This is a genomic window from Botrimarina colliarenosi, assembly GCF_007859955.1.
GTDB lineage: Bacteria > Planctomycetota > Planctomycetia > Pirellulales > Lacipirellulaceae > Botrimarina > Botrimarina colliarenosi.
On record NZ_SJPR01000005.1, the window covers coordinates 125,341 to 183,011 of the forward strand.

Annotated in this window: 46 protein-coding genes and 1 rRNA gene (1 of these 47 running past the window's edge); 16 read left to right on the forward strand and 31 right to left on the reverse strand. The window is 65.4% G+C overall.

Annotated elements, in window-relative coordinates; all coding sequences use genetic code 11:
- The 4 genes from Pla108_RS16730 to Pla108_RS16745 all read right to left on the reverse strand — a co-directional run.
- Window positions 1-126 carry the 5' portion of a glycoside hydrolase family 43 protein gene (locus tag Pla108_RS16730; protein WP_231934541.1) on the reverse strand. Its footprint begins 1,470 nt before the window's first position, so 126 of the gene's 1,596 nt are visible here — the first part of the coding sequence; it begins with the start codon at window positions 124-126; the stop codon falls past the left edge of the window.
- A gap of 73 nt (window positions 127-199) precedes the next feature.
- A complete protein-coding gene (locus Pla108_RS16735; protein WP_146446118.1) occupies window positions 200-1,243 on the reverse strand; it encodes a zinc-dependent alcohol dehydrogenase family protein in 1,044 nt (347 codons plus the stop codon).
- A gap of 243 nt (window positions 1,244-1,486) precedes the next feature.
- Window positions 1,487-1,903: a bifunctional nuclease family protein gene (locus tag Pla108_RS16740; RefSeq protein WP_146446119.1), complete on the reverse strand. Its 417-nt coding sequence runs from the start codon at window positions 1,901-1,903 to the stop codon at window positions 1,487-1,489.
- A gap of 284 nt (window positions 1,904-2,187) precedes the next feature.
- Complete coding sequence (locus Pla108_RS16745) at window positions 2,188-3,627, reverse strand: SLC13 family permease (protein ID WP_146446120.1); 1,440 nt, start codon at window positions 3,625-3,627, stop codon at window positions 2,188-2,190.
- A 199-nt stretch (window positions 3,628-3,826) separates the two neighbouring features.
- On the opposite strand from Pla108_RS16745, the gene Pla108_RS16750 reads away from it, so the two are divergent.
- Entirely contained in the window at window positions 3,827-5,101 is a 1,275-nt protein-coding gene (locus tag Pla108_RS16750) for an outer membrane protein assembly factor BamB family protein (RefSeq protein ID WP_146446121.1), read from the forward strand.
- Between the two features lie 78 nt (window positions 5,102-5,179).
- Here Pla108_RS16750 and Pla108_RS16755 read toward each other — a convergent pair whose 3' ends face one another.
- From Pla108_RS16755 to Pla108_RS16775, 6 genes are all read right to left on the reverse strand, one after another.
- The gene (locus tag Pla108_RS16755; protein ID WP_146446122.1) at window positions 5,180-5,641 is read right to left on the reverse strand and encodes a hypothetical protein; all 462 of its coding nucleotides are present in this window, start codon (window positions 5,639-5,641) and stop codon (window positions 5,180-5,182) included.
- A 204-nt stretch (window positions 5,642-5,845) separates the two neighbouring features.
- Complete coding sequence (locus Pla108_RS21665; protein ID WP_390615927.1) at window positions 5,846-6,235, reverse strand: transposase; 390 nt, start codon at window positions 6,233-6,235, stop codon at window positions 5,846-5,848.
- A complete protein-coding gene (locus tag Pla108_RS21670; protein WP_390615929.1) occupies window positions 6,204-6,614 on the reverse strand; it encodes an IS5 family transposase in 411 nt (136 codons plus the stop codon). The genes Pla108_RS21665 and Pla108_RS21670 overlap by 32 nt, the downstream gene beginning before the upstream one ends.
- Window positions 6,611-7,261: an AlbA family DNA-binding domain-containing protein gene (locus Pla108_RS16765; protein ID WP_146446124.1), complete on the reverse strand. Its 651-nt coding sequence runs from the start codon at window positions 7,259-7,261 to the stop codon at window positions 6,611-6,613. Before Pla108_RS16765 ends, Pla108_RS21670 begins: the two co-directional genes overlap by 4 nt.
- 233 nt (window positions 7,262-7,494) lie before the next feature.
- Window positions 7,495-8,859, reverse strand: coding sequence for an alpha-L-fucosidase (locus Pla108_RS16770; protein WP_146446125.1), 1,365 nt, complete (start codon window positions 8,857-8,859; stop codon window positions 7,495-7,497).
- 28 nt (window positions 8,860-8,887) lie between these two features.
- Entirely contained in the window at window positions 8,888-9,355 is a 468-nt protein-coding gene (locus Pla108_RS16775; protein WP_146446126.1) for a DUF6428 family protein, read from the reverse strand.
- A 100-nt stretch (window positions 9,356-9,455) separates the two neighbouring features.
- On the opposite strand from Pla108_RS16775, the gene Pla108_RS16780 reads away from it, so the two are divergent.
- Window positions 9,456-10,226, forward strand: coding sequence for a hypothetical protein (locus Pla108_RS16780; protein ID WP_146446127.1), 771 nt, complete (start codon window positions 9,456-9,458; stop codon window positions 10,224-10,226).
- Window positions 10,227-10,237: 11 nt separating this feature from the next.
- Here Pla108_RS16780 and Pla108_RS16785 read toward each other — a convergent pair whose 3' ends face one another.
- The 5 genes from Pla108_RS16785 to Pla108_RS16805 all read right to left on the reverse strand — a co-directional run bounded on the left by Pla108_RS16785 (window position 10,238) and on the right by Pla108_RS16805 (window position 15,564).
- The gene (locus tag Pla108_RS16785; protein ID WP_146446128.1) at window positions 10,238-11,761 is read right to left on the reverse strand and encodes a vWA domain-containing protein; all 1,524 of its coding nucleotides are present in this window, start codon (window positions 11,759-11,761) and stop codon (window positions 10,238-10,240) included.
- Between the two features lie 243 nt (window positions 11,762-12,004).
- A complete protein-coding gene (locus tag Pla108_RS16790) occupies window positions 12,005-12,205 on the reverse strand; it encodes a hypothetical protein (RefSeq protein WP_146446129.1) in 201 nt (66 codons plus the stop codon).
- A gap of 101 nt (window positions 12,206-12,306) precedes the next feature.
- On the reverse strand, window positions 12,307-12,846 hold the full coding sequence (locus Pla108_RS16795; RefSeq protein WP_146446130.1) for a putative ATP-dependent zinc protease: 540 nt from the start codon (window positions 12,844-12,846) through the stop codon (window positions 12,307-12,309).
- Between the two features lie 369 nt (window positions 12,847-13,215).
- Entirely contained in the window at window positions 13,216-13,749 is a 534-nt protein-coding gene (locus tag Pla108_RS16800; RefSeq protein ID WP_197526643.1) for a putative ATP-dependent zinc protease, read from the reverse strand.
- A 286-nt stretch (window positions 13,750-14,035) separates the two neighbouring features.
- Window positions 14,036-15,564 (reverse strand): 16S ribosomal RNA (locus tag Pla108_RS16805).
- An 860-nt stretch (window positions 15,565-16,424) separates the two neighbouring features.
- Between Pla108_RS16805 and aroH the strand changes: the two genes are divergently transcribed.
- On the forward strand, window positions 16,425-16,850 hold the full coding sequence (gene aroH, locus Pla108_RS16810; protein ID WP_390615933.1) for a chorismate mutase: 426 nt from the start codon (window positions 16,425-16,427) through the stop codon (window positions 16,848-16,850).
- Between the two features lie 484 nt (window positions 16,851-17,334).
- On the opposite strand, the gene Pla108_RS16815 is transcribed toward aroH, so the two are convergent.
- Window positions 17,335-18,426 carry a hypothetical protein gene (locus tag Pla108_RS16815; protein ID WP_197526644.1) on the reverse strand — a complete coding sequence of 364 codons (1,092 nt, stop codon included), beginning with the start codon at window positions 18,424-18,426 and terminating at the stop codon, window positions 17,335-17,337.
- A 44-nt stretch (window positions 18,427-18,470) separates the two neighbouring features.
- Between Pla108_RS16815 and Pla108_RS16820 the strand changes: the two genes are divergently transcribed.
- A complete protein-coding gene (locus Pla108_RS16820) occupies window positions 18,471-18,734 on the forward strand; it encodes a hypothetical protein (RefSeq protein WP_146446134.1) in 264 nt (87 codons plus the stop codon).
- A 260-nt stretch (window positions 18,735-18,994) separates the two neighbouring features.
- Window positions 18,995-22,039: a PEP-CTERM sorting domain-containing protein gene (locus tag Pla108_RS16825; RefSeq protein WP_146446135.1), complete on the forward strand. Its 3,045-nt coding sequence runs from the start codon at window positions 18,995-18,997 to the stop codon at window positions 22,037-22,039.
- Between the two features lie 40 nt (window positions 22,040-22,079).
- On the opposite strand, the gene Pla108_RS16830 is transcribed toward Pla108_RS16825, so the two are convergent.
- The 6 genes from Pla108_RS16830 to Pla108_RS16855 form a co-directional block, all read right to left on the reverse strand.
- On the reverse strand, window positions 22,080-23,030 hold the full coding sequence (locus Pla108_RS16830) for a DUF1559 family PulG-like putative transporter (RefSeq protein ID WP_197526645.1): 951 nt from the start codon (window positions 23,028-23,030) through the stop codon (window positions 22,080-22,082).
- Window positions 23,031-23,237: 207 nt separating this feature from the next.
- On the reverse strand, window positions 23,238-25,025 hold the full coding sequence (locus Pla108_RS16835) for an aspartate kinase (RefSeq protein WP_146446136.1): 1,788 nt from the start codon (window positions 25,023-25,025) through the stop codon (window positions 23,238-23,240).
- A 44-nt stretch (window positions 25,026-25,069) separates the two neighbouring features.
- On the reverse strand, window positions 25,070-25,522 hold the full coding sequence (locus Pla108_RS16840) for a GxxExxY protein (RefSeq protein ID WP_231934542.1): 453 nt from the start codon (window positions 25,520-25,522) through the stop codon (window positions 25,070-25,072).
- Complete coding sequence (locus tag Pla108_RS16845) at window positions 25,519-26,751, reverse strand: cofactor-independent phosphoglycerate mutase (protein ID WP_146446137.1); 1,233 nt, start codon at window positions 26,749-26,751, stop codon at window positions 25,519-25,521. The genes Pla108_RS16840 and Pla108_RS16845 overlap by 4 nt, the downstream gene beginning before the upstream one ends.
- A gap of 45 nt (window positions 26,752-26,796) precedes the next feature.
- Window positions 26,797-27,192: a GxxExxY protein gene (locus Pla108_RS16850; protein ID WP_146446138.1), complete on the reverse strand. Its 396-nt coding sequence runs from the start codon at window positions 27,190-27,192 to the stop codon at window positions 26,797-26,799.
- A 67-nt stretch (window positions 27,193-27,259) separates the two neighbouring features.
- Window positions 27,260-28,564 (reverse strand): homoserine dehydrogenase, encoded by a 1,305-nt coding sequence (locus Pla108_RS16855; RefSeq protein WP_146446139.1) that lies wholly within the window; start codon window positions 28,562-28,564, stop codon window positions 27,260-27,262.
- A 256-nt stretch (window positions 28,565-28,820) separates the two neighbouring features.
- Here Pla108_RS16855 and leuS point away from each other — a divergent pair, with 256 nt between their 5' ends.
- The 8 genes from leuS to Pla108_RS16895 all read left to right on the forward strand — a co-directional run bounded on the left by leuS (window position 28,821) and on the right by Pla108_RS16895 (window position 41,987).
- On the forward strand, window positions 28,821-31,457 hold the full coding sequence (leuS, locus tag Pla108_RS16860) for a leucine--tRNA ligase (RefSeq protein WP_146446140.1): 2,637 nt from the start codon (window positions 28,821-28,823) through the stop codon (window positions 31,455-31,457).
- A gap of 174 nt (window positions 31,458-31,631) precedes the next feature.
- Window positions 31,632-32,084 carry an REP-associated tyrosine transposase gene (locus Pla108_RS16865; RefSeq protein WP_197526646.1) on the forward strand — a complete coding sequence of 151 codons (453 nt, stop codon included), beginning with the start codon at window positions 31,632-31,634 and terminating at the stop codon, window positions 32,082-32,084.
- Between the two features lie 84 nt (window positions 32,085-32,168).
- Window positions 32,169-33,467, forward strand: coding sequence for a glucose-1-phosphate adenylyltransferase (locus Pla108_RS16870; protein WP_146446142.1), 1,299 nt, complete (start codon window positions 32,169-32,171; stop codon window positions 33,465-33,467).
- A gap of 968 nt (window positions 33,468-34,435) precedes the next feature.
- The gene (locus tag Pla108_RS16875; RefSeq protein ID WP_197526647.1) at window positions 34,436-35,224 is read left to right on the forward strand and encodes a toxin-antitoxin system YwqK family antitoxin; all 789 of its coding nucleotides are present in this window, start codon (window positions 34,436-34,438) and stop codon (window positions 35,222-35,224) included.
- 126 nt (window positions 35,225-35,350) lie between these two features.
- The gene (gene ftsH / locus Pla108_RS16880) at window positions 35,351-37,468 is read left to right on the forward strand and encodes an ATP-dependent zinc metalloprotease FtsH (protein WP_231934543.1); all 2,118 of its coding nucleotides are present in this window, start codon (window positions 35,351-35,353) and stop codon (window positions 37,466-37,468) included.
- 542 nt (window positions 37,469-38,010) lie between these two features.
- Entirely contained in the window at window positions 38,011-38,859 is an 849-nt protein-coding gene (locus Pla108_RS16885) for a hypothetical protein (protein ID WP_146446144.1), read from the forward strand.
- Window positions 38,860-39,198: 339 nt separating this feature from the next.
- Window positions 39,199-41,463: a polyphosphate kinase 1 gene (ppk1, locus tag Pla108_RS16890; protein WP_146446145.1), complete on the forward strand. Its 2,265-nt coding sequence runs from the start codon at window positions 39,199-39,201 to the stop codon at window positions 41,461-41,463.
- 200 nt (window positions 41,464-41,663) lie between these two features.
- Window positions 41,664-41,987, forward strand: a complete 324-nt coding sequence (locus Pla108_RS16895; RefSeq protein WP_146446146.1) for a hypothetical protein — start codon at window positions 41,664-41,666, stop codon at window positions 41,985-41,987.
- A gap of 11 nt (window positions 41,988-41,998) precedes the next feature.
- Here Pla108_RS16895 and Pla108_RS16900 read toward each other — a convergent pair whose 3' ends face one another.
- The 3 genes from Pla108_RS16900 to Pla108_RS21050 form a co-directional block, all read right to left on the reverse strand.
- Window positions 41,999-43,801: a polymorphic toxin-type HINT domain-containing protein gene (locus Pla108_RS16900; protein WP_146446147.1), complete on the reverse strand. Its 1,803-nt coding sequence runs from the start codon at window positions 43,799-43,801 to the stop codon at window positions 41,999-42,001.
- 115 nt (window positions 43,802-43,916) lie between these two features.
- On the reverse strand, window positions 43,917-45,152 hold the full coding sequence (locus Pla108_RS16905) for an aldo/keto reductase (protein WP_146446148.1): 1,236 nt from the start codon (window positions 45,150-45,152) through the stop codon (window positions 43,917-43,919).
- A 245-nt stretch (window positions 45,153-45,397) separates the two neighbouring features.
- Window positions 45,398-47,551, reverse strand: coding sequence for an ATP-dependent 6-phosphofructokinase (locus tag Pla108_RS21050; RefSeq protein WP_197526648.1), 2,154 nt, complete (start codon window positions 47,549-47,551; stop codon window positions 45,398-45,400).
- A 287-nt stretch (window positions 47,552-47,838) separates the two neighbouring features.
- Between Pla108_RS21050 and Pla108_RS16915 the strand changes: the two genes are divergently transcribed.
- Window positions 47,839-48,852 carry a hypothetical protein gene (locus Pla108_RS16915; RefSeq protein ID WP_146446149.1) on the forward strand — a complete coding sequence of 338 codons (1,014 nt, stop codon included), beginning with the start codon at window positions 47,839-47,841 and terminating at the stop codon, window positions 48,850-48,852.
- 24 nt (window positions 48,853-48,876) lie between these two features.
- On the opposite strand, the gene Pla108_RS16920 is transcribed toward Pla108_RS16915, so the two are convergent.
- The 6 genes from Pla108_RS16920 to Pla108_RS16945 form a co-directional block, all read right to left on the reverse strand.
- The gene (locus Pla108_RS16920; protein WP_146446150.1) at window positions 48,877-49,719 is read right to left on the reverse strand and encodes a hypothetical protein; all 843 of its coding nucleotides are present in this window, start codon (window positions 49,717-49,719) and stop codon (window positions 48,877-48,879) included.
- A 10-nt stretch (window positions 49,720-49,729) separates the two neighbouring features.
- Window positions 49,730-50,857: a UDP-galactopyranose mutase gene (gene glf / locus Pla108_RS16925; protein WP_146446151.1), complete on the reverse strand. Its 1,128-nt coding sequence runs from the start codon at window positions 50,855-50,857 to the stop codon at window positions 49,730-49,732.
- A gap of 35 nt (window positions 50,858-50,892) precedes the next feature.
- A complete protein-coding gene (locus Pla108_RS16930; protein WP_146446152.1) occupies window positions 50,893-51,669 on the reverse strand; it encodes a polyprenol monophosphomannose synthase in 777 nt (258 codons plus the stop codon).
- A 310-nt stretch (window positions 51,670-51,979) separates the two neighbouring features.
- Entirely contained in the window at window positions 51,980-52,183 is a 204-nt protein-coding gene (locus tag Pla108_RS16935; RefSeq protein WP_146446153.1) for a CsbD family protein, read from the reverse strand.
- Between the two features lie 221 nt (window positions 52,184-52,404).
- Window positions 52,405-53,343: an SDR family oxidoreductase gene (locus tag Pla108_RS16940; RefSeq protein WP_146446154.1), complete on the reverse strand. Its 939-nt coding sequence runs from the start codon at window positions 53,341-53,343 to the stop codon at window positions 52,405-52,407.
- Window positions 53,344-53,457: 114 nt separating this feature from the next.
- Window positions 53,458-55,071, reverse strand: a complete 1,614-nt coding sequence (locus Pla108_RS16945) for an ExeA family protein (protein WP_146446155.1) — start codon at window positions 55,069-55,071, stop codon at window positions 53,458-53,460.
- A gap of 189 nt (window positions 55,072-55,260) precedes the next feature.
- On the opposite strand from Pla108_RS16945, the gene Pla108_RS16950 reads away from it, so the two are divergent.
- On the forward strand, window positions 55,261-55,941 hold the full coding sequence (locus Pla108_RS16950) for a phosphoribosylanthranilate isomerase (RefSeq protein ID WP_146446156.1): 681 nt from the start codon (window positions 55,261-55,263) through the stop codon (window positions 55,939-55,941).
- Window positions 55,942-56,189: 248 nt separating this feature from the next.
- Window positions 56,190-57,551 (forward strand): adenosylhomocysteinase, encoded by a 1,362-nt coding sequence (gene ahcY / locus Pla108_RS16955; RefSeq protein ID WP_146446157.1) that lies wholly within the window; start codon window positions 56,190-56,192, stop codon window positions 57,549-57,551.
- The last annotated feature ends 120 nt before the right edge of the window (window positions 57,552-57,671 follow it).

Consider the following 57,671-nt stretch of genomic DNA (forward strand, 5'->3'; position numbering starts at 1 on the left):
GTCCGGGACGTCGGCGAAGAGGATCGGGTTCGTGGCTTGCTGACCCGGAGCGGCCGAGGCGCTCCAAGAGCTGCTCGCCAGTGTGAGAAGGCCGACCAACAAGGCCGCTGGCGTACGTGTGTTCAAACGAGAGTGACCGACAACCATGGCGAATGAAGAGAGCACTTGCGTGCAGTTAGAGGTAATTGTTTCGAACAACTCAATTTACTGCGATGATTGTCATCCCGGCCCCACGGTAGTCGCCGAGCGCCGCTAATGCAGCCGGCGCTTCGGCCAGTGTAATTGTGCGGTCGACGAGCCGTAGCGGGTCGATTCTGCCGTTGGACACGAGCTCGAAGAGGGCCGGGTAGCGGTGGGCTTGGAGGCCGTGGCTGCCGACGATCTCGAGTTCCCAGCCGAGGACGCGGCCCATCGCGACGCGGGGGTCGGCGTCGTCGCCCACGAGCAGGCCGACCTGCACGTGGCGGCCGCGGCGGCGGAGGCACGCCAGCGAATTGGCGAACGTCGCGCGGCTCCCCAGGGCGTCGAGCGATGCGTCGGCGCCGCCGTGCGTTAGATCAACGATCGCGGCAGCAACGTCGGGCGTTTCGCTGGCGTTGATCGTCGCGACGGCGCCGAAGGCCTTGGCGAGTTCGAGGGGCTCGGGGCGGATGTCGATCGCGATCGGCCGGGCGCCGAGCGCCGCGGCGGTCATCACGGCCGACAGGCCGACGCCACCGCAGCCGTGGACCGCGACCCAATCGCCCGGCTGCGGCGCCGCTTGGATCGCGACGGCGCGGTAGGCGGTCGCGAGCCGGCAGCCGAGGCTCGCGGCGGTGACGCTTGTCATGCCCTCGGGGAGCGACAGCAGGTTCTCATCGGCGTAACGCACTGCGACAAGCTCGGCGTACGAACCCCACGCGCTGAAGCCGGGTTGGAACTGTTGGGGGCAGACGTGTTGATCGCCGCGCTCGCAGGTGGAACAGTGGCCGCAGCCGCCGACGAACGGGATGGTGACCCGCTCGCCGCCACGCCACTTGGTGACGTCACGGCCGACGGCGACGACGACGCCCGCCAGCTCATGGCCTGGCACATGGGGCAGCGAGCGGATGTCGGGGTCGTGGCCTTGCCAGCCGTGCCAGTCGCTGCGGCAGAGGCCGGTCGCTTCGACGCGGATGACGACGCCGTCGTCATGCGGCGTGGGGTCGGCGACGGTCGCCAACTCGGGCGGCGCGCCGAAGGCGTGGTAGAGGACCGCTTGCATGCGAGGCAGCGAGGAAGGCAAGGCGAAAAGGGAACGAACACGATGCCCCAGAGTATCCCCCTCCTTTTTACGGAGGGGCTAGGGGAGAGTCGCGTTACTCCGTGGCGTGGCCGGCTTGGGGGCGGAGGCCGGCGTGGCACAGGGAAGCGATCGCCGCGGGACGCTCTCTCCCCTCACCTAACCTCTCCCCTCAAGGGGAGAGGGATAAAGAAAAAAAAGCCGGCGTCGATTGGGATCCCGTGCTCAGCCCTCTTGCTGCTCGCGCATCACATCGTTCAGCACGTCTTCGCTCACAAAAATCGGCAGCGGCGGCTCGCAGGTGACGGCGACGGCGATGGCGTCGCTCGGGCGGGCGTCGATCTCCAGCAGCTCGCCATCCTGGCGGACACGGAGGCGCGCGTAGTAGACGTGGTCACGCAGTTCGGTGATGACGACGTCTTGCAGCTGGCCGCCTAGTTCTTCGATAGCGGCGACCAACAGGTCGTGCGTCAACGGCCGCGTCGTCTCGAGGTGCTTGACGTGCCGGTCGATGCTGGTGGCCTCGAACCAACCGATAAGGATCGGGAAGCTGCGGGGGCCGTCGACTTCCTTGAGATAGACGACCTGCTGATCGTTGATCTCGCTAATGATGATCCGCGACAGCTCCATAGCGACCGGCATGGCGCGATTCCTTACGACGACGAGCGGGGAGTGGGGGCGTGGCGAGGGCAGACCGCAGTATAGCCAGTGGACGGCGATTTGTGCGTGGGGTTGGTGGCGAAGTCGGAACCGCTGCGAAGTTGAAACCGCCAAGTCGCCAAGAGCGCTAAGGTGCGCCAACCGCTTTCTTGACGAGATCAACAGGATTGGCGGGATCAGGGTTCCCTCCTGTCGATCCGGTGAATCCTGTCCAAGCCTTCTTCCTGGCGAACCTTGGCGCTCTTGGCGTCATGGCGGTTCCCCTCTCAAACCCCCAAGAGCAGCGTCGCCAACGCCGTCACGACGACCACACCGATCAGGTTGAGCGCCAGGCCTTCGCGGGCCATGTCGCGGGCCTCGACGCCGGCGCCGTAGACGGCCGCGTTCGGGGGGGTCGCGACGGGGAGCATGAAGGCGAAGCTGGCGCTGATGGCGGCGGGGAACATCAACAGGCTCGCCTCGATTCCGGTCGACTGCGACATGGCGGCCAATAAGGGCATCAGCATCGCCGTGGTGGCGGTGTTGCTGGTGACCTCGGTGAGGAACGTCACGGCAAGGCAGAGGCTGCCGACGAGCAGCGGTGTGGGCATCGTCGCCAACGCGTTGAGCGACTCGCCGAGGGCGTCGCTCAGGCCCGAGTTGCCGAACGCACGGGCCAGCACCAAGCCGCCGCTGAACAGCAGGAGCATGCCCCAAGGGATCTTCACGGCGGTCTGCCAGTCGAGCAGCTTGGGGGCGGGCTCGCCGGGCCCGGAAGGTTCGCCCGAGGGGATCAAGAAGAGCGCCACGACCGCCAGGAGGCCGACGCTGGCGTCGTTCGCCCCCGGGAGGCCGAGGGCGCCGCTCCAACCACCGAACGGGTCCTTACGCATTATCCACAGGAGGGCCGTCACGCCGAAGACGACGAGCGTCCGCCACTCGGCGGTGCGCCAGGGTCCCGGGTGCGGCAGGTCGGTCTCGGCCGGCCCGCCCAGACCGCGCGACAGCCAGAACGCCGCGATCGGCAGCATCACGACCGCGACAGGCAGGCCAAAGGTCATCCACGTCATGAACGTCGGCTCGGCCCCCGAGACGGCGGCGTATTCTTGCAGGCAGATCAGGTTGGGGGGCGATCCGATCGGCGTCGCGACGCCGCCAATGTTCGCTCCGTAGGCGATCGACAACAGCAGCGCCGTCCGCAGCCGCCGGTCGGTCACCCCTTGCAACGCGGCGACGCCGATCGGCAGCAGCATCAACGCCGTGGCGGAGTTCGAGACCCACATGCTGACCCCCCCCGCGGCGAGCATGAAGCCGAGCACCAACTGCCGGCCACTGACGACGGGCGCCCCCTCGCCAGAGACGGGACGCGCGGCGATCGCCCGGGGGCCCAGCGCGCAGAGCCGGATCATGCCGATCGCCAGCCGGCGGTGCCCGCCGCTGTGCTCGAGCGACGTGGAGAGGATGAACCCGCCAAGGAACAGCAGCACCATCGGGTTGCCATACGCCTCGCCGACTTCCTTCGCCGAGACGATGCCGAGCAGCGGAAAGAGGGCGACCGGCAAGAGCGACGTCACCGGGATCGGGATCGGCTGCGCCACCCACCAAATCGCGCACAGCGCCGCGATCCCCGCTGTCCAAGCGGCGGCGGGGCTGAGGCCCTGCGACACACTAAACAGGCCGATCGCGGCGGCGGCGAGAGGTCCCGCGTAAAGGGTGAGGCGTTGCATACCGGGGCGACGTGAGAAGCAAGACGAGGGGGCCAGAAGCGGGGTCCGGCGCCTATCGTAGCCGCTCCGTCGAGGGGGTGTCGCGTCGCCCTCAGCGGGCGGCCAGCGGAAAACAGGGAAGGAAGTAGTTTGGCGGCGTGCGTCAAGACGGTTAGGCTTGGGGACGCGGCTCTACACCTTCCCCCGGGAGTTCGGTGCGATGCTCAAGTCGGCTCTAGCGATCACGCTGTTCCTTGGCGCCGCCCTCGCCGAGGGACGCGACTGGCCCCAGTTCCGCGGTCCGGAAGCGACGGCGATTGCCGACGCGGCCGGGGTCCCCGCTACCTGGAGCGGCACGCAGAACGTCGCCTGGGCGATCGACGTGCCGGGCGACGGCTGGTCGGCCCCCATCGTCGTGGGCGACAGGGCGTTCTTAACAACGGCGGTTCCGGCGCAGCCCGGCTCAAGCGTGCTGCGCTTCGAGACGCACTGCTACGACGTCGCCACGGGCGAGCTGCTGTGGAAACGCTCGGCGCGCGAAGGCGAGCCGCGCGAGCCGACGCACCGCGACAACACGTTTGCGAGTGAGACCCCCGTCACCGACGGCGAACGCGTCTATTCGTACTTCGGCATGAACGCCCTGGCGTGCTACGACCTGTCGGGCGAGCCGGTGTGGCAGAAGGACCTCGGCGCCTACCCGATGGACAACGGCTGGGGCACCTCGAGCAGCCCCGCGGTCGCCGACGGAAAACTCTTCGTACAGATCGACAACGAGGCCGACTCGCACCTCGTAGCGCTCAACACCAATGACGGCAGCGAGGCGTGGCGTGTCGAACGGCCCGGCGAGGACTCCAACTGGAGCACGCCGGTCGTCTGGAACAACTCGCAGCGCACCGAGCTCGTCGTGGGGGGCCGGACCATCCGTTCCTACGACCTGGCGAGTGGTGAAGAGCTGTGGTCGATGGAGATCGGCGGCCGCAGCTCGGCGACAGCGACCCCGATAGGCGACGTCCTGTACGTCGGCAGCGAGGACCGCAGCTCGCGCGGCGGCACGGCGGGCGGCCTCTTCGCGGTGAAGGCGGGCGCGTCAGGAGCGATTGACGTCACCGACCCCAACGCCGAGGGCCTGGCGTGGGCCAACCTGCGCGGCGCGATCGGCATCGCCTCGCCCCTCGTCTACGACGGCTTCATCTACGTCCCCGAGCGCCGCGGGGGCGTCGTCCGCGTCCACGACGCGGCGACCGGCGAGCAGGTGAACCGCAAACGGCTCCCCGGCGGCGGCGTCTTCTGGGCCTCCCCCCTGGCGATCGACGGCCGGGTCCTCGTCATGGACGAGGGGGGCAAGACCTTCGTCCTCGAACCGGGCGCCGAGCTCAAGGTGCTGGAGGTCAACGAACTCGACGGCCGCTTTTGGTCGACCCCCGCGGTGGTCGATGGCGCACTGCTGATCCGCAGCCAGCGCAAGCTGTACTGTGTGCGAGCGGCGGGTCTGTAAGCTCAGAAGGGGTGTCGAGATGCGAAGCCTCTTCCCGGCAACGTTCCTAGATCAGTTGCGAAAACTCGCAGGGTAGAGTCAATCGTCGTCGACTTCTTTTTTAACGTCGGAGTCGGCGAGTTCGATCAACTCGTCGGCGGTCATTGAGGTGCGGGTGATGTCCGCGTCGATTGTGAGCGTGAATTCTTGAGGCTTCGCTAGGTTCGCAGCGAAGAGATGCCGTTTGATCTCGAACTCGCCGCTCTGTCCAACGCCAAGATAGAACTCATCAGTCCAGACCTTGCGTCCTGGCTGAAGGTTGCCGCACTCAATCTCCACCTTCGTTTCGTGTTCGCCCCTATCAATGTCCACGTAGCCATCGCGTCGCACCACTGGACGAATCTTCAAGTCCCGCATCGGATTGGCAACGAATCGGTTTTCCCTGCGTTTTGGAACCTCCGGCGCCTCAGACCAGTCGATGATTCCATAGTCTTGACCGTTTGGAACGCAGATTTCGACTCGCACATCTTTGGCGGCAGCTTCCCCCGTATTCAGCACCATAAGTCGGCTCGTCTTGATAAGCCGATGGAAGAACGTGAAGTTGGCAAACTCGGTGTAGAAATCCGCATTTAACCGGTCGTGAAGACTGAGCGACGATACGCTCGGTAATTGAAAGACTCCACCTCCGGGCAGACAGATTGGTGCCGGAGTGTCGTCCAGTATCGGGAGTTGCTCGGCCTTAGAGCGTGTCCAATAACCATCATTTTATAACCGTTTGACCATCAGTTGGATCATGGCGACTTGGACGAAGGCGGTGTCGCTCTCGGTGGTTCGCTCGAACGACTTGGCGAGCCGTCGCGATCGGTTGAGCCAGCCGAAGGTGCGTTCGACGATCCAGCGTTTCTTCTGGAGCACGAACCGCCCGCGGGGACGCGTGACAATCTCGACCAGCCAAAGCCATTTTACGAACGCCCAATCGACAACGGAGCGGTACGCCGTGTCCGCCCAGATGACCTTGGGGAACTTGACCGACTCGCGCAACGCCGCCAGGGCGAGTTTCGCCCCGTCGCGGTCCTGCACGTCGGCCGGCGTGACCACGAGGGCCCACACCAGCCCCAGCGTGTCAACGACCACGTGCCGCTTGCGGCCGAGCACTTTTTTTTCCGGCGTCGTAGCCGCGAGGCCCGCCTTGCTCGGTCGTCTTGATGGTCTGGCTGTCGAGGACCGCCGCCGTGGGCTTGGCCGATCGCCCCGCCTTCTCGCGGACCCGCTCGCGGAGCTTCGTGTGCAGACGCTCCCACGTGCCGTCCGCCTGCCACTTGCGGAACCAGTGGAACACGATCCGGTAAGGCGGGAAGTCGTGCGGAAGACCACGCCAGGTGCAGCCGTTGCGTGTGACGTACAGGATCGCGTTGACGATCTCACGCTTGCTGTACTTCGACGGGCGGCCGGTGGCCGCGTCGGTGGGGACCCAGGGCTTCATCCGCCGCCACTGGTGGTCCGTCAGATCGGTCGGGTAGGGCGTCCTGCTCATGCAAGGGACGGTAACCGCTCTACCCACCTGCTCAAATAGCAGTTATTGGACAGCCTCTTAGGCATCTCGCAATACTCAGCGGACCAGTTGATCAGGTTGCCGAGGGGCTTCGCTTGCTTCGTCTCCGCGAACTCGATCGAAAGTTCTGCCTGGTCATGCAGAGCGTTTGCTGCCTTCCCCATCTGTGCAATCTCGTCGGGCGTGGCCGGCTTCGTGGGATCGGTGGAACTTCCTCGGCGGACGTAGACGTCCCCCTTCTTGAGCTTGCCGAAGTCCTTCTTCAAATAGATTGGGCGGTCCTGTAGCTCGACACGAATGACTCCGATCTGGAGCCCTTCGATAGGAACAGTTGCGTAACCGAATTGGACCGGTTTGTTGGTGAGATTGTTGACGAATTGCTGAAGAGAGTGATCGGCCAAGTGATCGTTAATGCCGACGACATTACTGCGGCAACCAATCGCCTCTTCCACGCCGATCAAAATGTAGGCATCCGATCGACGCCACCCATTGGCGAAACCAAGGATGTCCTTTATCAGTTCAGACTTTTCTTCCTCCGATGCCTTGGCGAATTTGTACTGCTCCCTTTTGAAGTCGAGCGTAGCACTCTCGTCTTCGTAAAGCAGTCGTTCCAGGAATGCGGAATCCATGGCAGTCGAAGTCTGTTTAGGTCCAGGGCGGTTGGGTAATTGTGGCTACTTCGGTGTTGGCTGCCTCTGCCAGCGTTGACTGACTTCTCGGCCCTACTGAGCAATGCGTCGAGTTCCCTGCGGGAGTACAAATCGGTACTTGTTCACGGTGTGGCTGCGTTCGGCGATCTTACCGCTACGGCCTCAGTTTCGGAGCGTGTTCGGCGACACACCGCTAGGCGTCGGTCGACTCGCTAATCGCCGGTGGCGACGAGCACCATGTCGATCGCCTCACTGTCCGCTTGCGGCAGACGCACCGCCAGCGAACCATCGTCGCCGGCGCGGCTCTCAACCGCTTCGCCACCTTCAAACACCTTGAGGGCTCGCCCGCTCAGCTCGCCGGCGCCGGCGAGCGTCGTCCAACCCTCCCCGTCGGCGTCCGGCCTCTTGAGTAGGTGCACATAGATCGTGCCGGGCTTCGCTGTGGTGACGCCCCACGCTTGTGGTGAAATCGGGCCGCCGCGCGTGCCGTAGATCGTCTCGCCATACTGGTCGAGCCACTCGCCGACGCCGCGTAGCCGTTCGGCCGAAACGTCGTCGATCGTGCCGTCGGGTTTGGGGCCGACATTCAGGAGGAGGTTGGCGTTCAGGCCGGCGGCGCGGACCAGGTAGCCGACGAGTTGCGACACGCTCTTGTGGCGGTGGTCGCCGGCGTTGTAGCCCCAGGCGCCGTTGATGGTGTCGCACGTCTCGAGCGGCAGCTGGCCGATCACGGCGTCGGGGCTGAACCCGCCCTTGTTCTGCCCCGGCAGGTCGCGCTCGAACATCTGGAAGTCCTCGCCGGCGAAGGGCTCGACATGATGGTTCGAGCCAATGAGCGCCGCCGGCTGAAGCCGATGGATCAGCGCGTAGGTCTCGTCGAGCCGCCAGTCGATGCGGGTCTGCTTGACCGGGGCGTCCTTCGTCTCCTTGAAGTTCTTCGATTGCTGGTCCCACCAGCCGTCGAACCAGATGCCGGCAACCTCCCCGTACTCGCCTCCGAGGAGCTCGCTGAGTTGGGCGTTCATGAAGTCGACGTACTTATCGAAGTCGCCCTCGTCGGGCCGCCCCGCGGTTTGACCGGTCCGGCCCCGCGGGAAGTAGTCGGGGTGACGCCAGTCGAGTTGCGAGTGGTAGAAGAACAGCTTGAGGTCGTGTCGCTTGCACGCCTCGGCGAGTTGTTTGAGCACGTCCTTGCCGTAGGGGGTGCGATCGACGATGTCCCAGTCGGTGACCTTCGAGTCCCACATCGCGAAGCCGTCGTGGTGCTTCGACGTGATCGTGACGTACTTGGCGCCCGCCGCTTTGAAGAGCCGGCACCAGGCGTCGGCGTCGAACTCGGTCGGATTGAACCGCTCGGCGATCGGCTCGTAGTCGGCGACCGTGATCTTCTCGATGTTCATTACCCACTCGCCGCGCTCTAGCACGCTGTAGACGCCCCAGTGGAGGAAGACGCCGAACTTGGCGTCCTGGAACCACTCGCGCGCGGCCAGGTTCTCGGGCGTCGGTTCGTAGGCGCGGGCGGCGAGGGGCGCCCCGAGCAGAACCAAGGAGACGAGGAGGATGACTAGGTTGTGCATGGAGAAGATTCTGGGAGGAGAGTGTTTCTTAGCAACAGCCGGGGCGGTCGCCGCAGCCGAGCGTCGTCAATTGGGGCAGCCCGCCGATGCCGCAAGCGTCCTCGGCGAGACAGGCGGTCTGTTTAGGCCGCAAGCGGATCACGACCGTCTCGCCGCGGCGCACCACCGAGTCGACCACGTCAATCGAGACGCTCCGCTCTTGGTGTTCGACCTCCACGACGGCGTCTTCAGGCAAATCAAGCTGCTCGACCAGGGCGAGGATCTTCGCCAGCTTGGTCGTTGTGAGCCGGTGGTCGATGTCGCCTGCGACAAGCGTCTGCAAGCCACAACGCACCTCGGTGCGGCGCACGCCGCCACAATCGACAAAGTCCTTGGTGACCGCGCTGACCTCCGTCACGTGGAAGTGATCGGCGATCGCGGCGCCATCGGCCAATTCGACACGCAGCGAGCAATCGGGGTTGGCGGCGATCGCCGCACGGAATTCAGCCACCTTCATCGGTTCCGTCTCGGGGGTTTCTAGGCCAGAATCTTATCAGAGCGGACGCCGTACGCCGAGCATTCTCGGACGCGGGCCGCCGGTTTCGGATTGATCGCCCATGGCCAACTCCCTGTCCGCCCCCCGCCTCGGCAACGCCTGCCCGCTGCTGCCGCCGAGTTGGGACGTCCCGAAGGAATTCCGTGAGCGGCTCGGCGACGACGTGGGGCGTCAGCGGATGGTCCAGGCCGATGGGCATCTCCTCTTGGTGCTGCACGCGCCGCCCCGATCGGGGGAAGACCACCGCGTCGGCCGGCTCTTCTGGCGGAATCCGCAGGGGCAGTGGAAGCCGGCCGGGCTGACGCACTCCGAGCCGGCGATCGCCGAACTCCTCAGCGAGTACGAGCGGATGGCGACCGAGATCGACACGCTCGAGGATGGCGCCGCCGCGGCCGAGGACTATTTCGACATCCTCACCGAACTCGGTCCGATGACGCGCTCGGCGAACAACCTCTCGACCGTGCTGGAAGAGTCCCGCCTGGTGGCCGACGACGATCGGCTGCTGCTGCTGATGCGTGACCGCGCGTACGCCCTGGTCCGACGGCTCGACCTGATGCAGAAAGAGGCCAAGACATCGCTCGACTTTGTCGTCGCGCGGCGGGCCGAGGAACAAGCCGAGTCGGCTCGGCATCAGGCCGCGGCCGCGCACCGGCTCAACCTACTCGTGGCGTTTTTCTTCCCGTTGGCGACGCTCGCCGCCGTGCTGGGGATGAACCTGAGCAACGGCTTGGAGCAAGTCGATGTCGCCACGGCGCCGGCGCCGCTGCTTGTCGTGAGCGGCCTCGCCCTGGCGCTCGGCGGCGTGTTGGCGTGGCTGGTGTCACGTTGTTGAGCAGAGCGGACTCAGATCCCGCAATCGAACGGCAAGATCTGTCCCGGCGCGATCGTGACTTCCTCGGCGATCAACAGCGGCCCTTCCCTGCCCGGCAGCGTGACCTCGATGTCAAAGACTCCCGGCCGGACCAAGTAGGGAAGCCACAAGCGGTTTCCGATGTCGGTCGTCGTGCGGACCTCGAGGGCCAGTTGGCGTCCGACGGGAGGCGTCGGGCCGTCTTCCGTCGCGTCGGCGATGGACTCGGTGTGACGCAGCAACCGCCAAGCAAGGATCGGCGCCTCGAGGGACCGAAAGCGGATGCCGCTGTCAATCGTGACGGTCGTTGTCCGTCCCGGACGGACGACCACTTGCTCCGCCACGGTGGTCGGCCCCTCAACGCCCTTGTACTGGAGGGCGATGTCGTAAACCCCGGGGAGGATCGGCTTGTCGAGGAAGTTGTACTCGCCGTTGTCGTTGTCCAGCACCCGGACAACGCATGCGCCGGTCCCCGAACGCCGCACCTCGACCGCGTCGATCGGAAACGGCGGCGTCGTTTCGAGGCCGATCATCTGCGGATCGGGGTTCAATGCCGGGACGTAAAACGCGATGGCCCCCAATTCGACCTCAACCCGCCTCCCCTTCTCGATGGAAATCGAGCCGAGGTCCGACGGGGTCGGCTCGCCATAGCTGGGGGTCGCGAAAAACGCGGTCAACCGATAGCTCCCGGAGAGCAGGTTGTGGTTGGAGACCGAGTCGGGCGTGCTGATCGACTTGACAAGCTTTCCATCCGTAATCCGCGAGACCCGGAGGGAATCGAGGCTCCGCTTGGCGTCGAACGGCATCGAGACCGCCAGCTTGCCAATGCCGGGCCGTCGGTCGGCGGCGGCGAGTCCCCTGTCGGCTTCACCGGTCGACGTCGCCTCGGTGACGAGCTGGCGGAGCGTCGCGAGCAGCGACCCGCCCCCCTCGGCCTCAAGGCGTCGCCCGCCCGACACCTGGGCGATCTGGTGCAGCTTGGACGTTGCGGTCGCGGTCGCGCCGAAGGCCACCACGTCGATTGCGAAATGACTGCCGGCCGCTTGCAGGCGTTCGACCGTCTCGACCGGGTCGGCGCCGCAGGTCGCTTCGCCGTCGGCGATCAGGATGACCCGCGCCGAGTCGCCCAGCTCAAGGAGATGGTCCGCCGCGGTCAGGAGGGCCGCTTCGAGGGGGCTCTTCCCGTGGGCTTCAAGACCGTCAATCGCTCGCAGCAGTGGCGCCCGCTCAGAGGTTCCGTCGAGCAGGGGCGTGAGAATCTCGACATCGTCGCAGCGTCCCTTCCAACGGTGGCCGAAAGCGACGAGTCCTACCGGCGTCTCCGCGGGGAGGCCGGCAACGAGGTCCGTCAAAGCCGACTTGACCGTGTCGATTTTGCGATCGCCGTCGAGGGCTTGCCCCATGCTCCCCGAGGCATCCACGACGAAGACAATCGCGGGCGAATCGGCCCGCGTCGCCGTCGTCGAAAACGCCAACGCCATGCCGAGTACAGCGAACGAAGCTCGCAGCCCAACCACGCGTATCTCCGATACAGGGGGAACAAACCGCCGCGACAACTGCCGAGACGATCCGAAAATGGAAGTGAAATCGTGGGGTGGGCGCCGGAGTTTGGCGGCCGACCCCCTCTTTGAAAATCTAGCCCACGAGGCGCCGGAGAAGCGCGGCCAACGTGGACTCACCGCAACTGAAGGGGGACGGCGGCAGCGGTTCGACCGATTTCACCGGCAACGGATATCACGATTGCGCAGGGGGCTGCGCTTTCACCGATGCCGTTGCTGTTCCCGGAGGTTTCCGTCGCCGTCGTACCGGACCGCCGCCATGTAGACCGCGATCACGACCAGGACGGGGGAGAAGACGTAGTAGAGCCAGATCCCCGAGAAATACCCCGCGGCGATCGACGCCACGATCGCGGTCGCGAAGACCCACCAAGTCTCGCGGAGAAATTGTCGGAGACCTTTCATTCGGCGGGGCTGTCGGGACGAGTCGGAGCCGCCTCGCAGAGGGGGCCGAGCGATCGCCGCAGCCTATCGAAAGATTCCGCGGCGGCGCCAGTTCACCTCGCTCAGAGCGACCGGTTTAGGCGGCTCTGCGAGACATCTACGACAAAGTGGCCGGCGAGGAAGTCGCGTCCCAGGAGCATCCGGTAAGTCATCCGTGAGCGGTCGTTCAAATTGACGATCGCGACTTTGTTGACCGTCCCGTACTTCAGCGGAAGCCGGACCCGATAGCGGTGCTCGGCGCCGTTGGCGCTGCGGACTTCGGCGTAATCGTCGATCTTGGTCTCGATCCAAGCCCGCTGGCCGTCGCGATTCTCAACCCGCAGACGGACCGCCTTGCCGATGTTCTCCCGGGGGTCTTCGGCGGCGTCTTCGATCTTGCAATCGTCGGGAGAGCAATGGATCGAACTAACCGCCGCGCCGGTATCGACACGTGCGAGGAAATCGACGCCCGACGAGACTTCCGTGATCTGAGCCACGGGGCCAATCGTCATCGTAGCCGGGGTCGAGGGGGGCCGATTGGCCCAGGCGATCATCGCCGTGCCGATGGCCGAGATACCGAGGAGGGCCAATCCCCCCCGCATCCAAAGTCGGTGGTTGCCCATGTGAATGGTCCTCCCGAATCGGTGGGCCGCTAAATCCGGTGCGGCGTGATGCCTCTATTCTACGTCGCGGGAACGTGCGCCGTGGTCGTTTGGGACGCACGGACAGCCGATTCTCGCCCGAGAAAACTACGGAAAGCCGTAGCGAGGGCGATTTCCAGGACATTCCAGGGTGAATCAAGGCCCTCTAACCCCTACTTGCCGTTCGAGTTCCCCTCGTTGTCGACGGTCTGCCTCGCGCCGAAAAATGAGAGATCGCTTGGGAGGGCGAACCCCGTCTAGACGGCGTAGGTACGAAAAAAAGAGGCGCCAGCCCGGGGGCGGCGCCTCTTAGTAAATGGTTGATCGCAACGCCGAAAGGGGCCGCCGCTTTCAGAGCGGCTTTGCACCGCCGTGGGCGACATCCACTAGGAAGTCGTCCCTCAAGAAGTCACGGCCGAGCAGCAAGCGGTAACGCATGGTCGACCGGTCGTTCAGGTTCACGACCGCAACTTTCTGAACGTCGCCGCACTGCAGCGGCAACCGAACGCGGTACCGGTGCTCGGCGCCGTTGGCGCTCCGCACTTCGGCGTACTCTTCAATCTTGGTTTCAACCCAGGCCTTCTGCCCTTCCCCGTTGTCGAGGCGTAGGCGGACCAGCTTATCGACGTTGTCGATCGGCTGGGGCGACTCATCGACGATGACGACGTCGCTGGGATTGACATGAATCGAGCTGACGGCGGCGCCGGTATCGACGCGGGCCTCGTACTCGACTCCGGTGCTGACTTCGGTGATGACGGCGGTCTCACCGATCACCGACGGATTAGGAGTGGCGGCGAACAGCAGTAGCGCCGAGCGTCCTGTGAGGACGGCGGCAAACAGCAGAGCCAGCCCGATCCAGCGTCGTGGTACCCACCCGAGCTTCATAGCAGTTCTCCAACGTATGGCTTCCATGCCTGTGCGTCTGGTCACGAATCGGGAGCCGCCTGGACCAGCCGCTGGGGAGCATTCTTTCAGGGAAGTGGGACCGGAAGCAAGAGCAGAGCGCATAAAAAAACCCGGCGTCAGGTGGCAATCCCTGACGCCGGGTCTATCAATGCAATTTGGTGAGTTGATCTCGTCTTGTGGACTCGATCGACCTTCTTTATTCGGCCAAGACCGCCCCAATTATTCTGTCAACCATCGCTGGTTGGCAGTTCTAAGTATCCTTAGAAAAGGAGGTGATCCAGCCGCAGGTTCCCCTACGGCTACCTTGTTACGACTTAGTCCCAATCGCGGAGTTGACCCTAGGCGCCTGCGTCCCGAAGGTTCGCTTAGCGACTTTAGGCCCCCCCCACTTTCGTGGCTTGACGGGCGGTGTGTACAAGGCTCAGGAACATATTCACCGTGGTATGCTGACCCACGATTACTAGCGATTCCGGCTTCATGCAGGCGAGTTGCAGCCTGCAATCCGAACTGGGGTGCGCTTTTTGGGATTTGCTAACTCTCGCGAGCTTGCTTCCCTCTGTACGCACCATTGTAGGACGTGTGCAGCCCAAGCCATAAAGGCCATGAGGACTTGACGTCATCCCCACCTTCCTCCGGTTTAACACCGGCAGTCTCTCTAGAGTCCCCGCCATAACGCGCTGGCAACTAGAGACAAGGGTTTCGCTCGTTAAGGGACTTAACCCGACATCTCACGACACGAGCTGACGACAGCCATGCAGCACCTGTGCACGTTTCACCCGAAGGCAACTAACCTGCTTTCACAGGCAGCATCCGTACATGTCAAGGCTTGGATAAGGTTCTTCGCGTAGCCTCGAATTAAGCCACATCCTCCACCGCTTGTGTGAGCCCCCGTCAATTCCTTTGAGTTTCAGCCTTGCGACCATACTCCCCAGGCGGAGCACTTAACACTTTCGCTACGGCCGAGAACCTATGGGGGAGTCCTCGACCCAGTGCTCATCGTTTACAGCCAGGACTACCGGGGTATCTAATCCCGTTCGCTACCCTGGCTTTCGTGCCTCAGCGTCAGAAGAGACCCAGTGAGCCGCTTTCGCCACCGGTGTTCCTGATGATATCAACGCATTTCACCGCTCCACCATCAGTTCCGCTCACCCCTGTCTCCCTCTAGCATCCCAGTATCGGGCGCCATTCTTCGGTTGAGCCGAAGGATTTCACACCCGACTTAAAACGCCGCCTACGCACCCTTTAAGCCCAATGATTCCGAATAACGTTTGGACGGTTCGTGTTACCGCGGCTGCTGGCACGAACTTAGCCCGTCCTTACTGTGGATCGGTCAAAACCTGCTCTTCGCAGGTCCTTCCTCCTCACTTTCGCGGTTTACAACCCGAAGGCCTTCATCCCGCACGCGGCATTGCTCGGTCAGGCTTTCGCCCATTGCCGAAGATTCTCGACTGCAGCCACCCGTAGGTGTCTGGGCAGTGTCTCAGTCCCAGTGTGACGGGCCACGCTCTCACGCCCGCTACCCATCGAAGCCTTGGTAGGCCATTACCCCACCAACAAGCTAGTAGGACGCAGTCCCCTCTCCGGGCGGAATCTCACCTTTGATCCTGAGATATTATCCGGCATTACCTGCAGTTTCCCGCAGCTATTCCGGACCCGGAGGCAGGTAACTACGCGTTACTCACCCTTACGCCGCTTTCCAGTTCTAATGCAAGCAAAAGAACCTTCTCGCTCGACTTGCATGCCTAATCCATGCCGCCAACGTTCATTCTGAGCCAGGATCAAACCCTTCAATTGATGTATGCTTACTCGTAATCGACCGCCTCCGAAGAGACGACGGCCACGAGATAAGAGCCATTTCTTGAAGTAGCTTGGTTGGCTACTTACTCTTAAACTTTGGTCGTTGCAGAGACGCCTTCCGTCATCCATCGCTCCACGAACAAAGTCGCTTCGCTCCGCATGACTTCCGAACGCCTCAAATTCAGCCGACCTCATCGGTCTTGACTAAATTAAAGGAGGTCACTCACCAAATTGTCAAAGAACGCTTTTGACGCCAGCGGATCGGTCGATGCCCGTGAGGGGTTGGCCCGAAGGCCTTGACTCACCGAGCGTTGACTTGGCCGCTGACGGTTCTCGCTGCCATTTGCTGCGAGCCCCCCACTATCCCGGAAGACCCTTGGGTCGTCAATGGGAGTCGTGGAGATTTTTTTGCTGAGCTGGCTCGGGGTTGAATCCGAGCCGACCTCGCAAACCCTCTGGCGACCTCCGCCAACCTCCGAAGAGGTCGGCTTCCTTCACCAGCGGGAGCGGAATCTTAACCTTCGGCTGCGGCCTGTCAACGACTCAAGTTGAAAAAGCTCCGGAGATCGCGAATTCGCCCCGGTAGAGGGCCTCTGCGTTTCTCCAGGCAAGGCATCCGGCAAGGTCGCGGCCGGTTCTCTTCCTCGGAGACGCTTGAGATGTCTCGCCGGAGAGGAGCTCACGTTAGCGGGGGAGATTCCCTTTCCCCGTGGCTTATCGAGGTCCGCTGAGCCTGGGAGATTCGAACGAGTCGGCGCCGCTACCTCATTGCCCGCCGGCGGACTAGCCTGTGCAGAGACGCTCCGAGTTCTTCTCGAGCTCTTTGTTGCCCGTCTCCTGTTGCCCCCCGACTGACTATGCCTTGCCGCGGCGTTCGAGGCGCCACTACCGTCGACGTCAACGAGCGGGAGGCCCTCCTCACCGCGACACGCCAGCTGCTGGCCTTGTTGATCCGCCGCAATGAGATCGAGCCGCAGGATATCGCCAGCGTGATCTTCACGGTCACCAAGGACCTCGACGCCGAGTTTCCGGCGCTGGCGGCGCGACAGCTCGGTTGGTCCGGCGTGCCGCTGCTGTGTGGCTACGAGATCAGTGTTCCGGGGTCGCTCGAACGGTGCGTGCGGGTGCTGGTGCACTGGAACACCGAAAAACCCGCCAGAGAGGTGCACCACGTCTACGCCCGCGGCGCCGAGCGGCTGCGGCCCGACCTCGAGTCGCCCCCCGAGGCGGACTTGGCGGAACTCGACGCCTGGATCAACCGCCAGATGGGATCGGGCGGCTGACCGAGGCCGCTCGCCGCGCAGGACGTAGACCGCGCGGAGCAAACCGCCGACCGGCACTTGCGGCTTCTGCGGCGGGGCCGCTACGATACGGGGCTCGCGGGCGGCACTTGTCGTCGCCCCCACACCGCCATCACTCGGCGAGGCCCCGCACCGCGGAGAGCCACGCCACCCACGGAGCTGGTTGAAACTTGGGTACGAAGAAGTCAGGCAAAGGTCGCCGCAAGCAGGGTCGCAAGAAGCGGCGGATGCGGGCGAAGATCCGCCACCGTAAGAAGTAGCGATCCGGCCAGCGGCCGCGTCCCCGGTTTGCATCACCCCAGGTCGATGCACCCCGTCGGCGACGCCGGCCGGCCGCTTCTCTCGTCGATTCCAGCCCGGTTGTCACGGCGCCGCGGAACGAGTTGTCTGCTGCGCGCCGTCGGTCTCCGTTTGGCGACTCACGACAGCGTCGCTCGCAGGCTCGCCTTCGGTTCGGTGCAACGCGTTATCGCCGGCAGGCGAGGGGCGTGAGCAGCGCGGCGAGTAACGCCACCGCCAACGGCTCGGGAATCGCGATCGACGGCGCCACGGAAGTTCCGTACGCCGCCGACCAGACGCCGTAGTCCGCCGTGTTGACGGTGTTGTCGCCGTCGCCATCGGCGCCCAGCAACAACGAAGTTCCTTCGGTGTCACGCCAGACGGTGTAGTCGGCCGCGTTCACGACGCCATCGCCGTTGTAGTCGCCGGCGAGCGTCACCGGCGTGTTGCGGAGGATCACCTTGCGGCTGCCGGTCACCCGTGCGCCTAGATAGAGAAGCGGCGAGCCATCGCCCTCGGCGGACGGAAGGTTCGTCAGATCGACATCGAACAGGTTGTTGATCACAACGTCGCCCGCGCCATCGCCGTTCGTGTCGACCGAGTCGCCTACCTGAGCGATAATTTTGTCGTTGAGAAACACCTTGTTATCCCACACAAACGCGACGTCGCCGCGGTCGTTGAGGCTGATGTCGGAGGGGAGCCCGCTGAGCGTGTGGCCATCGATCACGTCGCCGTCGCGGTAGCGGATCACGCCGTTGACGACGATCAGGTCGGCCGTCGTGTTGAACTCGCCTGCCAGCCGCACCGACGCCGAGGAGGCCCAGTCGCCCGCCTCGTTGACCTCATAGAGGCTCCCGAGCGCCCAGGTTTCGTTGGCGAGGCCGCCGGCTTGGGCGGGGATCGGATCGTTCTCACGAAGCAGGCCGCCGCCGGCAACCGACACGGCTTGACCGTTGAGGATGACCACCTCCTCACTAGCGACGACGGAAACCGTCGTCAGGTAGTTCGACCCAAGCTGCGACCACGCCAGATTGCTGCTGAGAAAACCGGCGTCGATCGTGAGGCCGGCCGCGACGGAGTCGCCGGTCTTGAGCAGGACATCTTGCGCCGTGGAGTCGCTGAATAGAGCGCCGCCGACCACGGGGCCGCCGCTGGTAGCGGCGTAGTCGCTGGTCCAGCGGGCGACGCCGTCGGGCGTCAGGGTGGGCCAGGAGAAACGGTCGTAGAAAGAACCGGTGAGCGGGCCGTCGGTGATGGCGTCTCCCTCGGCGAAGAGCATCACATCGTCGCGCCACAGGCTGACGGGCGAGCCGTACGCCGTCGTTGCGGGACGTCACACGCACCGCGCCCTACATGCACAGCGGGCTGTTCGATATCGACGAGGTGCTGCGGCTCTACAACGCGGGGATGCCCAACGACCGCGTCCGCGAGGGCGAGACCTACGCCACGCCGGCGCCAACGAAGTCGCCCCACCTGCGTCCCCTGGGCCTCAACGACACAGACTTGGGCGACTTGGCAGCTTTCCTAGAATCGCTCGAAGAATCGCATCGACTATTCCCAACCCCCCCGTTGCCGCCGGGGCTGTAGCTGTCGATGCGGGCGGCTTTCCAAGGTTCGATTCGGCCCGTTTTTTATCGGCTCAGAGCTTTGGTGAGGTAGCCCGGTTGGGATGGCGTCTGGCCCCCGATCGCGTCTCAGAATCCCTTGGATGGGTGGCGGCGGAAGGTTTCATGGGCCGGCGTCTTGGGCGATACTCGGCTCGACGTATCTGCAAAGCGAGGCCCTTCACAGCGCGCCGTCGTTGTTGGTGACGCCGTGCGGTCGCTGTCATTTTTTCTCATCCCATTATGAACATTTTCCGCCATTTCTTGGCTCTGGGGATTGGTTGCGGGGCCACGGCAGCTCTGGCGACCAACGCCGATTGGCTCGCGCCGGTGAGCGGCGAATGGGCGGCGGCGGATAATTGGTCCTCGCCCAACTTCCCCGACAACGGCTCACCGAGTTTCAGTTCGAAGTACGACGTCACGATCGGCGCCGTCGGCGGCCCCTATGTGGTGACGCTCTCCAAAGCGGGCGACTCGCCCGTCGGTTCAGGCCGCTATATCGACGTCGATAGCGTTGTGATCGACTCGCACGACGCGACCCTCAAGGTCGTCCAGGACTCGACCCTCACGGCCTACAACGGACTGCACGTCGCTACCGGGACGCTACTGCTGGACGATGGCGGCAAACTCTATAAGACCAGGCTCAGCGCGTCGCCGGAGGGCGTCATCGTCACCGGGCCCACCCGCGGCGTCACCCTGCAGGACGTGACGCTCGCCACCGACCTCACGGCTGGCGGGACATTGGTGGTGAGCAGCGACCTGATACTGGAGAACAGCGCGATCAGCTTTGCCGCTGGCGCTTTCTACGCCGGCGCCGAGCTCGGGGGCGTCGGCGAATGGCGGCTCGTTTCTGGCAAGCCCGAGAGCTCGGGCTTCAACTATGACGTTCTGTACTACGAGAGCCTCGGGTACGAGCTGACGATCGGCCCCGATGTCACGGTCCGGTCGATGGGCGAATCGGTCCGCCTCCTCAACCAGTATTACGACTGGGACACCGGTGGCGTGGTCGTCAACGAAGGGACGATCCTCGCCGAAACCGCCGACGGCTGGTTCTATGTCGAAGGCTTCCGCAACGAGGGGCTGATCCGCGTGTCGGGGGGCGACAGCTTCTCCGCTTCGTTCAACGGCGCCGTGGGCGACGTTGAGTTGGGGGCCGGGGGCAAGCTGACACTGACCGGGGCGCCGCACTTCAACCGGCCGCTTGTCGTCGGCGACGGCGCCGAGGTGTGGCTGCTGCCCGAGACATCGGCCACCACCGCCGCCCCGCTGAAGCTCCAGCCCGGCGGCGAGCTGTGGATCACGCCCGAGGGGATCGTGCCGGTGGACTCCACGGGCGGAGCGGTCTTTCTTCGCACGTATCTAGGACGCAATACCTACACCGCCAGCGAGTTGACGACGCTGCCGATCACGGGCGCCGCGTCGGTCGCCTTCAGCAGCGCGGGGATCGATCTTGAAGGGGGCGTGTTGGACCCCACGGTCTTGCCCTCCAACTTCGAGTTCAATCCCGCCTGGATCGAGAACGGTACGCTCACTGGCGCCGCGTTGCCGGCGACGACCAGCAAGCAGACGCTTCGGAATGCGAGCCTCGATGTCGCCGCCACCCTCGACGCCGGTCGTATCCTGCGGCTGGAGCAGCAGTCGGCCCTCTTGCAGCCAACGGTGCTCGACGGGGGTCGTCTCGAACTCGACGACAGTTGGACCAACACGGGCGGGATCGTCGTCAACTCGGGTGAATTGCAGATCGAAACCCCCGGGACGGCATCCGGCGCCATCCAGATGAATGGCGGGCGTCTTGTGCTGCAGCACTCGACAACTTTCGCCACGCTCCAGGGGATGTTTACGGGGACTCCCGAGGCGATCGACATCGGACGCTCTACTGGCAGTGCGCCTCGCGGTTATTTGGACTTAGAAGGTCAAACGCTTGACCTCAACGCCTGGCCGAACACCCAGTGGACACTCCACAGCGGTAGGATCGAGAACGGCTCTATCGTCGGGACGCACGAGGGACGCCCCTTCGGCCTGAAGACCTGGGGTAGTCTGTCCAACGTCGATCTAGATGGCGTCAAACTGACAGGCGGTAATCTGGGCGCCGGTGTGTTCAACAGCATCTGGGCGACCGGTTCGGTCTCCACGTCGGGGACGTTGATCGACAGCCGCGTCGATGGAAATCTCTCTGGCGGAACGGTCCGAGGCGTGCTGCAGATTGGCGGGTCGATCACCGGGAGCGTCACTTTCGACGCGGGGTCGTCGATTGTCGGGACGACAACGCTAGGCGGCGGGACGGGCCGGTTCATCAGCGATCGGTACACGTTCCTCGACGCGGCCTACACGCTGCCATCGTCGGTCAGCCTCGTCTCGTCCACCAGGTACAACTCCAATAGCACCGTCAACGCGAACGCCCTCACCGTCGAAGGCGCCATCTCTGTTGGCTATCCCGAGTTCCAGCAAGACGCCTGGACCGACAGCATCACGTTCAACGTGACCAGCCTGGAGACCCGCGGCGGCACGACGATTACCGAAGACGGGCGACTTTACGTCGTCGGCGGGCCTTGGACCAACTCGGGCGTCATCCAGATCGCTGGCGGAGAGATCGAGGCCGAGTCACTGCTGGTGGAAGGCGCCGGCTCGATCGAAGGTTGGGGCGACGTGACAGGCGACGTCACAATCGAGGGCCGCCTCACCACTCAGAACGCCGACAATCAATTCCGAGTCACGGGTTCGCTGACACTGGGCGACGACGCGGTGACCGAGGTCACACTGGGCGCCGTCGCACGCCATCATGCGGTTCCGTCTTGGCTGCGTGTGGCGGGCGAAGCGGTGGTCGGTGGCGACTTGTCGCTGACCCTCTCGCCGGCGTTTCTTGCGGAAGCGTTCGAGGTGGGCGATCTCTTCGCGATCGCTTCGGCGACGTCGGTCTCCGGCGTCTTTGACAGCGTCGCCTGGGACCTCCCCTGGATCGACCTCGCGCCGGTCTACTGGAACGACACCGTCCTGGTGCAGGTGACGGGCCTTTCGGGCGTCCCGTCGCTGCGGGGCGACGGCAACGGCGACGGCGTCGTCAACGCGGCCGACTACACCCTCTGGCGCGACCACGAAGGAGAAGACGTTCCCTGGTTCACGCTCGGCGATTTCGACGGCAGCGGCCACGTCGATCAATCGGACCACGCCGTTTGGGCCGCCGCTTACGGCAGCGTGGCGGAGACGTCGATTTCTGTCCCCGAGCCCTCGACAACCGCCTCCCTGCTATTCGCCAGCACGGTGGTGATTGTCCGTCGCCGCGTCGGCTAAGGGGTTCGTCTCGAGGTCGATCAGAGGGCGCGGAGTGGCGTCAATCGTCGGCCAGCGTCTCACCGCCGTCGCGGGTGCCCATGGCGTTGTAGACCTCGAACTCAATGTCTTCAGAGATTGCGTAGACCGAGCCGTCGCAGCGGAGGAACTGGGCTACCCCCTCGTGCGACGCCGAGACGTCGCGGTCGTCGCTAAGGCCATCGTTGGGCGTGTGGCCCGTTTGAAAGAGGGTCATATGGCCGTGATCGTCGGTGGGGTCATCGATGTCGCGGACGCTGGCGGCCCAGGTGGTCTCGTACTCGAAGTGATTGTTGAGCTCGATGCCGGCGCGGAAGGGGCCGTTCACCCGCTCACCAACCATGAGGGTCTTTGAAAGCCCGTCGATGATCTGCGAAAGCTTAGTCTCGCTGTTGCGGCTGAAGACGCCGTCGCGCTGTTCTTGGTCGGCGTCGAGGTCGGGCGGGCCGAAGTTGGCGACGTAGCAGCCCATCGCCCAGCGATCGGGGCCCATCTCGATGTAGCCGGTGGGCGAGACGGTGTCGGTCGGGCAGAGGAGGGTGGTGACGTGGGTCTCGCGGGCGATCTGGTTGTCGGCGTGGAAGACCGGCAGCTTGAAATCGATCTGGTCGTGGATCGGTTGCTCCTCGATGAAGGGGAGCAGAAACGACGCCCAGCCGTGACCCAGCGCGTTACCTTCGGGGCCGGGGGTGTAGGCGTAGCCCGTGGGGAGCCGCTTGAACGAGCTCTCGTAGTTGTGCATCGCCAGACCGATCTGCTTGAGCTGGTTCTTGCACTGGCTCTTGCGCGCCGACTCGCGGGCCGCTTGTACCGCGGGCAGGAGCAGGCCGACTAGCAGTCCGATGATGGCGATCACCACCAGCAATTCGACGAGCGTGAAACCGTCAGTGTTGCCGTGAGGTCTCGTCGAGCGCGGCGTGGTCGTGACCATGGGTGTGGGCGCCGGCGAGGAACTCTTGGTGGTCATGTTCATGCTCCACGTCGCTAGCATGGAGGTGATAATGCGTGTGCTTCGGATCGGCGAGGGGCCCGGAACTTTGCTCCGGGCCGCACCCCACTACTGTTGCAGTAAATGCGGCGACGACAAGGACTAAGGGCAGACTGGCGGCCATCGTTCCCTCTCCTATCCCTGCGTTACGTGCCCCGGACGGAGCCGGATTTAAAAAAGTCGCCCGGCCCATCAGCCAATGACATCCGCGAAAGCCTCTTCGGTGGCCGTCAGGGCCTTCGCGGCGTGTTCGCCCGCGATGACGACGCTCACCTTCACCTCGCTGGTGCCGATCAATTCGACGTTGATGCCGGCGCCGCTGAGGGCCCGGAAGATGCGTGTGCCGACCCCCGTATGGCTGCGGACGCCGACGCCTGTGACCGACAGGATCGCCACGTTGGGCTCGGCGGTGACCTCGCCGCCGAACCTGGCCGCGATCTCGGCGACGAGCTTCTGCGACTCGGCGATATCGTTCTGAGGAACCGTCAGTCCGACCGTCGTCAGGCCGTCTTGGCCGATGCTCTGCACGATGAGGTCGACCAGCACGCCGCGGTGGGCGATCGCCTCGAAGATCTCGGCGGCGATCCCGGGCTTGTCGGGGACGTTGCGGAGCGTGAGCAGGGCCTGCGTCGTGTCGAGGTCGCAGCCGTCGATCCGCAACTCCTCCATGCCCTGGAGGCGGGCGATCACGGCGTCGGCGTCGGCGACCTTCGCCTCCTTCGCCGCCGCGAGGGAATCGGCAATGGTCGCCACCGTGGCCGGCGGGATGTGGAGTTCGAACTCGCGGTGAACAACGCGGAGGGCTTCTTGCCCTTGCTCCCGCGCGACGAGGCACGAGACCTTGATCTCACTGGTCGTGATGGCGTGGATGTTGATGCCGGCGCTCGCCAGGGCGCGGAACATCCGGCGTGCCACGCCGGGCTGGCTCGCCATGCCGAGGCCGACGACCGAGACCTTGGAGACCGGGTCGCCCTGGCGGACCTCACGGGCGCCGATCATCTCGGCGGCCTTCTTGGTGGCGGCGCGGGCCGCCGGCAAGTCGGTGTCGAGCACCGTGAACGAGATGTCGGCCAGCGAGTCCGCTCCACGGTTCTGGACGATCATGTCGACCGAGATGTTCGCCGCGGCGAGCGACTCGAGCAGCGCGAGGCTGACGCCCGGCTTGTCGGGCACGCCGGCGACGGTGAGCTGCGCCTCGTTCTTGGTCAGCGCAGCGCCGCTGACGGCGCGGTCGGCCGACTCGCTTAGCGGGCCGATGATCGTGCCGGGCACGTCGGTGAAGACGCCCGAGTTCCGCACGTGGATCGGCACGTTGAACTTCTTGCCGAACTCGATCGAGCGGCTGTGCATGACGCCCGCCCCGAGGCTCGCCAGCTCGAGCATCTCGTCGTGCGACACGCAGTCCATCTTGCGGGCGGCCGGCTCGATCCGCGGGTCGGTTGTGAAGACGCCGTCGACGTCGGTGTAGATCTCGCACGCCTCGGCGCCGAGCACCGCCGCGAGGGCGACCGCCGTGGTGTCGCTGCCGCCGCGGCCAAGCGTCGTGATGTTCAGATCGACGTCGATCCCCTGGAAGCCGGCGGCGATGACGATGCGGCCCGCGTCGAGGTGCGCGCGGATCCGGTCGGCGCCGATCGAGTGGATCCGCGCTTTGCCGTGGGCGCTGTCGGTGCGGATCTCCATCTGGGCGCCGGTGAGGCTGACCGCCTTGCCGCCCAGGTCGTGGATCGCCATCGCCATCAGCGCGACCGAGACTTGCTCGCCGGTCGAGAGGAGCATGTCCATCTCGCGCGCCGGTGGGTCGTCACACACCTGGCCGGCGAGGTCGACGAGCACGTCGGTCTGCTTCCCCATGGCCGACACGACCATGACGACCTGCGCGCCTTGTTGCTGGGCGCGGAGCGCGCGACGGGCGGCGGCGCGGATCTTCTCGGCGTCGGCAACGCTGGTGCCGCCAAACTTCTGTACGATCAGTGACATGGGGTAACCGCCAAGACGCCAAGAGCGCCAAGGAAAGAGTAAAACTAAGTGAGGACGATGCGTTTTACGCCGTCTTTCAACAAGGGGACGTTGAAGTTGATTAAGAGGCCGAGTTGGTAGCCGGTCGCTTTCAGATAGTTAATAGTTTGTGCGTGGTGGATTGGGTGGAGAGCCTCGACGGCCTTTAGTTCGACGACGAGCGAGCCGCCAACAAGAAAATCAAGCATCGCCTCGCCGACGGGGGTCCCTTTGTAATCGAGTCGGATCTCAAACTGTCTTTGGAATGGAATCCCTCTTAATCCCAACTCGACTTCCAACGCCTTTTCATAGACCGACTCGAGAAAACTAGCCCCAAGCGTTCGGTGTACCTCGAGGGCCGCGTCAACAACGAGTTTCGCGAGCCGATCGACTTCAGCGGAAGGTTCGTGCAACGATAATCCCCTTAGCGTCCTTAGCGTCCTTAGCGTCCTTGGCGTCTTGGCGTCTTGGCGGTTCAACCCTTTCCGATGAACCAGCGCATCGCGTCCCAGCCGTTGGGGAACGCCAGGTCCGACGCGGCGGCGGTCTTGTCGTGGTAGGCGGTGGCGCCGTCGGCTTCGATCCCGGTCCCCGCCAGACAGACCGGCACGTCGCCGTGGGTGTGTTTCTTCGTGCTGATGTAGGTGGGGTGATCGGGGCTGATCATGACGCGATGGTCGCCCATCTCACTGAGCGCCTCGACGAGCGGGCTGACGATGTCGCGGTCGATCGCCTCGATCGCCTTGACCTTCTCGTCGGCGCGGCCTTCGTGCGACGCCTCGTCGGGGGCCTCGACGTGGACGCACACCATATCGTACTTACTGAGCGCCTCGATGGCGTAGCGGCCCTTGGCGGCGTAGTCGGTGTCGAGGTAGCCGGTGGCGCCAGGGACTTCGATCCGGTCCCACCCGACCAGTGCGGCGATGCCCCGCAGCAGGTCGACGGCGGTGATCATCGCCCCCTTCGGGCCGAACTTCTCGGCGAAGGGCTGCAGCGTCGGCGCGCCGCCCTGGCCCCAGAGCCAGACGCTGGTGGCCGGCTTGTGCCCCGCGGCGACACGCTTCTTGTTGACCGGATGGTCGGCGAAAAGCCGCTCGGTCGCCTCCATCAGCTCAACGAGCACGCCGCCGCCCGGCCCCTTCGGGTGGGCGTCGGCGATCGTCAGGTCGGTCCAGTCGTGCGGCGCCTCGGTCCGGGTGTCGCTGGAGAAGGGCGCCGGCAGCTTGTCGCCACGCCAGATCAGCAGGTTGCGGTAGCTCACCCCGGGGACGAACTCGAGGGCGCCGTTCCACTTGGGATCGCTGGCGACTTGTTCCTGCACGGTCTTGAGCAACGCGGTCGATTCTTCGGTCGTGATGTGGTCGGCGGTGAAGTCGACCATCACGGGACCGTCGCCCTGGTCCTCGACGGTGACCGTATTGCAACGCACGGCCCAGTCATTGGGTCCGAGCTTGATCCCCTGCGCGGCGGCTTCCATCGGCGCGCGGCCGGTGAAGTGCTCGAACGGGTCGTAGCCGAGCAGCGACAGGTTGCCGATCTCGCTCCCGGCCGGTAGCGCCTTGGGCGTGTGGCAGGCCCGCGCGACGACGCCGCGTTTGGCGAGCGCGTCCATGTGCGGCGTGTGAGCCGCCTCGAGCGGGGTCTTCCCGCCAAGGTAAGCCTGCGGCTCGTCGGCCGCGCCGTCGGGGATGACGATGAGGTACTTCATAAGGAAAGGGTTTTGAACCACGACGGAACGAAGGAACGAAGGGTGCTACCGCACGACTCGTTTGATCCCGTCTTTCAGGTGCTGGACGTTGAAATTGAGTAAGAGTCCTAGGCGACAGCCGGTCAGCTTCAGGTAGGTAAAGAGCTGGGCCTCGTGGATCGGTGCGAGTTGTTCTACAGCTTTCAGCTCGACCACCACCCGCTTAGCGACGAACACATCAAGCCTCAGGCCCGCATCAATGATTTCGCCGTCGTAGTCGATTGCAAGCAAGGGCTGGCGGTCGAAGGCAACGGCTTGTCGTTTCAACTCGTGACACAAGCAGTGCTCGTAAACGGACTCGAGTAGCCCCGGCCCAAGTTTTGAGTGGACCCGAAACGCTGCATCGAGGACTTGCTTGGCAATCGCCTCGTCGCCCTCCGAGATAGGTTCAAAACCACTCACTACCCAGCCCTCGTGCTAAACAGCTTCCTTTGTTCCGTCGTTCCTTTGTGGTTCGCTACTCTTCGAACTAGCCGACGACACGCAGCCGGACCGGCGCCGCCGCCACAGGCGCCAGCTTGCCGATCGCCGTGCACGCGCGGGCGGCGGCGCCTTCGGTGGTGTCGTGCGTCATCAGCACCAGCGGCACCGTGGCGGCGTCGCTGGCTTGTTGCTGGAAGCTGGCGATCGAAATGCCTTCCGCCGCCAGGGCCGAGGCGATCTGCGCCAACACGCCCGGCTCGTCGGCCGCGTCGATCCGCAGGTAGAACCTCGCGACGGCGTCGGCCTGGTCAGCGACCGGCGTACGCTCCGACTCGTTGCTCCAGAGCTTGAGCGTTTGGAATGTCAGCTTCGTGCGGCCGACGGCGGTGTCGATCAGGTCGGCGACCACGGCCGAGGCGGTCGGCATCTGGCCGGCGCCGGGGCCTTGGAGGAACAACTCGCCGACGGCGTCGGCCGTGACACGCACCGCGTTCATCGGGCCGGCGACATCGGCCATCGGGCTGCCGTTCTTGACGAAGGTCGGTCCGACCGACAATTGAAGGCCCTTCTCGGTCAGCTCCGCGACGCCGAGCAGCTTGATCGTGTAGCCCAGCTCTTGGGCCATCCGCACGTCGGCTAGGTCGAGGGTGTCGATGCCGACGCGCGGGATCGCCCGCCAGTCGGGCCGGGCGCCGAACGCCAGGTGGGCGAGGATGGCCAGCTTCTGGGCGGTGTCGGTGCCGTCGACGTCCATGGCCGGGTCAGCCTCGGCGTAGCCGAGCCGCTGCGCCTCGGCGATCACCTCCGAGTAGGGGACGTGCTCGGCGTGCATCTTCGAGAGGATGAAGTTGCAGGTGCCGTTGAGGATGCCGGTGAGCGACTCGACTTGGTTGCCCGACAGGCACTGGGTGAGGTTGGCGATGATCGGCACGCCGCCGGCGACGGCCGCCTCGAAGGCGATGGTGCGGCCCGCCTCGCGGGCGGCGTCGAACAACTCCGGCCCGTGGGCGGCGATCAGGGCCTTGTTCGCGGTGACGACGTCCTTACCCGCCTTGAGCAGCGACAGGATCACTTCGCGGGCCAGCTCGACACCCCCCATCAGCTCGGCGACGACATCGATCGAGGGGTCGCTGACGATCGCGTCGATCTGGTCGGTCAGCACCCCGGCGGGCAGATTGCAGTCGCGGGCCTTCTTGAGGTCGCGGACGCTGGCCCGCTCGAGCCACAGCACGCGGCCCGCCTGCCGGGCGGTCCGGTCGCCGTGGTCCAGCAGGATCCGGGCGACCCCCGAACCGACGGTGCCGAGGCCCACGAGGCCGATCTTGGTTTTCTCTTGCGGCGTTGTATCCACTGCGCGTGCCTCTCCCCTGGGGGTCCGGGTCCGGAAGCCAGACCCGCCAGTAGAAGCAGGGGGCGACCGAAGGTCAACGGACGGCGAGGTTTGCGCTCAAGCCCCGCGGCGATAGAATCGCGGGACTCTGGCGAGCCGGCGACGGTAGTCGTCGGTGTGAAGTGAGTACCCCCCCCACCGACGACTCACGTCGCCGGCTCGCCGTCACTCTGCTTTCAGTCCGCAATCCGAATTCCGCAATCCGTACTCGGTCTCGATGCCCCGTTACAACCCCGCGACCATCGAGCCGAAGTGGCAAGCCCACTGGGACGCCAACAAAACCTTCGCCGCCCCGCGGTTGCCCAAGGAGGGCGCGAAGAAGCTCTACGCGCTGGACATGTTCCCCTACCCGTCGGGCGACGGGCTGCACGTGGGGCACCCCGAGGGGTACACCGCCACGGACATCGTCTGCCGGGCGTGGCGGATGCAGGGGTACTCGGTCGTTCACCCGATGGGGTTCGACGCCTTCGGCCTGCCGGCCGAGGAGCACGCCATCAAGACGGGCGAGCACCCGCGCGTCCAGACCGAGAAGAACATCGACACGTTCCGCCGCCAGCTGAAGATGCTCGGCTTCAGCTACGACTGGGACCGAGAGATCGCGACGACCGACGTCGAGTACGTCCGCTGGACGCAGTGGATCTTCCTGAAGCTCTACGACACCTGGTTCGACAAGGAGCAGCAGAAGGGTCGACCGATCGCCGAGCTCGACATCCCCGAAGACGTGCAGGCGATGGGCGAGGACTTCGCCCGCAAGTGGGTCGACGAGCGACGGCTCGCGTTCCAAAGCTCGGCGCCGGTGAACTGGTGCCCGGCCTTGGGGACGGTGCTCGCCAATGAAGAAGTCATCGACGGCAAGAGCGAGCGGGGCGGCCACCCGGTCGAACGCCGGCCGCTACGGCAATGGATGCTGCGGATCACGTCGTACGCCGACCGCTTGTCGGCCGGTCTCGAAAAACTCGACTGGCCCGAGGGGGTGAAGGCGCTGCAACGCAACTGGATCGGTCGCAGCACCGGCGCCGAGGTCGATTTCTGCTTGGCGGGGGCGCAGTTGCCGGCGGAAGTCGGCGGTTTCGCCGAGAAGCCCGCCGAAGGCGTCCTCCGTGTTTACACGACACGGCCCGACACGCTGTTCGGCGCCACGTACATGGTGATCGCGCCCGAGCACCCGTACGTCGAGCGCCTCACGACGCCCGAACAGGCCGACGCGGTGAAGGCGTACGTCGAGGCCGCCTCGTTCAAGAGCGACATGGACCGCACCGAGCTGGCCAAGGAGAAGACTGGCGTCTTTACGGGCTCGTACGCCATCAACCCGGTCAGTGGCGAAACGATCCCGGTCTGGATCGCTGACTACGTGCTGATCAGCTACGGCACCGGGGCCATCATGGCGGTGCCGGCGCACGATGAGCGTGACTACGAGTTCGCCAAGCAATTCAACATCCCGATCAAGGCGGTCGTCGATCCCGGCAACGCGGCCCCGGATGACGAACGCGAGGCGGTGCTCGCCGGCGAGCAGGTCTACTCGGGCGCCGGCGTCGCCGTTAACTCGGGCGGCTTCGACGGCACGCCGACCATCGAGTTCAAGTCAAAGATCACCGCTTGGTTGGCGGAGCGTGGCGTCGGCCAGGAGGCGGTCAACTACAAGCTCCGCGACTGGCTCTTCAGCCGCCAGCGCTTCTGGGGCGAGCCCTTCCCGATCGCGCACGAGCTCGACGACGACGGCAAGCCGACGGGACAGATCCGGACCGTGCCGGAAGAGGACCTGCCGGTCGATCTGCCACACCTCGAGGACTTCAAGCCGCACGGCAGGCCCGAGCCGCCGCTCGACAAGGCGCCCGACGAGTGGCTCTACCCCACGATTGATGGCGTCCGCTGTAAGCGCGAGACCAACACGATGCCGCAGTGGGCCGGCAGCTGCTGGTACTACTTGCGGTTCCTCGACCCAAAGAACGCCGACGCGCCGATCGACCCGGAGATCGAGAAGGCGTGGATGCCGGTCGACCTCTACATCGGCGGCGCCGAGCACGCCGTGCTGCACCTGCTGTACGCCCGGTTCTGGCACATGGTGCTGTTCGACCGTGGCGTGGTCTCGACGCCCGAGCCGTTCAACAAACTCGTCAACCAAGGGATGATCCTCGGCGAGAACGGCGAGAAGATGTCGAAGAGCCGCGGCAACGTCGTGAACCCCGACGAGGTTGTCGAAGGCTACGGCGCCGATGCGCTACGGCTCTACGAGATGTTCATGGGGCCGCTGCCCGACAGTAAGCCGTGGAACATGGAAGGGGTCGCCGGCGTGCGGAACTTTCTGGGCCGCGTCTGGCGGCTGATGATCGACGACCGGGCTGAGGAGATGCTCCTCTGTGACGAGGTGACCGACGCCGAGCCGACCGCCGAGCAGCTGCGGGTGCTGCACGCCACGATCAAGGCGGTGACCGAGGACATCGACCGGTTGTCGTTCAATACGGCGATCGCCCGGATGATGGAGTTCGTCAACTTCTTCACGAAGGAGAAGACGCGGCCACGGGCGTGCCTCGAGCCGTTGGTGCTGCTGCTCGCGCCGTTCGCGCCGCACCTGTGCGAGGAGCTGTGGGCCGCCCTGGGGCACAACGAGACGCTCTCCTACGAGCCGTGGCCCGTCTTCGACGAGTCGCACCTGCAGACCGACACGGTCGACATCGTCGTACAGATCGGCGGCAAGGTCCGCGGCAAGGTGGCGGTCGCCACCGGCGCCGACAAGGACGCCACGCTCGCGGCGGCGAAGGCCGACCCGAAGATCGCCGAGCTGATCGCGGGGAAAACGATCGTGAAAGAGATCGTCGTCCCTGGTAAGCTGGTGAACCTTGTGGTGAAGGGCTAGGGGGCCCCAACTCCACCACACGGCCAGGTTTCTGACCAAACCTGTGGGAGGGGTCTCCAGACCAGTCATGTGCCAGACCAGTAATGTGGGAGGCGTCTCCAGACGCCGATAACGCGCCCCATGCCGACGCCCCCCAACCCCGCCGGAAGATCGTCCCTGCTCCGGCAAGGAAGGGTGTCTCAACCTTGGGACTGTTACGTCATCACCAAGGTCGTCCAACACCGCCGCCCGCTGCTTGCCGACGCCGGCAACGCGACCGTGATTATCGATAGCTTGCAGCACCTGCGGATATCCGATCAGGCCAAGCTCTTCGCCTTCTGTGTGATGCCCGATCACTTTCACGCAGCGGTCTGCCTGATGCCGGGCGCCGTGCTATCCGCCATGATCGGAGCCCTTTCCAAGTTTTCAGCCCGTCGAGTCAACAAGACGACGGGTCAAAGCGGCGCCTTCTGGCAAGAAGGCTTCCACGACCGGCATTGTCGGAACAGGGATGAGTTGGGAGAGCTCTGCGAGTACATTGAGCACAATCCTGTCCGAGCGGGCTTGGTCGAGGTGGCGGCCGAGTGGCGGTTCTCATCGGCGTCACCGCTTCGGCAGGACATGCTCGACCGAGAATGGTGGCCGTAATCGGCGTCTGGAGACGCCTCCCACATTTTGCTTGATCAACGTTCCTCTTCCCTCGGCGCTGCTGGCGTCCTCGCGGTTCCAACTATGAAAAACGTCGTTGCGGTGATTCTTGGTGGCGGGCGGGGCACGCGGTTGTTGCCGCTCACGGGGTACCGGTCGAAGCCGGCCGTGCCGTTGGCCGGCAAGTACCGGCTGATCGACATCCCGATCAGCAACTGCATCAACTCAGGCGTCAGCAACGCCTACGTGCTGACGCAGTTCCTGTCGGTGAGCCTGCACCAGCACATCCGCGGCACCTACCGGTTCGACGCGTTCAGCGGCGGCTTTGTCGAGATCCTCGCCGCCCAGCAGACGATCGACGACAACGCCGACATGGACTGGTACCAGGGGACCGCCGACGCGGTCCGCAAGAACCTGACCTACATCCTCGAATCGGCGTTCGACTACGTGCTGATCCTGTCGGGCGATCAGCTCTACCGGATGGACTTCCAGCGGATGCTGGCCGACCACCAACGGAGCAACGCCGACGTGACGATCGCCGCCAAGCCGGTGACCCGCAAAGAGGCTTCGGCCCTCGGCCTGATGCAGGCGGACGAGACGGGCCGCGTCACCGGGTTCGTCGAGAAGCCCAAGACGAAGGAAGAGCAGGACCTGGCCGCCGTCGACCCCGCCTGGATCGACGCCCGCGGCATCAAGAGCGAGGGCCGCGACTGCCTCGCCTCGATGGGCATCTACCTGTTCAACCGCCAGGCGTTGCTCGACTCGCTCGACGACGTTTCGCAGTCGGACTTCGGCAAAGAGATCTTCCCGTCGGTCATCCACAAGCAGCACGTGCAGCTGCACCTGTTCGACGGCTACTGGGAGGACATCGGGACGATCCGCTCGTTCTACGAGGCGAACCTCCAGATGGCCCAGCCGAACCCGCCGTTCGCGCTGGCCTCGGCCAGCTCGCCGATCTACACCCGGCCGCGGTTCTTGCCGCCGACCCGGGTCGACGGCGCGCAGATCAACGGCAGCCTGATCGCCGACGGCTGTTTCATCGAGCCGGGCGCGAAGATCGAGAACAGCCTGATCGGCCTCCGCTGCCGGATCGGCCGCGACGTGACGATCCGCAACACCGTGCTGATGGGCTCGGATTACTACGAATCGACCGCCCGCGTGGCGGAGAACGACGCCGCGGGGCTGCCGCGGATCGGCATCGGCCCCGGCGCCGTCATCGACGGGGCGATCATCGACAAGAACTGCCGGATCGGCGCCGGCGCCCGCGTGGTGAACGACGACATCCGCGAGGATTACGACTCCGAGCACGGCTGCGTCGTCCGTGACGGAGTGATTGTTGTGCCGAAGAACGCCGTGCTGCCGCCCGGCTGGCGGCTCTCGTAGCCACGGGCCTGGGGGATCGCCTGGGGGTTCGCTGGTTGACAAGGTTGATCACTCCCAGGAAGTGATCAACCTTGTCAACCAGCGACGGTAGAGAATGAAACGTGGAAGTGGGAACTTGGAAGACCCCAAGTGGGAAGGGAGCCCTAAGCGTCAGCGCCGGGAGTCGAAGCGGGTACCCGGCGCCACTCCCGGCGCTGACGCTGAGGGCTCCCCTTACAATTTAGGGCTTACCACTTAGGGCTCCCTCCACTTAGGGCTCCCCAGTCGCTTCTGTCGGCAGCGCGTCGCGTTGGGCTCGGCTGTTTGACAAGGTTGATCACTCCCAAAAGGTGATCAACCTTGTCAAACAGGTCAAACAGGGATGGCGTCGCCCTGAGATTGAGAAGGACACCGGAGTGTCCTCCCCCCGGCGTCGAGGTCGTCGTGGAGGTCGTTGGTCTAGGAAAGATAGTTAGAGACGGTTGTAGAGGAGAGAGGGGAGAGAAGTCTTCTTTCTAAGGACCTCGTGCCTTGTCAGAGCTAGAAGATGGGGTTAGCCCCATCAGCCGTTTTGGCGCTAGCCACGGTTCTTGGTGATTCAACACGACCCAAGAGAGGCGGCAGCTCTTCCAAGAGAGAGTTGGTTGGGGGGAGAGGCCCCGCGGTTCGCTGGTTGACAAGGTTGATCACCTCTGGGGAGTGATCAACCTTGTCAACCAGGTCGTCAACCAGCTCGCACGTGACGCCGCCGCGGCCCGGCCTGCCCAATCGGCGTAAGGCGTGCAATCCGAGCCGGGGCCGCCAGTTCGGGGGGGGATTTCTCGGTGTCGGGGGGCCGATCGTGGACGCGCCCGCCGCAGGCGGTAGAATGCGGGGCTAACCAGCCCCCCGGCCTCGTGGCCCGGGGCGACCGCTACCGATCCGCTGCCGACCCCGCCCTCATGTTGACCTCCTCTTCCGTGTCTTTGTTCCCATTGCGGCCAGCCGGAATGGGCTTGCGGCTCGCCGGCTTGGCGGCGTCGTTGGCGCTCGCCGTGACCGCCTCGGCCCAGGACGAGCCGAAGCCGACCGAATCACGCCGCGAATCGACCACGATCGAGCCGTACACCGGCCCGCCGATCTACCTGCCGCAAGGCGAGGCCCCGCCGCCGCCGACCGAAGTCGAGTCGCGGGTCGTGAAGGAGAACTTTCCGGAAACCGACACGCTCCGGTTCGAACGCCGGATCGTCAAGTTCTCGGACGACACGGTCGTTAGCGACGGCCCGCACAAGGAGTACTACTCCAACGGCGAGCTCTACGTGGCGGGCGAGTACGACCGCGGCAAGGCGGTTGGGACGTGGGTCTACCACCACCCCAACGGGACGGTCGCCAAAGAGGTGACGTACAAGCAGGGCCGCCCCGACGGGGAAGTGAAGGTCTTCAACGAAGAGGGCAAACTGACCGCCCGCCGCGAGTACGCCGAGGGGAAGCGGACCGGCGTCTGGGAGACCTACTCCGACGACGGCGAGCAGAAGCTCCGCGAAGAGACCTACGAAGAGGGCGTCGCGAATGGCCCGTTCCGCACGTGGTACACCAACGGGCAGATCCGCCAAGAGACGAACTTCGTCAAAGGCAAGATGGAAGGCCTCGCCACCGAGTGGACCCGCGTCGGCGACAAGCGGGCCGAGCTCAACTTCAAGAACGGCCTCAAGGACGGGGCCGCCAAGGTCTGGCAGACCGACGGCAAGGTCATCGAACAGACCTACGACGAGGGTCAGTTGGTCTCGCGGAAAGGTTGATCTCAACAGCGCGCCAACCGGTGGGGCGAGTTGGCGAACCGGGCGGCGCCGTCTAGGGTTTAGGGCGGATTGCCCACGTTAGTCGCTTCCCCTGCGCACCCACCCCCCCGTACGTCGCCCTCCGGTATGCCCGAGAAGTCTCCCCCCGACGCCAAACCCCCGAAGGGGGACTCGACGGCCAAGCCCCCGAAGGGAGACCCGTCGGCCGAATCTCCGAAGGGTGGCTCTTCGACCAAGTCTCCGAAGGGGGACTCTTCGAACAAGTCTCCGAAGGGGGACCCGTCGAAGCGCCTCGGCCCCCGGTCGGCCCCGCAAGCGGTGTGGCTGCTCGCCGTGCTGGCGCTGGGGCTGGGCTTCATGGCGATCCAGTCGCTGACGCAGTTGGCGGAGATCGACTACCGCTTCTTCTGGGAGCAGGTCGACGCCAAGAACGTCACGACGGCGGTGATCCGCGGCCAAGCGCTCTACGGCGAGTTCAAGGACCCGCCGCTGCCGCCCAAGCTCCCCGGGAGCGAGCCGTCCGCCACGCCCGCCGAGCCGCTGCCGAAGCAGTTCGTCGTCACGATCGGCCGCGGCGGCCTCGACGAAGGGCTCCGCCAGAAGCTGATCGACGGGGGCGTTTTCTTCCGCGTCGAGCAGGAGTACAGCCTCGATGGCCTGATCACGATCGTCTGGCTCGGCCTGCTGATCGGCATGGGCGTCTGGCTCTGGTCGTTCGCCCGGCGGACCCGCGACCAGATGGTCGGCGGCGGCATGCTGGGGGGCGTCACCCGCAGCCCGGCCCGCCTCTACGACGCCGAGGAAGGGGGCGGCAAGACCTTCGACGACGTCGCCGGCCTAAAGGGCGTCAAGAGAGACCTGCAAGAGATCGTCGAGTTCCTCAAAGAGCCTGAGAAGTTCCTCAAGCTCGGCGCCCGCATCCCCAAGGGGGTGCTCCTCAACGGCCCACCGGGAACCGGCAAGACGCTGCTCGCCAAGGCGATCGCCGGCGAGGCGGGCGTGCCGTTCTTCTCGATCAGCGGATCGGAGTTCATCCAGATGTTCGTCGGCGTCGGCGCCAGCCGCGTCCGCGACATGTTCAAGACCGCCAAGAAGGCGGCCCCGGCGATCCTCTTCATCGACGAGATCGACGCGGTCGGTCGCCAGCGGGGCGCCGGCCTCGGCGGCGGCCACGACGAGCGCGAACAGACGCTCAACCAGATCCTCAGCGAGATGGACGGCTTCACGCCCAACGAGACCGTCATCGTCATCGCCGCGACGAACCGCCCCGACGTGCTCGACCCCGCGCTGATGCGGCCGGGCCGGTTCGACCGCCACGTCACCGTGGATCGCCCGACGATCCAGGGGCGTGAGGAGCTCTTCGAGGTCCACACGAAGGGCGTCCCGATCGCCGACACCGTCGACTTCGCCAAGCTCGCCCGGGCGACGGTCGGCATGACCGGCGCCGACATCATGAACCTCGTCAACGAGGCCGCCCTCTGGGCGACCCGCCAGGACAAGGCGTTCGTCGAGACCGACGACTTCGAGTACGCCCGCGACAAGATCCTCATGGGCGACGCCCGTGAGGACATCCTCACCGAGAAAGAAAAACAGGTCACCGCGTTCCACGAGGCGGGCCACGCGTTGCTCGGCTGGCTCGTGCCGAACAACAACCGTGTGCACAAGGTCACGATCATCCCGCGTGGCCGCGCGATGGGCGTCACGCAGTACGTCCCGTCCGAAGACCGGCACAGCATGTCCGAGAGCGAGATCAAGTCGTACCTCGCCATGGGCATGGCGGGCCGGGCGGCCGAGATCCTCGTCTTCGGCGAACACAGCAACGGCGCGTCGAGCGACCTGAAGAACGCCACCAGCATGGCGCGGAAGATGGTTGTCCACTGGGGGATGAGCGACCGCATCGGCCCTGTGGCGTACCACACCGACCACGCCGACCCGTTCTTGGGCCGCGAGCTCGTCCAGGAAGGCCGCACCCACAGCGACCACACGGCGCGCATGATCGACGAGGAAGTGACCCGCATCCTCAACGAGGCGGCCGAGCTCGCCGACCAGACCCTCACCAAGCACCGCGACAAGCTCGAGGCGTTGGCGATGGCCCTGCTCGAGCGGGAAGAGATCGACGACGTCGATATCGCGGAACTGATCGGCCCCGCGATCGACCCCGCCGACTCGCCGCTTGGCCCCCCCCTGCCGACTTACATCACTCCCGATAAGATCACCGCCGCGCCTACCGGGCCGGCCGACTGAGAGCGTCGTGGGCCGTAGCGCCGCCGAGTCCTCTTTCGTCGGCGCGCTCGCGGGTCGACGCGACAAAGCCGGCATTCCCGTGCGTCTTCCTAACCGGGCCTCTCAGCTATCTCGCCGCCGAACGCCGAGGTCACTCCATGAGTTGCGGAATCGTCACCATCGCGACCGGACGCAAGTCCTACAAGCAGATGGCGCACGACTTGGCGTTATCCGTCCGGCGTTTCAGCCCGGGGGCAACCCGGTGATTAGACTATTTGTGGTCGATCGTTCTTCAACCGCCGCAGCCACTCGCAGCTAGCTTGGGGAGTTCAGCAGCGCCCGACTCTAAGACCCTCCGTGTGCACAGGGGGCGACGGACCCCGAGCGTTCTTCCAGAGCTTTTGAGCCCACGCGATAAGCCGACATCAATTCTCAGCCTGAGCCTGTCCTTTATGCGATCCGAATCGAATCGTGGATTAAACGCATCGATTAGCACGGCCAAGAGTTTGATCAGTGCGATTGGAATTCGCCTAAACCCAACGAATTCGGGGCGAATCCGAAACGTGATTGTTAAGGGTCGAGGCGGGCTCGGCAATCGCTTGCTGGGGGCGTTGACGGCGATTTCCGTAGCGAAGGCGTTCCGCTTTCCCGTGCACATCGATTGGACCGATCAGTACTACTCTGACGGTACTTACAACGCTTTTGACATGTTGTTCGAAACGCATGGTTTCGACCGACTCGAGGAAATGCCGGCTGGGAGCGTCTACAAAGAGGTTTGGGACGGCCGGCTCGAATGGTCGGGGTACGAGCTCACGGAGCAGCTGCAGGTCTCCTGGGATAGTGTTGTTACCGATATCACCGAGATAGCCTTATCGAGAAAGATCGCTGATAGTTATGTGTACGGCGGGTACTTCTTTGATCGACGATCGCTTGCCTCGCTCGGGATCACGCCTTCTGCGCGTCGGGTTTTTCACAAGCATCTCGCTTGGTCGGCACGTGTGAGAGAACTCTCCGATGGCCTGCCCCAACTTGATGACGCGATCGGCGTCCATATGCGTGGCACGGATCTGCACTCGAATGTACGCGTGGACAAGTTTGTCGAGGCAGTCAATCGGATCGATTCGTCGTGCCCTGTTCTGGTCTGTACCGATGATTCGGCGCTGGCGGACCAAGCTGTCCTGGCCTTTGGCGATCGCATGGTCCCCTTGGATCGCACCTACGCGGATGGCCAACCCCTACACTACCGTGGATCGGATGATTCAAAAGTGCAGACCACATTGGAGTGTGTCCGCGACCTGGTTGCGCTTTCGAAGTGCAAGCAAGTAGTTGGAACGCAAGGTTCGACGTTTTCCAGTGTCGCAGCAGACATCGTGTCACAGCAGCGTAGGCGTTTGGTCTTGGTTACTCCCTGACGCGACTGAGAAATCGCCTGCTTGGCTCGCGGCAGAGGTGGTGGGATTTCGCGGCGCCGTCCGAGGGGCATTTCGAGGAGCCGGTCGGACCGCAGTGGTCGTTTTGATCCTAATCGCCGGTCAAATTCCTAGGTTGGCGGGCTCCGCTTCGTCGCTTTTCGCGGCCGCGACGCGGGCAGGGGAGTACATTTCACCGGTAAACGCCCGTTCGGCGGGGCGTCGCCGCGGCGCCCATTTGCAGAACCGGCCCTCTTGCCGGCACAATGGGCGCAAATCCCCCAACCTGCCCGAACGCCCCCGCCGGCGTCGGCAGCCGATATTCTCCGGCCCGGCCGTCCGATGTCCGTTCCCCCGTACCAGCCCGAGCACTTCCTCAACCGTGAGTTGAGTTGGCTGGAGTTCAACGCGCGGGTGTTGGAGGAGGCGCAGGACGAGTCGACGCCGCTGCTCGAGCGGGCCAAGTTCTTGTCGATCTTTTCGTCGAACCTCGACGAGTTCTTCATGGTCCGCGTCGCGGGCCTCCGCGAGCAGGCGTTCGGCGCCATGGCGCCGCAGGACCCGCCCATCGATGGCCTGTCGGCGACCGCCCAGCTCGAGCGGATCGCCGCCAAGACGCGTGAACTGGTCGCCCGCGAATACGACTGCTGGAACCACTCGGTGCGCCCCGCCCTTTCCGAAGCGGGCGTCCGGATCCTCTCCGAGAGTGACCTCTCGATCGATCAGCGGAAGACGGTCGACGGCTACTTCCGCCAGCGCGTGCTGCCGGTGTTGACGCCGATGGCGATCGACCCCAGCCACCCGAGCCCCCGGTTCCACAACCGCGGGCTCTACCTCGCCGTTAAGCTCCGCCGCCTAAAGGGGATCGGACCGGCGCGGATGTTCGCCGTGGTGCAGCTGCCGCAGATGACGCCGCGCTTCGTCCCCACCGAGCCGGGCCAGAAGAGCGACTTCTTGCTCGTCGAAGAGGTCGTCGCCAAGCGGCTCCCCGAGGTGTTTGGCGGCTACGAGGTGCTCACGAGCGGCGCGTTCCGTGTCACCCGCGACATGGACTACGACCTCCTCGACGAGGAGGGCGACGACATGCTCCGCGCGATCGAGTCGCGTCTCCGCCAACGCCAGCGTAGCGAGGCGGTGCGCGTCGAGGCGTCGAGCGATCTCGACGACGAACTGCTGGCGATGATCGTCACCGAAGAGGGGCTCCGCGACGCCCCCGAGGGCGCCGATCCGCCCCCCTACAGCGAGGTCTACCGGATCGACGGGCCGCTCGATCTCACGTCGCTGATGACGCTCACCGATTTGGTGGGCCGTGAAGACCTTCAGGACCCGCGGTTCACGCCGCGGATCCCGCCGCAGCTGACCGATGAGAAAGACCTGTTCCGCGAGATCAGCCGCGGCGACGTGCTGCTGCACCACCCGTTCGACTCGTTCCGGCCGGTGGTGCGGTTCATCTCGCAAGCGGCCCGCGACCCGAACGTGCTGGCGATCAAGCAGACGCTCTACCGCACGAGCGGCGACAGCCCCATCATCAACTCGCTGATCGAGGCGGCCGAGGCGGGCAAGCACGTCACGGCGCTGGTGGAATTGAAAGCCCGCTTCGACGAACAAGCAAACATCTCTTGGGCGCGGAGCCTCGAGCGCGCCGGCGTCCACGTGGTCTTTGGCTTCATGGACCTCAAGACGCACTGCAAGCTCGCTCTGGTCGTCCGGCAGGAGGGGGACAACGTCCGTCGCTACGCCCACCTCGGCACCGGCAACTACAACCCGAGCACGGCGCGGCTCTACACCGACGTCGGCCTGTTCACCGCCGACGAGACTCTCACCGACGAGGTCTCGGCCCTGTTCAACTTCCTGACCGGCTACGCCCAGCACAACCTGTGGCAGAAGCTGGTCGTCGCGCCGCAAGACCTGCACGACCGCACGATCGAACTGATCGCCGAGCAGGCCGACCGCGCGCGGCGGGGCAAGAAGGCGTGGGTCTTCGCCAAGCTCAACTCGTTGGTCGACCGTGGCGTCATCGAGGCCCTCTACGACGCGTCGAACGCCGGCGTGCCGATCGACCTTGTGATCCGCGGCGTCTGCTGCCTCAAGCCGGGCCTGTCGGGCGTCTCGGAGAACATCCGCGTGCGGAGCATCGTCGACCGATTCCTCGAGCACAGCCGCATCCTGGTGTTTGGCGCCGGTTCGCGACAGCAGGTGTTCCTCTCCAGCGCCGACTGGATGCCGCGCAACTTCGAACGCCGCGTCGAGGTGATGTTCCCGATCGAGGCCGACGCGCTAAAGAAGCGGATCGTCGAAGAGATCCTGCCGGTTTATCTCCACGACAACTGCCGCGCCCGCGTTCTGGAGTCGACCGGCAACTACACCCGGGCCCGGCCGACCGGGAACGACGCACGGCACCGCAGCCAGGCCGACCTGATGCACGCCGCCGAGGGTCAAACGCCCGTCCGCTACTACGTCGAAGAGCTTGAGCCCGACGACGAGGTGGAAGAGACGCCGACACCCGATCCCAAGCCAGCGAAACAGGCCGACTCGAAGAACGGCGCGGCGGCGGAGAAGTCGGCGGCGGAAAAGCCCAAGTCCCGATCGCGGAAGAGCCGCTCCTAGAGCACGCTGCAACGCTGGCGCCGGTCGCCCTTGCGAGTGATCCGCCCGGCTCCTAAGTTCCGGCGTCGCAGCCGGGCGGCGCGTCGCCCGTGACGCGTACCGGCAGCGACATCAGGCGGCGTTGTGCACTCCCGACGCCTCGCGTACGCACCTCCGATCGGCTCCCCACGGCGTCTTCTCCCTCAACCTGGAGAAGGCGGATGGAAATCGCTACGCGGCTCACCGCCGGCGTCGTCCTCGGCACGACGCTGGTCGGCTCGACCTACATCTTCACGGCCTGCGGGGCGTGGGGCGAAGTCGCCGTCGGCGCCTTTTGGTGGGCGACCTCGGGCGCCGTCATGACGGCGGTGCTCGCATCCGGCGCTTGGTGGATGGTGCTGCGTGACACGCGCCGACACGCCGGCATGGCCGGGTTCGAAGACGCCGCGATTGAGGCGAGCAACGCCGCCGAGCCAATCGCCGGCTACGTGGGGCCCCGCGAAGTGGTTCCCCGCGACACGGCTCCGATCCGCCGGGCCGCCTGAAGCGACGCCGGCTAGCGCCTCGCCACAAGGCCCACGGCCGGCAGCCGCGGCGTGTTGTCGTGCACCAGCACGCCTTGCTCGCCGACGTAGTAGTTCGCTGCGCCCTCGACGACGAGGTTGAACGCCTCGCTGCTCGGGTAGTCGTTAACTCCGGTCACGGTGGCGGGCCCATTGACCGTGCTGAGGACGTCCCCTTCGGCGAGCTGCTTCGCCATCCGCCACCCCCGGCCAACGACCCAGAACGGGTGCCCGACGGTTGTTTGGATCGTCTGGTCACCGGCGACGACTTCGACCATGGGACTCGGCTCACGGACCGTGGTGTCGATGACCGTGCGGTAAACGAGACTGCCCCGGTGCGGATCCCGCGCCATCACAAGGTCGCCCGGCTGGAGCGTTTCGATCGCCTGCTTGCCGTCACGGGTCCAGACGGGCGTACCGGCGACGAAGCACTCGCATCGGGGGGCGGGAGGAGGCGGCAAGGGAGTAACCGCGGATTCCGTGCGGTCGTACGTCTGCGCGACAGGACGCTCGTACGGCACGTCATAGCCGCTGTACCGTTGCCAGTAGTCCCACCACCGGCGCGGTTGATCGCCGAGATTCTCGCCTGTTACCTGTTGGAGCGTCTCGATCACCCGTCCGTTGGTTGCTTCGGCTGCCTTGTTGTAAGCGGCGACCTGTGACTCAACGGACTGCGCTTCGGCGGCGAAGGCTTGCTGCGAACGAAGCAGGTCGATCCGGGCGTTGAGTAGCACGTCGACCTGTTGATCAATGCTGGGAAGCTGGCGGACCCCGTCCATCGACAGCCGCACCAGATGCTGGCGATTCACTTCCTGGTCCACTTCGCTCCCTTCCGCGTACAGGCGGTGCTCGTAGGCGATGCCTCCGGTGCTCAACGACGAAACTTGATACTCGCTTTCGATGGGGGCTCGAAGGTTCTTTAGCAAGAGCGGCATAACGTCGAACTTCTCTCGGCTCTCAAGCGCCTCGGTTGCGAGGGAGGCGATTTTTTTGTCCGCGGCGTTGGTGGCAATCCGGCACAACGACGCGGTGATGCTGGGGGAGGGGAGGTCGATCGACGCTTCGATGTACGACTCCGCGATCGCGCGCTGGCGACGAGACGAGACGTCGTTGCGGACGCCCATCGCCGCGATGCGCCGCTCGACCGGCAGGGCGGCATGCTCATCGACTTCAGCGCGGAACGCTGCGAGCGCCGCATCCTCGACGCCCCCCCGGCCTCGCTCGAGTCGCCGCAACCGCGATTCCCAAGCTTTCTCGGCTCGTCGAGCAAAGGCGACACGATTGTCCGCTTCGCGAGCGACCACCCCGTCAACCAGCCGCCCGCCACGCCATACCGAGTCGAGGGCCGATAGCGCCGCGGCGTTATCGGGGTCGGCGTGCAGCACCGCTAGCCAATGCGGGCGGGCCTCTTCGCTCAGGCCGACCCGGTCGCACCACTTGGCGAGGCGGGCGTGCGCCGCGGGGGTGTCCGTCAGTGCGGCCCGGCGCTCTTCGTATTCCTGCCGGTCAGGATTGTCGGCCGCCAGGTACTGGGCGTAGTGGGCCGTCACCCACTGCCCGTCGGTAAAGACCTCGCCCCGCTCGCCCCGCGACGGCTCGTGATCGGGGTCGGCCTTGACCGCCGCATTCAGCGCAGCTTGCCTAGCTTCCGAGTCACCGGCCAGCGTCGCCTCGATCGCTTTGGCGTGCCACTGATCGGCGGTGAGGTCGCCCCCTGTGCTTGCCCCGAGCGCGGCATTCGCTAGCAGCAATGCGGGCAAGCACGAAACGCAGAGCACTCGAACGAGACGTCGCATGGCGGTCTCCCTTTTCTCGGGGCGGGGGCGGGCTTGTCCGAGTCTTCGCGGCAGAGCGGTGTGGTTATTCCCAGCCCCCCCGAAAGGTGATGACCCGGTCCCCACGGTTGATGAATCAGTCGCGTCCGAGTCGCTCGACCTCGGCGCCGCCAAGCATCAGGTGCGCGTCGCGTAGCCAGTCGACGATTTGGTCGGCGAACGGCGATTTCTTGTACGCCTTCTCCAAACGCTCGGCGGTCATCGTGTCGAGGTGCGCCGCGCCGAGCCCCGAGAACCAGTGCCCGCCGTTCCCGAGCAGGTTGTAGCGCATCTTGCCGTACTCGGTGAGGTCGTAGGCGAGCGCCAGGTGCCGCAGCCAGAGCACGATGGGCGCGTTGATATAGCCGGCGTTGTCGCCATCGTCCCAAGCCGGGAGGCCTTCGCGGAAGCGGTCGGCCGCGTCCTCGCCAACCGCCTCGACCATCGCCTGCCGTAGCCGCGCGAGGATCGGCGGCAGCACCTCGTCGAGGCGCTCGAGCAGCGGCAGCGCCGACATCTGCAGGTCAAAGTCGCTCGGCTGCGAAGCGCCGAGGCTGAGCGTGTGCACCTCGGGCCGCTGCAAGCAGAAGAGGCTGTTGAAGACGATCGGGTGCAGCGGCTCGCAGAGCTCGACGAGCTTCGCCGGCGGCTTGTAGAGCATGCCCCCCTTATCATTGGGCGAAATGATGAAGACGCCGACGTCGTGCTTCGTCGCCGCTTCGACCGCGGGCCAGTTCCATTGATTGATGTAGTACCAATGGAGGTTCACGTAGTCAAAGCCGCCCGCCAACTCGCACGTCACCGCGTCGACGATCAGGTCGGTCGAACCGTGCGTCGAGAAGCCGACGTGCCCGCAGCGGCCCTCCTTCTGCAGCTGGCGGGCCACTTCGAGACACCCGCCCGGCCGCACCGCGTGCCAGAGGATCTCGTGCGTGTTGATGCCGTGCAGGCCGAGCAGGTCGACGCGGTCCATCCGCAGCCGCTCGAGCGAGTCGAGCACCTGGCGGCGGAACTCCTTGGGGTCTTTGTGGGGGGCGATCTTTGTCTGAACGATCAGCCCCTCGGGGCCCCCCTGCGCCGCTACGGGGCGTTTTTCACGCAACTCGGGCAGGACCAGCCCTAGCTGCCGCTCGCTGGTGCCGTAACCGCGGGCCGTTTCGATGTGGGTGACGCCGAGCTCCATGGCGCGGTCGATCGTAGCCCGCAAGTTGCGCTGGTTCTCTTTCTCGACGACGTCGAGCGCGGCGTCGTCCCAGGTCTGCTGGTAGCGCATCCCGCCGCAACTAAAGACCGGCATCGAGAGGTCGGTGCGTCCAAAGCGGCGGTACTGCATGGCGGCGGCTCATCGGGGGCGGCCCGCCGCCGACCCTTGAGCGGTCGAGTACGGCGGGCGGATCGCCCCTATCGTCGCCGGCCCGGGGACCGACGCCAACCCGCCCGGCTCGGGGACCACCGACGCGGGTCAGGTCTCCGTTTGCCGATTCGCGCAGGAAAAAGGGCGACGCGTCTTGGCGCGCCGCCCTTTCCCACGGATTGCGTAGCTTGTCAGTTCACTCGGCTCAGTTCACTCGGCTCAGTTCACTCAGCCAGCGCTTCTTCCAGTGCCGAGCGCGCCTCAGAGACCAAGTCCTCGCCGTGCGGGTCGTCGAGAGGCGAGGCGGCGGGCTTAGACATTTCAGCCGTCGCTGCCGCGAGCTTTTGCTTGACCATGTCGGCGACCGAGAGCTCGGAGACGGCCGGCTCGACCACCGCGTCTTCGGGCGCCTCGTCCCGCTTGGCCTTCGCGGCCGCGGCGATACGCTCGGCCAAGATCGCCTGGGCCGCCGAGAAATCGGGCTCGGGTTGCTTCGCGGGCGCGGACGGCTCGGTCTCGGCGTTGGTCGGCTCCGCCTGCTGGTCCTCCTCGGCGGGCGAAGCCGCATCGTCTGGATCGAGCGACAACGCCGCCGCGGCGACCGCTTCGATGTCGGTCTCAAGGACCGACGGCGTGGCGTCGGCCTCCTTGATTGTGTCGGTGGCGGTGTCGGCGTCGGCTTCGTCCGTCTCGGGCAGTTCCACGGCGCCGTGGATCAACTCGTCGGCGTCCGCCACCATTTCGAGCACCGACTCGGCAATCTCCTCGGCGGCGGCGTCTTCATCGCTCGCCTCGGCGGTCGTTTCGGCGGTCACTTCGAACGCGTCGGTCGGCTCGGCTTTGAATTCGGCGACGGCGCTAGGCGCCGCGACCAAGTCCTCGGCGTCCGCCTCGGCGTCAGCGGTGACTTCGGCCACCAATTCGTCTTCTTTGGTGACTCCGGCTTCCGCCTCAACTTCGCCGAGCTCTTCCGCAGGCGTCGTGGATTCTTCGACAGGCGTCTCGGTCTGTTCGACGGGCGCCGGGGTGACGGCAGCCTCGGGAAGAACGCTCTGCTCTTCCGTATCTGGTTCGGCTTGGTTCGTCAGTTGTTCGGAGGAGTCGTCGGTATCGACTTCCGCCGTGACTTGTGGGGCGATCTCGACGGCCGCAGCGCTGGACGCGACGACCGGGGCGATCTCCACGGGAGCGGGTTCGGTCGGAGCGCGTTCGGTGACTTCTTCCGACGCCGGCTCCTCGCAAATCGCCGCTGCGGGCTGGCGGCATTCGAAGACGTTCTGGCCGATCTCGTCGGCCGGGCGGTCGCCGAAGCTGATGCCCAGCGCGCGGGCGGCCTGGACCGCGGGGCCATCGGGGTTGACCTGCCGGAGGACGTTGACCGCCTCCATGATCGGCACGCTGTTCATGTCGGGCGGCTGGCTGCAGATCATCTCGCCGAAGCGGCGTTCGTGCACCAGACGGACCGCGTGGGCGCCAAACTGCGTGGCGAGGACGCGGTCGAACGTGGTCGGCTTACCGCCCCGTTGCAGGTGGCCCAAGACGCTCAGGCGCGTCTCGCGGTGGAGGCGGCGTTCGATCTCGTCGGTGACGGCGCGGCCGACGCCACCGAGTTTCATCTGCTGGCCATTGCGCTGCTCGCCGACCATCCCGCCATCTGGCAGGTGGGCGCCTTCGGCGACCACCACCAGCGTGAACTTCTTGCCGAGGCTCTCGCGGTGCATGATCTTGTGGCAGACGTGGTCCCAATTCCACTTGATCTCGGGGAGCAGGATCACGTCACCGCCGCCGGCGATGCCGGAGTGCAGCGCTATCCAGCCGGCGTGGCGGCCCATGACCTCGAGGACCATGATCCGTTCATGGCTCGCGGCGGTGGTGTGCAATCGGTCGAGGGCGTCGGTCGCGCACTCGATGGCGCTGTCGAACCCGAAGGTGAAGGCGGTCGCCGAGAGGTCGTTGTCGATTGTTTTGGGAACGCCGACGACCGGGATGCCCTGCTCGTGGAACTGCTGCGCCACGGCGAGCGAGCCGTCGCCGCCGACACAGATCAGCCCGGTGATGCCGAGTTGTTCGATCGTCTGCTTGACGCCTTCGATCAGGTGGGGCTCGATCTCTTGCCGGTCCTGTACGCCGACGGTGGCGGCGAAGCGGCCTTTGTTCGTGGAGCCGAGGATCGTGCCGCCCTGGTTGAGGATGCCACGGGTGCTGCTCGGCGTCAGGTGGACGTACTGAACGGGGTCGTAGAGCCCCTCGTACCCTTTCAGGAAGCCGACGCAGTCGTAGCCCATCTGGTGCGACGCCTTCACAGCGCCACGGATCACCGCGTTGAGGCCGGGGCAGTCGCCACCCGACGTGAGAATGCCGATTCGTTGCTTGCTCATGACGAACTACTCGTGACGGAAAGGAGGGCTAACCGAGAGCCCGATGTGCACAGCGGTTGAAAAGTCTTTGCAACGCTAGGTCATGCCCCGAGCGAGTCCGGATAATGCGGCAGGACACACCCCCGCCCAGCAAGCGGCGAAGTTCGGTCGCGCCTCTGGTAGCGGTGGCGCCGATTGGTCTGGGCCCGCGCCGCCAGGCCCGCTAAAAATCGCCAAACATGGACTCACGCCGCGATGGGCATGCTGTCGCTGCCGGCGCCAACCACGGCACTCGATGGAGAGCCCCGATGCGACTTGTCACCGTCACGCCCGCCGGAAGGCGCCGCTACCTCGAGGCGCTGGTCCCCTACCTGCTCCGTAGCCGCGATGTGATCGCCGAGCACCGCTGGTGGGTCAACACACGCAACCCGCAAGACCTGGCGTACCTGCACGGTCTGGTTGATCAGTACCCCGACTTCTTTCGTCTCGTGGTCGAGCCGATCGACCCGCAACTCCGCATCGGCGAACAGATCTGGCGCTACATGCGAAGCTGCGACGAGGCGGAGACGGTTTACGTCCGCCTCGACGACGACATCTGTTACATCGACGACGGGGCCATCCAGCGGCTCTACGAGCGTCGCGTCGCCGACCGCGAGCCGTTCTTGGTCTTGGGGTTGATCGTCAATAACGCGATCTGCAGCCATTTCTACCAACAAGCGGGCGTGCTCCCCACGTCGTGGGGCGTGGTGGGGCAGGACTGCATGGACGAGGTGGGTTGGAAGAATCCCCACTTCGCGCGGCGGGTCCATCGGGCCTTCCTCGCCGACTTGCGGGCCGGCGACATCGGCCGCTGGCGCGGTTTGGAGACCGCGTTCGACGGCGTCCGCCGCTTTAGCGTGAACGCCATCTGCTGGCGGGGCGAGGACATGGGGCTCGTCGATGACCGCTGGCGCGATGACGTCGACGAAGAACTTTTCGTGACGGACGATCTGCCGCGGCGGTTCAACCGGCCGAATGTCATCTGTAGTGAAGCGCTGTTTGGGCACTACGCCTTCTTTACTCAGCGGAAGTTCCTCGAGGGCGTGGCGCCAGAAATCCTCGACGCGTACCGGCGGATCGCCGTCGCGGCCGACCCCACTCAGGCGACTCCACCATCGCCCGTAGAAGCCTCGCGGCTAGCAGTCCGCCGCAATCAGGGCCGACTGTATTGGAACGCCCGCGCCGTCGTGCATGGCGCCAAGAATCTGCTCAAGAGGGTCGATCCAGTGGCGCCGGCTGTGGAAAGCGCTGATGAAGCGACAGAGACACGAAACGCGGCGTGAGCGTTGAAGTCGCCGCCCTGCACGCTAGGCCGCCTGTCGTCGACCGAGCCATCCTTCCAGCAGCGGACGATTCCACATCTCGGTCCCTTCGGCGGTTACCCCGCGGACCCGCGCCGTGCCGTTGAGCAGGGCGCGACGGTAACCTCGCTTCCGGATGCCATGCCGCCGGCGGATCGCCCTGAACTCGTCGCCCGGGGTGACGCCCATCTTCGCGAGCTTCTGATAGAGGCTGCCTGTTGCGAGGGGGCGGGTGTGCTCGACCCCCACCGCGTCGATCACGCCGATCTCGCGCTTGGAGTACAACGACGCCCAGAGCCAATCGAGGCCCCACGACGAACGCGACTCTTGGAAGGTCGGCAGGCAGCGCTGCAGCGCCTCGCGGCGGAACAGCGGGCACATCACCTCGGCGTAGCCGGTGAAGCGAACCTCGAATCGCGGGTCGACACACAGCGCGTTGTACGAAACCTCGCCCGCGGCGATCGCCGGCTGCGCGATCTGCAGCCGATATTTCTCGAAGAGGTCAAACAGACGATTGATGCGCGGGGTGTCGGCCGCAATGTCGTCGTCGGGCAGCCAGACGCGCTCGTAGCGGGCAAGCAAGTCCCGCAGCTTCGTTGCGGCCAGCTCTTTTAGCCGCCAGTACTTGAAGCCCTTCTCGGCCAGGTAGAAATCGCACTCTTGCCGCTCCCGGTGGCTCGGGTCGTCGCCGAAGTAGACCAGCGCGAGGTCGAACCGGCGTGGTTCGCTCCCCTCAAGGCCCGTCGCCCCGTTTTGCCCCGTCGATCCGCCCAGCCATGTCGGGTGAACCGATTGGTCACCGACAAATGAAAGCACCAGGTTGCCGTGGTCGGATCGAGAGTTCGACATACAGACGCACCTAGGCGGCTCGACGTATAGTTTGCGGCAGACCCAACTCGCGGTCGGCGGTGGTTAACGCCTCGGCGATCACCTGGTGCATGTCGTAATAGCAGTAGCTCCCGAGTCGGCCGCCGAAGACGACATCGGGGCGCGTCTCGCGCGCCAGCCGTGCGTACTGGTCGTAGAGGCCCGAGTTTTTCACGTCGCGGACCGGATAAAACGCCTCGCCGCCGCGCGTGTACTTCTGGGGGAACTCGCGCGTGATGACACTGGCTTCGCACGTCTGCATCGCGAAGTGCTTGTGCTCGACGGTCCGCGTGTATGGGACGCTCGCCTCGGCGGCGTTGACGATCGCGGCGCCTTGGTGGTCGCCCGTGACGTGCTCGGTCTCGAACCGGAGCGAGCGGTATTCGAGCTCGCCAAAGCGGTAACCGAAGAACTCGTCGATCTTGCCCGAGTAGACGAGCTTGGCGCCCGCGGCTTTGAGCTCTTGACGGTGGGCGAAGAAATCGACGCCGGTCTCAATCTCGATCGACGGGTGGTCGAGCAGATTCTCGAACAGCCGCGTGTAACCGTCCTCGGGGATTCCCTGAAAACGGTCGTTGAAGTAGCGGTCGTCCCACGTGAGGCGGATCGGGATCCGCCGCAAGATCGAAGCCGGCAACATCCGCGGGTCACGGCCCCATTGCTTGGTCGTGTAGCCGTGGACGAAGAGCTCGTAGAGCTCGTGCCCCACTTGCGAGAGGGCCCACTCCTCGAGGTTCGCCGGCTTCTCGATGGGGACGCGCGCCTCGGCGAGTTTCTTGACCGCTTCGGCGGGGGTCGTGACGCCCCAGAGTTGGTGGAGCGACAGCAGGTTGATCGGGAACGAGAACATCCGGTCGCCATGCCGCACCACGCCGCGGTGGCGGTAGGCGTTCATCCGGGTGAATCGGAGGACGTAGTCCCACACCCGCTGGTTGTCGGTGTGGAAGATATGCGGCCCGTAGCGGTGGACGTCGATCCCCTCGACACGCTCGGAGAAGCAATTGCCGGCGATGTGGGGGCGACGGTCGACGAGCAGCACGCTGCGACCCGCTTCGGCCGCTTGGCGGGCGAAGACACTGCCGAAAAGGCCGGCGCCGACGATGACGTAATCTGCTGGCACGGCTTCCTTGCCGATTAAGGATTCTCTCTACGTTGTTAGACGCTAGCAGCGTCTGACGAGGCGGTTGACGGGGACGGTATGTTTTTTCCCGTCCACTCGACAAGGCCGATCCGCAATAGCAGCGCAACGGCTTTCCGAACCTCCGCGGCGTTAATCTTCGACGCCCCGGCACGGCGCTCTGTGAAAGTGATCGGCGTCTCGATGAAGGTGGCGCCCGTCCGTTTCAATCGCCAGAGGATTTCCTCGAGGTAGGCGTACCCGGCGCCTCGCATCGAATCGAAGTCGAATCCACGCAGGATCTCGACTCGATAGGCCCGGAACGCGCCACTCGAATCGCGCGTAGGGAGACGCAGAAGCAGTCGGGCCGCCGCATTGACCAGCTTGCTAGCAACGCGCCGTCGGAGCGGCCAGCCGACGATCCGCCCGCCGCGGACGTAGCGGCTGCCGATCGCCACCGACGGCCCGGTCGCCCCCACCGGTAGCAGGGCTAGCAGCTCCGGCAGTTTTTCGGGGGGGTGGCTCCAGTCGGCGTCGAGCGTGCAGATGAGGTCGTAGCCTTCGGCGATCGCCAGCCGCATGGCGGCGAACGTCGCCGTGCCGAGACCCAGCTTACCGGAGCGATGGAGGACCCGGACCCGTGGGTCAATGGCGGCCCGCTCGTCGGCCCACTTCCCCGTGCCATCGGGCGAGTTGTCGTCAATCACCAACAGATCGGCCTCCGGCAGCGCCGCTTCGATCGCGTCGATGAGTGACGGCAGATTTTCGCGCTCGTTGTAGGTGGCGACGGCGACGAGCGTGCGGAGGTCGGACATCCGTCCCATGATCGGCCGTAGCCCGATCAGCGTCGAGCGTCCCCCCTCGCGATCAACTAGCCAGGCCGCATCGGCCCGGGCGGATCGGGCACGGGCCGGTTCGGTGGCGGGTCGTGCAGCGGACCCGGTTGAGGCGGGTCGCCGGGCTGCGGAATGCCGGGTTGAGGGGGCTGCGGCGGCACGAAGTCGGGAGAGGGAGCATTAGGCTTTGGGTCGTCCGGCCCCGGCGGAGGCGCCGATCCGGCGCCGATACGGCTCACATTCATCGTTCTATTCTCCCGTCCTCGTGCCGCTGAGGCCCATTGGTCTATTAACAGTTGCAAGACGTCTCAAACTCGGCGACTTGCTTCTCGGCCGCCTCGCGAGCGACGCCGTAGCGCTCTTGCACCTTGCCCACGAGTTGGTCGCGTTTGCCACCAATGGTGGTGAGGTCGTCGTCGGTGAGCTTGCCCCATTGTTCTTTTACTTGACCCTTGGTCTGGGTCCACTTGCCTTCGATCTGATCCCAATTCATCGCACCAGTTCCTTATGAGGTTGTCGAGGAGGTCGCCGCGGCGACTTGCAACCCAGAGCAATGCAAACCGGGCGCCGAAGCGATCGACGCTAGGGGGCAACCCGCTCTGCAGCGGACAGCGGGATGAGAAATCGGCGAGATGATCGTCGAGCAACCCGAGAGATTCCGACGCTGCCAATGAAGGTCGACGCCAATGGGTGGCGCCAAAACGCTCGTCGAGGCTAGCCGGCGATCGACTTGTAGTAGTCGATCGACCGCTTGAGGCCGTCGGCGAACGCCACCTTGGGCTCGTAACCGAGCAGGGTGCGGGCCAGCGTGATATCGGCGAGGCTCTCGCGGATATCCCCCTCCCGTGGCGGGTCGAAGATCGGTTCAACGCTGGCGCCGAGCGCCGCGTTGATGGCCGCGATCAGGTCCAGCAGGGTGGTGTGCCTTCCGGTCGCGACATTAATGACGCGGCCCGACGCGGCCGGGGCGTCGGCCGCCAGCAGGTTCGCTTGGACAACGTCCTCGACGTACACAAAGTCCCGCGACTGCATGCCGTCGCCGTAGATGACGGGCCGCTCGCCGGCGAGGAGCTTCGTCACGAAGATCGGGATCACCGCCGAGTACTCGCTGGCCGGGTCTTGCCGGGGGCCGAAGACGTTGAAGTAACGCAGCGCGACCGTCTCGAGTCCGAACGCCGCGGTGAACGCTTGGCAGTAAAGTTCGCTGGCAAGTTTCGACGCCGCGTAAGGTGACAGCGGCTTGGGCGGATCGGTCTCGCGCTTGGCGGCGGAGAGCTGGTCGCCGTAGGCCGCGGCCGACGCGGCCATGACGACCCGGCGGACGCCCGCTTCGCGCGCCGCGGTGAGCACGGCGACGGTGCCGGTCATGCAGGCGGCGTGCGACTCGAGCGGCGTGCGGAGGCTGGCCGGGACGCTGGCGATCGCCGCCTCGTGAAAGACGACCTCGCACCCCTCGACCGCTCTGCGCACCGCGTCGACGTCGGTCACGCTGCCGCGGATCAGTTCCACCTGTCCGCCCAGCGGGGCGAGGTTCTTCTCAAAGCCGGCCGAGAGGTCGTCGAGCACACGCACGCGGTCGCCCCGCTCCACCAGGGCGCTGGCGATGTGCGAGCCGATAAAGCCGGCGCCGCCGGTGACGAGATACGTGGGCATCGGTGAACGTTAAGCGGAAGGCCGGGGACCGTCGCGGGGGACATTGTCCGGGAGTACGTTGCGCCTAACCTTACCTCACGCAAACGAGGGACGCCTCACGCCGCACGGATCGGCTCAACCTTGCCGCAGTTTGGCAAAGAGCTGGGCGTAGTCCTCTCGCCGAACCGACGGCTGCTCGTCGTCTTCGATTTCGACGATCAGGATGTCGTCGGCGTCGGCGACCGCCGCCTTCACGGGAGCCGGCGCGGGTTTGGCAGCGGGGGTGAACGCCTCGTCCGCCATCAAGCCATCGACCGCGGCGTCGATCGCCGCAAGGGCGCGACCCAAGTCGGTCGGCCGGCTGTTCACCACCGGTGCGGCGGGGATCACCCGCTCGAGTTCTGAGTAGGGGTCGAGGACGACCTCTTCCTCATCGAAGTCTTCGGCGAAGGGATCGGCGGCGAGCGACGGCTGCGGCGATGCGGCTTGGGCGGTCGGCTGGTCACGCGGCGCCGGCTTGTGCGCGACGGGTTCGTCGACGCCTTGGATCGCTTCGATGCGGTGCGACGCGGCGGCGACCTCCTCGTAGAGCTCGTCGGCCTCCTGCAGCAGGGCCTCTTCGTCGTCGTCGAAGCGGGTCGAGGCGCCGGGGAACGCGTAGGCGACACACGGCTCGTCGTCGTCCTCGTCGTCGATCGGCTCCAACGCATCGGCTTCTTCGGCTTCCAACGCCGGCAGGTCGCGGAGCTTGTCGCCGGCGTTCCAGACCCCGTCGCTGGTGCGAAGGTTGTCGTGGAGGCTTTCGGGGAGATCGTCCTCAAACGCGTCGGCGGGCGCCTCGTCGTCGAGGACCCCGAACTCGATCGACGAGCCGGTCTCTTCCTTGGGCGTTGTCGCCGCGATCCGAGAAGTCGCCGGCGACTGCCACGGCGCCGCCAGCTGGTGCAGGTCGCTCCACGCCTCGCCGATCGCCGCGGCGTCGATAACCGTCCGGCCTTGTTCGGTCGCCAGGACGATCGCCCGGTCGCAGACCTGGTTCACCAAGCGAGGAAGCCCGTCACTGGCGCGGGTGATCGAGCCGTAGACGTCGGTCGCCAGCAATCGGTCCGGGTCACCGCCGGCGACGGCGATGTGGGCCCGCACGTAGCTGGCCGTCTCCTCGCGGTTGAGCGGCTCGAGGTAGCACCGCGCGGCGATCCGTTGGCTGAAAGCGTCGAGCTCGGGCGCCGTGAAGGCCTCGTCGAGGGCGTGCGTCCCGACCAGCACCAGACGGACCCGCGGCGCCCCGTCGGACGCGACGTTCGAAAGCACCCGCAATTCCTCGAGCAAGCGAACCGGCAGGGACTGAGCCTCGTCCACCAGGAGGGCGACCCCTTCGCCGGTCGCGGTGGAGTCGGTCAGCAGATCGGTCAAGGCGAGCCGGAGCTCGCCCTCTTCGCGGTCACGGTACGGCGCGCCGAGGCCGTGGAGGATTGCTTGCAGCAGCGCGCGACGCGTGCAGAGCTGGGTGCTCGCGAGGCGGACGACCGAGAGCTTCGTGGCGAGTTCGGCGGCCAGGACCTCGAGCAGCATCGTCTTGCCGACCCCGGGGGCGCCCAGCAGCAACGCCGGTCCGTCGCCCCGCAAGACACATTGCGTCAACCGATGGCGGGCCGCTTCGCTGCTGGCGGCGGCGAAGTAGCGATCGACTCGGGGGTGCGCCGGGAAGGCGCGTTGCGAAACGGTCAGCGTAAGCGAGGGCGACGACATCGCGGTAAGGCTCCGAGCGGTGAGGCGTCACCGATTGGCGGTCGGGGCACAGCGGCCCCGGTAGTTGTGGCTAGACGACCGTCATTGCCATCGGCGATGTGGGCGGTTCTGCTTGACTCGGCTCTCACAAGGCGTTCGACGCCATCGCTGCTAGCAGGTTGGATAAATCCTATTACGTCACGTGTGTAAATGTTCACTGTTAAGGTTTGCGGCGTCACTCGGGCCGTCGATGCGCAGGTCGCCGTCGATGCGGGCGCCGATGCGATCGGGCTCAACTTCTACCCAGCGAGCCCCCGCTATGTGACGCCGGAGGTGGCGTCCAATATTGTCGCTGCCTTAACAGGCCACCCGCTGGTGGTGGGCGTCTTTGTCAATGCGACTGCGGCCCAGATCGCGCAGGTGGTGGCCCAGGTCCCACTCGGCGCCATCCAACTGCACGGCGATGAGCCGCCAGAACTCGTCGCCGAAATGCCGCCGGGCGTGCCGGTCATCCGCGCGGCCCGGATCGACGCCGCCGGCGTCGCGACCGCCGCCGCCTACCGCGACGCCTGTGCGGCGACGGGCCAACCGTTGGCGGCCGTTCTCTTGGACGCGTCGGTCCCGACTGCGCCGGGCGAGGCGACCGTCTACGGCGGGTCGGGCCACCGGCTCGACTGGCCGCGGGTTGCCGCAGAACGCCACCTGCTGTCGGGGACGCCGCTCGTCCTGGCGGGGGGGCTCACGCCCGAAAACGTGGCGGAGGCGATCACCACCACCGGCTGCGAGGGGGTCGACACCGCGTCGGGAGTCGAATTGTCGCCGGGGGTAAAATCACCCCAGTTGGTGCGGGACTTTGTCCGAGAGGCCCAGAAAGCCCTCCGGGGCCGTTGAAGACTCCTCGGTTCTGCGGTTAAGCCCCGAACCGACTGGTTGAGTCACCCGGGGGGTCTACCTTATGCTGTGGGGCTGCCCCCTCCGACGCACCACCCTTGCCGGAACCCTGACAGCGGCCTCCATTTCCTTAGGGTCGCTGCTGAGTAACCCAAGCTTCGCTGGCTTACGGAAGTCTCGCAGGCTTAACGACGAATCGCTGGCGGCACGGCCGGCGCCCTTCCACCCCGATCCCTGGAGGTCCCCCCGTGGCGACCGCTGCAACTGAGAAGCTCTCCTACAAGGTTTTGGACTGCACGCCCGAGGAGTTCGAGCGTCTGGCGAAATTCGGCCGCCAAGAGATCAACCTCGCCGAGAACGAGATGCCGGGCCTGATGGCCCTCCGTGAGAAGCATGGCAAAGACAAGCCGCTGAAGGGCGCCCGGATCGCCGGTTGCCTGCACATGACGATCCAGACGGCCGTCTTGATCGAGACGCTGATCGAACTCGGCGCCGAGGTCACCTGGTCGAGCTGCAACATCTACAGCACGCAGGACAGCGCCGCCTGTGCGATGGCCAAGGCCGGCATCCCGGTCTTCGCTTGGAAGGGCGAGACCAACGAGGAGTTCGACTGGTGCATCGAGCAAACGCTCTTCGCCTTCCCGTCGGGCGAGCCGCTTAACATGATCCTCGACGACGGTGGCGACCTGACCGCCATGGTCCACGACAAGTTCCCCGAGTTGCTGGCCGGCATTAAGGGCCTCTCGGAAGAGACCACCGCGGGCATCCACCGCCTCGAGGTGCTCGCCAAGAAGGGCCGCCTCGCCGTCCCCGCCATCAACGTCAACGACTCGGCCACCAAGAGCAAGTTCGACAACCTCTATGGTTGCCGCGAGTCGCTCGCCGACGGCGTCAAGCGCGCCACCGACGTGATGCTCGCCGGCAAGGTCGCCGTGGTCTGCGGCTACGGCGACGTCGGCAAGGGTTGCGCCCACAGCCTCCGCTCGTACGGCTGCCGCGTGATCGTCACCGAGATCGACCCGATCAACGCCCTCCAGGCGGCGATGGAAGGCTTCGAAGTGACGACGATGGAAGAGGCCTGCTCCGAGGGCAATCTCTTCGTCACGACGACCGGCAACAAGGACATCATCCTTGGCAAGCACATGGTCGAGATGCGGGAGGACGCGATCCTCTGCAACATCGGTCACTTCGACACGGAGATCGACATCGCCTGGCTCGAGGCGCAGGTCAAGGCCGGCAAGGCGACTTGCGACGTCATCAAGACCGAGAGGGAAGGCGCCGTCGACCGCTACACGTTCAAGGACACGGGCCGTTCGATCCTGACCCTGGCGAAGGGCCGTCTGGTGAATCTCGGTTGCGCCACGGGCCACCCGAGCTTCGTGATGAGCAACTCGTTCACGAACCAGACGCTCGCTCAGCTGGAGCTGTGGAACAACGCGGGCGAGTACGAGAACCAGGTCTACCGTCTGCCGAAGCGGCTCGACGAGGAAGTGGCCCGTCTGCACCTCGAGAAGATCGGCGTCAAGCTGACCACGCTCACCGCCGAGCAGGCCGACTACATCGGCGTGCCGGTCGAGGGCCCCTACAAGCCGGACCACTACCGATATTGAGCTGAGCGAGGCCTGCGTCCTCAGGGACAGTCCTCAGGGATAGGGCGTCGAGGAAGAAAACGAAAAGCCGTCGGCGCGAGCCGGCGGCTTTTTTATTGGCCCGGGCGTATAGAATCAGGG

Coding starts and splice junctions, on each gene's coding strand:
- Pla108_RS16825 (WP_146446135.1), top strand. CDS start 18,995: ATGAACATTTTCCGCCATTTCTTGGCTCTGGGGATTGGTTGCGGGGCC.
- Pla108_RS16835 (WP_146446136.1), bottom strand. CDS start 25,025: ATGTCACTGATCGTACAGAAGTTTGGCGGCACCAGCGTTGCCGACGCC.
- Pla108_RS16765 (WP_146446124.1), bottom strand. CDS start 7,261: ATGGATTCCGCATTCCTGGAACGACTGCTTTACGAAGACGAGAGTGCT.
- Pla108_RS16830 (WP_197526645.1), bottom strand. CDS start 23,030: ATGAACATGACCACCAAGAGTTCCTCGCCGGCGCCCACACCCATGGTC.
- Pla108_RS16875 (WP_197526647.1), top strand. CDS start 34,436: ATGGGCTTGCGGCTCGCCGGCTTGGCGGCGTCGTTGGCGCTCGCCGTG.
- Pla108_RS16740 (WP_146446119.1), bottom strand. CDS start 1,903: ATGCCGGTCGCTATGGAGCTGTCGCGGATCATCATTAGCGAGATCAAC.
- Pla108_RS16770 (WP_146446125.1), bottom strand. CDS start 8,859: ATGCACAACCTAGTCATCCTCCTCGTCTCCTTGGTTCTGCTCGGGGCG.
- Pla108_RS16895 (WP_146446146.1), top strand. CDS start 41,664: ATGGAAATCGCTACGCGGCTCACCGCCGGCGTCGTCCTCGGCACGACG.
- Pla108_RS16905 (WP_146446148.1), bottom strand. CDS start 45,152: ATGCAGTACCGCCGCTTTGGACGCACCGACCTCTCGATGCCGGTCTTT.
- Pla108_RS16945 (WP_146446155.1), bottom strand. CDS start 55,071: ATGTCGTCGCCCTCGCTTACGCTGACCGTTTCGCAACGCGCCTTCCCG.
- Pla108_RS16915 (WP_146446149.1), top strand. CDS start 47,839: ATGCGACTTGTCACCGTCACGCCCGCCGGAAGGCGCCGCTACCTCGAG.
- Pla108_RS16800 (WP_197526643.1), bottom strand. CDS start 13,749: ATGAAGCTCGGGTGGGTACCACGACGCTGGATCGGGCTGGCTCTGCTG.
- Pla108_RS16870 (WP_146446142.1), top strand. CDS start 32,169: ATGAAAAACGTCGTTGCGGTGATTCTTGGTGGCGGGCGGGGCACGCGG.
- ppk1 (WP_146446145.1), top strand. CDS start 39,199: ATGTCCGTTCCCCCGTACCAGCCCGAGCACTTCCTCAACCGTGAGTTG.
- aroH (WP_390615933.1), top strand. CDS start 16,425: ATGCCTTGCCGCGGCGTTCGAGGCGCCACTACCGTCGACGTCAACGAG.
- Pla108_RS16950 (WP_146446156.1), top strand. CDS start 55,261: ATGTTCACTGTTAAGGTTTGCGGCGTCACTCGGGCCGTCGATGCGCAG.
- Pla108_RS16930 (WP_146446152.1), bottom strand. CDS start 51,669: ATGTCCGACCTCCGCACGCTCGTCGCCGTCGCCACCTACAACGAGCGC.
- Pla108_RS16755 (WP_146446122.1), bottom strand. CDS start 5,641: ATGGTGCTGAATACGGGGGAAGCTGCCGCCAAAGATGTGCGAGTCGAA.
- Pla108_RS16780 (WP_146446127.1), top strand. CDS start 9,456: ATGGCCAACTCCCTGTCCGCCCCCCGCCTCGGCAACGCCTGCCCGCTG.
- leuS (WP_146446140.1), top strand. CDS start 28,821: ATGCCCCGTTACAACCCCGCGACCATCGAGCCGAAGTGGCAAGCCCAC.
- Pla108_RS16790 (WP_146446129.1), bottom strand. CDS start 12,205: ATGAAAGGTCTCCGACAATTTCTCCGCGAGACTTGGTGGGTCTTCGCG.
- Pla108_RS16795 (WP_146446130.1), bottom strand. CDS start 12,846: ATGGGCAACCACCGACTTTGGATGCGGGGGGGATTGGCCCTCCTCGGT.
- Pla108_RS21050 (WP_197526648.1), bottom strand. CDS start 47,551: ATGAGCAAGCAACGAATCGGCATTCTCACGTCGGGTGGCGACTGCCCC.
- ftsH (WP_231934543.1), top strand. CDS start 35,351: ATGCCCGAGAAGTCTCCCCCCGACGCCAAACCCCCGAAGGGGGACTCG.
- Pla108_RS21670 (WP_390615929.1), bottom strand. CDS start 6,614: ATGAGCAGGACGCCCTACCCGACCGATCTGACGGACCACCAGTGGCGG.
- Pla108_RS16775 (WP_146446126.1), bottom strand. CDS start 9,355: ATGAAGGTGGCTGAATTCCGTGCGGCGATCGCCGCCAACCCCGATTGC.
- Pla108_RS16745 (WP_146446120.1), bottom strand. CDS start 3,627: ATGCAACGCCTCACCCTTTACGCGGGACCTCTCGCCGCCGCCGCGATC.
- Pla108_RS16815 (WP_197526644.1), bottom strand. CDS start 18,426: ATGCTCTTCGCCGAGGGAGACGCCATCACCGACGGCCCGCTCACCGGT.
- Pla108_RS16935 (WP_146446153.1), bottom strand. CDS start 52,183: ATGAATTGGGATCAGATCGAAGGCAAGTGGACCCAGACCAAGGGTCAA.
- Pla108_RS16845 (WP_146446137.1), bottom strand. CDS start 26,751: ATGAAGTACCTCATCGTCATCCCCGACGGCGCGGCCGACGAGCCGCAG.
- Pla108_RS16940 (WP_146446154.1), bottom strand. CDS start 53,343: ATGCCCACGTATCTCGTCACCGGCGGCGCCGGCTTTATCGGCTCGCAC.
- Pla108_RS16735 (WP_146446118.1), bottom strand. CDS start 1,243: ATGCAAGCGGTCCTCTACCACGCCTTCGGCGCGCCGCCCGAGTTGGCG.
- Pla108_RS16900 (WP_146446147.1), bottom strand. CDS start 43,801: ATGCGACGTCTCGTTCGAGTGCTCTGCGTTTCGTGCTTGCCCGCATTG.
- Pla108_RS16920 (WP_146446150.1), bottom strand. CDS start 49,719: ATGTCGAACTCTCGATCCGACCACGGCAACCTGGTGCTTTCATTTGTC.
- Pla108_RS16750 (WP_146446121.1), top strand. CDS start 3,827: ATGCTCAAGTCGGCTCTAGCGATCACGCTGTTCCTTGGCGCCGCCCTC.